Origin of the sequence: Microbacterium sp. NPDC086615 (genome assembly GCF_040686055.1) — a bacterium.
Lineage (GTDB): Bacteria > Actinomycetota > Actinomycetes > Actinomycetales > Microbacteriaceae > Microbacterium.
The window spans coordinates 1-55,701 of the sequence record NZ_JBFBJJ010000005.1 but is presented as its reverse complement, the minus strand read 5'-3'; the positions used below and the strand labels follow the sequence as shown (position 1 = coordinate 55,701).

The 55,701-nt window shown below is 70.0% G+C and carries 52 protein-coding genes and 1 pseudogene (1 of these 53 only partly in view); 30 read left to right on the top strand and 23 right to left on the bottom strand.

Annotated features, from left to right (window positions below; genetic code table 11):
* Together AB0O24_RS06955 and fdhD are read right to left on the bottom strand one after the other, a co-directional pair.
* Nucleotides 1-2,185, bottom strand: partial view of an FdhF/YdeP family oxidoreductase gene (locus AB0O24_RS06955; RefSeq protein ID WP_275798001.1) — the 5' portion only. 140 nt of this gene lie to the left of the window's left edge; 2,185 of the gene's 2,325 nt are visible here — the first part of the coding sequence; the start codon lies at nt 2,183-2,185; its stop codon lies off the left edge, out of view.
* A 60-nt stretch (nt 2,186-2,245) separates the two neighbouring features.
* Nucleotides 2,246-3,136, bottom strand: coding sequence for a formate dehydrogenase accessory sulfurtransferase FdhD (fdhD, locus tag AB0O24_RS06950; protein WP_275797999.1), 891 nt, complete (start codon nt 3,134-3,136; stop codon nt 2,246-2,248).
* A 471-nt stretch (nt 3,137-3,607) separates the two neighbouring features.
* Here fdhD and AB0O24_RS06945 point away from each other — a divergent pair, with 471 nt between their 5' ends.
* From AB0O24_RS06945 to AB0O24_RS06920, 6 genes are read left to right on the top strand one after another with little or no spacing between them, the layout of a single operon-like run.
* The gene (locus tag AB0O24_RS06945; RefSeq protein ID WP_275797997.1) at nt 3,608-4,090 is read left to right on the top strand and encodes an Asp23/Gls24 family envelope stress response protein; all 483 of its coding nucleotides are present in this window, start codon (nt 3,608-3,610) and stop codon (nt 4,088-4,090) included.
* Entirely contained in the window at nt 4,087-4,275 is a 189-nt protein-coding gene (locus AB0O24_RS06940) for a DUF2273 domain-containing protein (protein WP_055832192.1), read from the top strand. The genes AB0O24_RS06945 and AB0O24_RS06940 overlap by 4 nt, the downstream gene beginning before the upstream one ends.
* Entirely contained in the window at nt 4,272-4,664 is a 393-nt protein-coding gene (locus tag AB0O24_RS06935; RefSeq protein ID WP_275797993.1) for a hypothetical protein, read from the top strand. The genes AB0O24_RS06940 and AB0O24_RS06935 overlap by 4 nt, the downstream gene beginning before the upstream one ends.
* A complete protein-coding gene (locus tag AB0O24_RS06930; protein ID WP_363373587.1) occupies nt 4,664-5,242 on the top strand; it encodes a DNA/RNA endonuclease G in 579 nt (192 codons plus the stop codon). The genes AB0O24_RS06935 and AB0O24_RS06930 overlap by 1 nt, the downstream gene beginning before the upstream one ends.
* Nucleotides 5,242-5,829: a hypothetical protein gene (locus AB0O24_RS06925; RefSeq protein ID WP_275797989.1), complete on the top strand. Its 588-nt coding sequence runs from the start codon at nt 5,242-5,244 to the stop codon at nt 5,827-5,829. Before AB0O24_RS06930 ends, AB0O24_RS06925 begins: the two co-directional genes overlap by 1 nt.
* A gap of 17 nt (nt 5,830-5,846) precedes the next feature.
* Nucleotides 5,847-6,758 carry an Asp23/Gls24 family envelope stress response protein gene (locus AB0O24_RS06920; protein WP_363373583.1) on the top strand — a complete coding sequence of 304 codons (912 nt, stop codon included), beginning with the start codon at nt 5,847-5,849 and terminating at the stop codon, nt 6,756-6,758.
* A gap of 166 nt (nt 6,759-6,924) precedes the next feature.
* Here the strand turns inward: AB0O24_RS06920 and AB0O24_RS06915 are convergent, their stop codons facing one another.
* The 4 genes from AB0O24_RS06915 to AB0O24_RS06900 form a co-directional block, all read right to left on the bottom strand.
* Nucleotides 6,925-8,286: an extracellular solute-binding protein gene (locus tag AB0O24_RS06915; RefSeq protein WP_363373580.1), complete on the bottom strand. Its 1,362-nt coding sequence runs from the start codon at nt 8,284-8,286 to the stop codon at nt 6,925-6,927.
* A 30-nt stretch (nt 8,287-8,316) separates the two neighbouring features.
* Entirely contained in the window at nt 8,317-9,252 is a 936-nt protein-coding gene (locus AB0O24_RS06910; protein ID WP_275797983.1) for a carbohydrate ABC transporter permease, read from the bottom strand.
* Nucleotides 9,252-10,205: a sugar ABC transporter permease gene (locus AB0O24_RS06905; RefSeq protein WP_275797981.1), complete on the bottom strand. Its 954-nt coding sequence runs from the start codon at nt 10,203-10,205 to the stop codon at nt 9,252-9,254. Before AB0O24_RS06905 ends, AB0O24_RS06910 begins: the two co-directional genes overlap by 1 nt.
* Nucleotides 10,206-10,466: 261 nt before the next feature.
* Nucleotides 10,467-10,961: a DUF1990 domain-containing protein gene (locus AB0O24_RS06900; protein ID WP_275797979.1), complete on the bottom strand. Its 495-nt coding sequence runs from the start codon at nt 10,959-10,961 to the stop codon at nt 10,467-10,469.
* A gap of 466 nt (nt 10,962-11,427) precedes the next feature.
* On the opposite strand from AB0O24_RS06900, the gene AB0O24_RS06895 reads away from it, so the two are divergent.
* The 3 genes from AB0O24_RS06895 (at nt 11,428) to AB0O24_RS06885 (ending at nt 14,127) form a co-directional block, all read left to right on the top strand.
* Entirely contained in the window at nt 11,428-11,886 is a 459-nt protein-coding gene (locus AB0O24_RS06895; protein WP_275797977.1) for a GNAT family N-acetyltransferase, read from the top strand.
* 49 nt (nt 11,887-11,935) lie between these two features.
* Nucleotides 11,936-13,123 carry a gephyrin-like molybdotransferase Glp gene (gene glp, locus AB0O24_RS06890; RefSeq protein ID WP_275797975.1) on the top strand — a complete coding sequence of 396 codons (1,188 nt, stop codon included), beginning with the start codon at nt 11,936-11,938 and terminating at the stop codon, nt 13,121-13,123.
* A 176-nt stretch (nt 13,124-13,299) separates the two neighbouring features.
* Nucleotides 13,300-14,127, top strand: a complete 828-nt coding sequence (locus AB0O24_RS06885; RefSeq protein ID WP_363373575.1) for a DUF6457 domain-containing protein — start codon at nt 13,300-13,302, stop codon at nt 14,125-14,127.
* A gap of 4 nt (nt 14,128-14,131) precedes the next feature.
* Here the strand turns inward: AB0O24_RS06885 and AB0O24_RS06880 are convergent, their stop codons facing one another.
* From AB0O24_RS06880 to AB0O24_RS06870, 3 genes are all read right to left on the bottom strand, one after another.
* Nucleotides 14,132-14,527: a type II toxin-antitoxin system VapC family toxin gene (locus AB0O24_RS06880; RefSeq protein WP_363373573.1), complete on the bottom strand. Its 396-nt coding sequence runs from the start codon at nt 14,525-14,527 to the stop codon at nt 14,132-14,134.
* Entirely contained in the window at nt 14,524-14,775 is a 252-nt protein-coding gene (locus AB0O24_RS06875) for a type II toxin-antitoxin system prevent-host-death family antitoxin (RefSeq protein ID WP_307383649.1), read from the bottom strand. Before AB0O24_RS06875 ends, AB0O24_RS06880 begins: the two co-directional genes overlap by 4 nt.
* 93 nt (nt 14,776-14,868) lie before the next feature.
* Nucleotides 14,869-16,047 carry a citrate synthase gene (locus tag AB0O24_RS06870; RefSeq protein WP_363373570.1) on the bottom strand — a complete coding sequence of 393 codons (1,179 nt, stop codon included), beginning with the start codon at nt 16,045-16,047 and terminating at the stop codon, nt 14,869-14,871.
* Nucleotides 16,048-16,099: 52 nt separating this feature from the next.
* On the opposite strand from AB0O24_RS06870, the gene AB0O24_RS06865 reads away from it, so the two are divergent.
* Nucleotides 16,100-17,203, top strand: coding sequence for a citrate/2-methylcitrate synthase (locus AB0O24_RS06865; protein ID WP_363373568.1), 1,104 nt, complete (start codon nt 16,100-16,102; stop codon nt 17,201-17,203).
* A gap of 228 nt (nt 17,204-17,431) precedes the next feature.
* On the opposite strand, the gene AB0O24_RS06860 is transcribed toward AB0O24_RS06865, so the two are convergent.
* From AB0O24_RS06860 to AB0O24_RS06835, 6 genes are read right to left on the bottom strand one after another with little or no spacing between them, the layout of a single operon-like run.
* A complete protein-coding gene (locus AB0O24_RS06860) occupies nt 17,432-20,383 on the bottom strand; it encodes a glycoside hydrolase family 2 TIM barrel-domain containing protein (protein ID WP_363373565.1) in 2,952 nt (983 codons plus the stop codon).
* Complete coding sequence (locus AB0O24_RS06855) at nt 20,380-21,300, bottom strand: glucosamine-6-phosphate deaminase (RefSeq protein WP_363373562.1); 921 nt, start codon at nt 21,298-21,300, stop codon at nt 20,380-20,382. The genes AB0O24_RS06860 and AB0O24_RS06855 overlap by 4 nt, the downstream gene beginning before the upstream one ends.
* The gene (locus tag AB0O24_RS06850; protein ID WP_275801110.1) at nt 21,297-22,193 is read right to left on the bottom strand and encodes a carbohydrate ABC transporter permease; all 897 of its coding nucleotides are present in this window, start codon (nt 22,191-22,193) and stop codon (nt 21,297-21,299) included. Before AB0O24_RS06850 ends, AB0O24_RS06855 begins: the two co-directional genes overlap by 4 nt.
* On the bottom strand, nt 22,190-23,158 hold the full coding sequence (locus AB0O24_RS06845) for a sugar ABC transporter permease (RefSeq protein WP_307383641.1): 969 nt from the start codon (nt 23,156-23,158) through the stop codon (nt 22,190-22,192). Before AB0O24_RS06845 ends, AB0O24_RS06850 begins: the two co-directional genes overlap by 4 nt.
* Nucleotides 23,155-24,429 (bottom strand): extracellular solute-binding protein, encoded by a 1,275-nt coding sequence (locus AB0O24_RS06840; RefSeq protein WP_307383638.1) that lies wholly within the window; start codon nt 24,427-24,429, stop codon nt 23,155-23,157. Before AB0O24_RS06840 ends, AB0O24_RS06845 begins: the two co-directional genes overlap by 4 nt.
* A gap of 42 nt (nt 24,430-24,471) precedes the next feature.
* Nucleotides 24,472-25,479, bottom strand: coding sequence for a PfkB family carbohydrate kinase (locus AB0O24_RS06835; protein WP_363373557.1), 1,008 nt, complete (start codon nt 25,477-25,479; stop codon nt 24,472-24,474).
* 130 nt (nt 25,480-25,609) lie between these two features.
* Here AB0O24_RS06835 and AB0O24_RS06830 point away from each other — a divergent pair, with 130 nt between their 5' ends.
* The 3 genes from AB0O24_RS06830 (at nt 25,610) to AB0O24_RS06820 (ending at nt 30,874) form a co-directional block, all read left to right on the top strand.
* The gene (locus AB0O24_RS06830) at nt 25,610-26,356 is read left to right on the top strand and encodes a DeoR/GlpR family DNA-binding transcription regulator (RefSeq protein ID WP_363373555.1); all 747 of its coding nucleotides are present in this window, start codon (nt 25,610-25,612) and stop codon (nt 26,354-26,356) included.
* Nucleotides 26,353-27,693, top strand: a complete 1,341-nt coding sequence (locus AB0O24_RS06825) for a 6-phospho-beta-glucosidase (RefSeq protein WP_307383632.1) — start codon at nt 26,353-26,355, stop codon at nt 27,691-27,693. The genes AB0O24_RS06830 and AB0O24_RS06825 overlap by 4 nt, the downstream gene beginning before the upstream one ends.
* Before the next feature lie 106 nt (nt 27,694-27,799).
* Nucleotides 27,800-30,874, top strand: coding sequence for a glycoside hydrolase family 38 C-terminal domain-containing protein (locus AB0O24_RS06820; protein WP_363373551.1), 3,075 nt, complete (start codon nt 27,800-27,802; stop codon nt 30,872-30,874).
* A 52-nt stretch (nt 30,875-30,926) separates the two neighbouring features.
* Here the strand turns inward: AB0O24_RS06820 and AB0O24_RS06815 are convergent, their stop codons facing one another.
* Nucleotides 30,927-31,685, bottom strand: coding sequence for a GntR family transcriptional regulator (locus tag AB0O24_RS06815; protein WP_363373549.1), 759 nt, complete (start codon nt 31,683-31,685; stop codon nt 30,927-30,929).
* A 131-nt stretch (nt 31,686-31,816) separates the two neighbouring features.
* Here AB0O24_RS06815 and iolC point away from each other — a divergent pair, with 131 nt between their 5' ends.
* The 8 genes from iolC (at nt 31,817) to AB0O24_RS06775 (ending at nt 40,952) form a co-directional block, all read left to right on the top strand.
* Nucleotides 31,817-32,776: a 5-dehydro-2-deoxygluconokinase gene (gene iolC, locus AB0O24_RS06810; protein ID WP_275800941.1), complete on the top strand. Its 960-nt coding sequence runs from the start codon at nt 31,817-31,819 to the stop codon at nt 32,774-32,776.
* The gene (locus AB0O24_RS06805; protein WP_307383624.1) at nt 32,773-33,669 is read left to right on the top strand and encodes a deoxyribose-phosphate aldolase; all 897 of its coding nucleotides are present in this window, start codon (nt 32,773-32,775) and stop codon (nt 33,667-33,669) included. Before iolC ends, AB0O24_RS06805 begins: the two co-directional genes overlap by 4 nt.
* Before the next feature lie 18 nt (nt 33,670-33,687).
* Nucleotides 33,688-35,247, top strand: a complete 1,560-nt coding sequence (locus AB0O24_RS06800) for a CoA-acylating methylmalonate-semialdehyde dehydrogenase (RefSeq protein ID WP_275800937.1) — start codon at nt 33,688-33,690, stop codon at nt 35,245-35,247.
* Between the two features lie 75 nt (nt 35,248-35,322).
* Nucleotides 35,323-36,225 carry a 5-deoxy-glucuronate isomerase gene (iolB, locus tag AB0O24_RS06795; protein WP_307383622.1) on the top strand — a complete coding sequence of 301 codons (903 nt, stop codon included), beginning with the start codon at nt 35,323-35,325 and terminating at the stop codon, nt 36,223-36,225.
* Nucleotides 36,226-36,242: 17 nt separating this feature from the next.
* On the top strand, nt 36,243-38,159 hold the full coding sequence (gene iolD / locus AB0O24_RS06790; protein WP_307383620.1) for a 3D-(3,5/4)-trihydroxycyclohexane-1,2-dione acylhydrolase (decyclizing): 1,917 nt from the start codon (nt 36,243-36,245) through the stop codon (nt 38,157-38,159).
* On the top strand, nt 38,156-39,073 hold the full coding sequence (locus AB0O24_RS06785) for a sugar phosphate isomerase/epimerase (RefSeq protein WP_307383618.1): 918 nt from the start codon (nt 38,156-38,158) through the stop codon (nt 39,071-39,073). The genes iolD and AB0O24_RS06785 overlap by 4 nt, the downstream gene beginning before the upstream one ends.
* Nucleotides 39,074-39,117: 44 nt before the next feature.
* Nucleotides 39,118-40,128, top strand: a complete 1,011-nt coding sequence (iolG, locus tag AB0O24_RS06780) for an inositol 2-dehydrogenase (RefSeq protein ID WP_275800930.1) — start codon at nt 39,118-39,120, stop codon at nt 40,126-40,128.
* Nucleotides 40,128-40,952 carry a TIM barrel protein gene (locus AB0O24_RS06775; protein WP_363373543.1) on the top strand — a complete coding sequence of 275 codons (825 nt, stop codon included), beginning with the start codon at nt 40,128-40,130 and terminating at the stop codon, nt 40,950-40,952. Before iolG ends, AB0O24_RS06775 begins: the two co-directional genes overlap by 1 nt.
* An 88-nt stretch (nt 40,953-41,040) precedes the next feature.
* On the opposite strand, the gene AB0O24_RS06770 is transcribed toward AB0O24_RS06775, so the two are convergent.
* Entirely contained in the window at nt 41,041-42,225 is a 1,185-nt protein-coding gene (locus tag AB0O24_RS06770) for a Gfo/Idh/MocA family oxidoreductase (protein WP_363373541.1), read from the bottom strand.
* 147 nt (nt 42,226-42,372) lie between these two features.
* Here AB0O24_RS06770 and AB0O24_RS06765 point away from each other — a divergent pair, with 147 nt between their 5' ends.
* From AB0O24_RS06765 to AB0O24_RS06750, 4 genes are all read left to right on the top strand, one after another.
* Nucleotides 42,373-43,362, top strand: coding sequence for a sugar ABC transporter substrate-binding protein (locus AB0O24_RS06765; protein ID WP_307383611.1), 990 nt, complete (start codon nt 42,373-42,375; stop codon nt 43,360-43,362).
* A 59-nt stretch (nt 43,363-43,421) separates the two neighbouring features.
* The gene (locus AB0O24_RS06760; RefSeq protein WP_275801031.1) at nt 43,422-44,465 is read left to right on the top strand and encodes an ABC transporter permease; all 1,044 of its coding nucleotides are present in this window, start codon (nt 43,422-43,424) and stop codon (nt 44,463-44,465) included.
* Nucleotides 44,462-45,313, top strand: coding sequence for an ATP-binding cassette domain-containing protein (locus AB0O24_RS06755; RefSeq protein WP_307383608.1), 852 nt, complete (start codon nt 44,462-44,464; stop codon nt 45,311-45,313). The genes AB0O24_RS06760 and AB0O24_RS06755 overlap by 4 nt, the downstream gene beginning before the upstream one ends.
* A gap of 84 nt (nt 45,314-45,397) precedes the next feature.
* Nucleotides 45,398-45,898, top strand: coding sequence for a hypothetical protein (locus AB0O24_RS06750; protein ID WP_363373536.1), 501 nt, complete (start codon nt 45,398-45,400; stop codon nt 45,896-45,898).
* A gap of 21 nt (nt 45,899-45,919) precedes the next feature.
* Here the strand turns inward: AB0O24_RS06750 and AB0O24_RS06745 are convergent, their stop codons facing one another.
* On the bottom strand, nt 45,920-46,291 hold the full coding sequence (locus AB0O24_RS06745) for a hypothetical protein (protein ID WP_153003261.1): 372 nt from the start codon (nt 46,289-46,291) through the stop codon (nt 45,920-45,922).
* A gap of 129 nt (nt 46,292-46,420) precedes the next feature.
* Between AB0O24_RS06745 and AB0O24_RS06740 the strand changes: the two genes are divergently transcribed.
* Nucleotides 46,421-47,605, top strand: coding sequence for an MFS transporter (locus tag AB0O24_RS06740; RefSeq protein WP_363373534.1), 1,185 nt, complete (start codon nt 46,421-46,423; stop codon nt 47,603-47,605).
* A 56-nt stretch (nt 47,606-47,661) separates the two neighbouring features.
* On the opposite strand, the gene AB0O24_RS06735 is transcribed toward AB0O24_RS06740, so the two are convergent.
* Nucleotides 47,662-48,543 carry an AraC family transcriptional regulator gene (locus AB0O24_RS06735; protein WP_275799165.1) on the bottom strand — a complete coding sequence of 294 codons (882 nt, stop codon included), beginning with the start codon at nt 48,541-48,543 and terminating at the stop codon, nt 47,662-47,664.
* An 82-nt stretch (nt 48,544-48,625) separates the two neighbouring features.
* On the opposite strand from AB0O24_RS06735, the gene AB0O24_RS06730 reads away from it, so the two are divergent.
* The 3 genes from AB0O24_RS06730 to AB0O24_RS06720 all read left to right on the top strand — a co-directional run bounded on the left by AB0O24_RS06730 (nt 48,626) and on the right by AB0O24_RS06720 (nt 50,202).
* Complete coding sequence (locus tag AB0O24_RS06730) at nt 48,626-49,369, top strand: DUF429 domain-containing protein (protein ID WP_275799162.1); 744 nt, start codon at nt 48,626-48,628, stop codon at nt 49,367-49,369.
* 231 nt (nt 49,370-49,600) lie between these two features.
* Nucleotides 49,601-49,807 (top strand): type II toxin-antitoxin system HicA family toxin, encoded by a 207-nt coding sequence (locus tag AB0O24_RS06725; protein WP_058595305.1) that lies wholly within the window; start codon nt 49,601-49,603, stop codon nt 49,805-49,807.
* Complete coding sequence (locus tag AB0O24_RS06720) at nt 49,804-50,202, top strand: antitoxin HicB (RefSeq protein ID WP_307383596.1); 399 nt, start codon at nt 49,804-49,806, stop codon at nt 50,200-50,202. The genes AB0O24_RS06725 and AB0O24_RS06720 overlap by 4 nt, the downstream gene beginning before the upstream one ends.
* 659 nt (nt 50,203-50,861) lie before the next feature.
* Here AB0O24_RS06720 and AB0O24_RS06715 read toward each other — a convergent pair.
* Nucleotides 50,862-52,099, bottom strand: a protein-coding gene (locus AB0O24_RS06715) for an IS3 family transposase (protein WP_363373528.1) whose coding sequence is annotated in 2 segments (ribosomal slippage) — nt 50,862-51,814 and nt 51,814-52,099 — 1,239 coding nt in all. Because the reading frame shifts where the segments join, the coding sequence is not laid out codon by codon here.
* Between the two features lie 48 nt (nt 52,100-52,147).
* Here AB0O24_RS06715 and AB0O24_RS06710 point away from each other — a divergent pair.
* Nucleotides 52,148-52,594 (top strand): annotated as a pseudogene (locus AB0O24_RS06710) (AAA family ATPase); the annotation flags it as partial.
* 109 nt (nt 52,595-52,703) lie between these two features.
* Here the strand turns inward: AB0O24_RS06710 and AB0O24_RS06705 are convergent.
* From AB0O24_RS06705 to AB0O24_RS06695, 3 genes are all read right to left on the bottom strand, one after another.
* A complete protein-coding gene (locus AB0O24_RS06705) occupies nt 52,704-54,077 on the bottom strand; it encodes an FtsX-like permease family protein (RefSeq protein ID WP_275801303.1) in 1,374 nt (457 codons plus the stop codon).
* Nucleotides 54,077-54,841 carry an ABC transporter ATP-binding protein gene (locus AB0O24_RS06700; protein ID WP_363373526.1) on the bottom strand — a complete coding sequence of 255 codons (765 nt, stop codon included), beginning with the start codon at nt 54,839-54,841 and terminating at the stop codon, nt 54,077-54,079. The genes AB0O24_RS06705 and AB0O24_RS06700 overlap by 1 nt, the downstream gene beginning before the upstream one ends.
* Before the next feature lie 330 nt (nt 54,842-55,171).
* Complete coding sequence (locus AB0O24_RS06695; protein WP_307383585.1) at nt 55,172-55,453, bottom strand: LuxR C-terminal-related transcriptional regulator; 282 nt, start codon at nt 55,451-55,453, stop codon at nt 55,172-55,174.
* Nucleotides 55,454-55,701: the final 248 nt, after the last annotated feature.

The following is a 55,701-nucleotide window of genomic DNA, read 5'->3' as shown; positions in this document are numbered from 1 at the left end:
CGAGCGCGCGGAAGCCCGTGACGCTGCGCACCGAGCCGTCGCGCGAGGTCGCGACGATGTCGACGAGGTCGCCCTCGGCGATGCCGCGGTCCTTCATGTCTCGGCGGTGCATGAACACCAGCTCGCGGATGTTGCGGACGCCCCGGTACCGGTCGTCGGCCGAGTAGATCGTGGTGTTCCACTGGTCGTGGGAGCGCATGGTCTGCAGCACCAGCACGTCGGCCTCTTCGGGGATGACGTTCGGCAGCTCGGCATCCGAGAACTCCGCCTTGCCCGACGGCGTCCGGAAGTCGCGCTCGCGGGCCGGCTGCGGGATGCGGAAGCCGTACTGCTGGCGCACGAGCTCGTTGAAGCCCTCGAACCCGGGCAGCACCTTCGCCATGGTGTCGCGGATACGGTCGTAGTCGCCCACGTACCACTCCCACGGCGTCGCCGAGTGGGGCATGGTGGCGCGAGCGATGCGCGCGATGATCTCGGGCTCGCTCAGCAGGTGCGGAGACGCGGGCTTGCGGGAGCCGAGCGAGAGCATGACGGAGCTCATGGCATCCTCGGTCGAGATCGACTGGGGGCCTGCCTCTTGCACGTCACGCTCGGTGCGGCCGAGGCACGGGAGGATGAGGGCCTGCTTGCCGTGGGTGAGGTGGCTGCGGTTGAGCTTGGTGCTCACGTGGACGGTCAGCTCGCAGCGGCCCATGCCCTCGGCGGTGAGCTTCGTGTCGGGAGCAGCCCGGACGAAGTTGCCGCCCATGCCGACGAACACCTTCAGATCGCCCCGGTGCAGCGCAGCCACCGTGTGCACGGTGTCGAGGCCGGGCTCTCGCGGCGAGGTGATGCCGCACACCTCGTCGAGCTTCGCGAGCCACTGCTCGGTGGGCTTGTGGTTGATGCCGCACGTGCGGTTGCCCTGCACGTTGCTGTGGCCGCGCACCGGCGAGGGTCCGGTGCCCTTTCGTCCCACGTTGCCGCGCAGCAGAAGCAGGTTGACGATCTCGCGCACGGTGTCGACGCCGTGCTGGTGCTGGCTCACACCCAGGCACCAGCTGATGACCGTCCGGTCGGCGCTGAGATAGACGTCGGCCGCCCCGCGGATCTCGGCTTCGGTGAGCCCCGCCTGTTCGACGAGCTGGTCCCACGGGGTCGCTTCGACCAGAGCGCGGTACTCATCGAGCCCGGTCGTGTACTGATCGAGGAAGGCCTGGTCGAGGGCGCTCGGGTCGGTCTCGGACGCCTCGAACACGACCTTCGCCATGCCGCGCACGAGAGCGAGGTCGCCGCCCGGGCGAACCTGCAGGTTCATCGTGCTGGTCGGCGTGCTGTGGAACGTCGCCATGTCGACGATCTCGTGCGGCACGATCGTGCGCGTGCCGGCGACCTCGCGCAGCGTGTTGACGTGCACCACCTGTGCGCCGCGGTCGATCGCCTCGGCAAGGCTCGTGAGCATGCGCGGAGCGTTGGAAGCCGCGTTCACACCGAGCACGAAGAGGGCGTCGCAGGTCTCCCAGTCTTCGAGGTCGGCGGTGCCCTTGGGGGTGGCGAGGGATGCCGTGAGCCCGCGCCCCGAGCCCTCGTGGCACATGTTCGAGCAGTCGGGGAGGTTGTTCGTGCCGAGCTCGCGCGCGAACAGCTGGTAGAGGAACGACGCTTCGTTGCTGAGTCGCCCCGAGGTGTAGAACGCCGCCTGGTCGGGGGAGTCGAGAGCGGTGATCTGCTCGGCGATGAGGCGGAAGGCGTCGTTCCACGAGATCGGCACGTAGTGGTCGCTGGCGGCGTCGTAGACCATCGGACCGACGAGGCGACCGGCGTCTTCGAGAGCGAAATCGGTCCACTGCGACAGCTCTGTCACCGAGTGCTCGGCGAAGAACTCTTTGCCGACGCGCTTGTGCGTCATCTCCCAGGTGACGTGCTTGATGCCGTTCTCGCAGATGTCGAGCGCGACACCCTTGTCGTCGGGCCACGCGCACCCGGGGCAGTCGAAACCGCTCTTCGGGTGGTTCATCGTGAACATCGCCCTGGTGCCCGCGATCGGCTGGCGTTGTTCGAGCAGCACCTTGCCGACGGTGAGCGCGGCGCCCCACCCGGCGGCGGGGTGCTCGTACTCGCCGGTGCTCGACCAGTCGCCCGTCACGGCCGGTCCGAGGCCGCCCTGGCGGGGCTTCTCGGTCATCAGGCCGAACGATTCACCCATGCTCACCCTCCGTGGATTTCGGTGCCGGGCCGGTGGCATCCACCCGTCCCGCGCTCTTCGTCAGCGTACGCTCGACGGCTCTGCGGCAGAGGGGGTTGTGGGCGCGTCGGTGGAGGGAACCGCGATCCGGTCGGCGCGGGAGTACAGGTTCATGCTGCCCCCGCGCACGAAGGCGGCGAGGGTGAGCCCCGCGCGCTCGGCCAGCTCGATCGCGAGCGACGACGGCGCCGACACCGCCGACAGCATCGGGATGCCGGCCATCACGGCCTTCTGTACGAGCTCGAAGCTCACGCGCCCCGACACCTGCAGCACGGTGCCCCGCAGGGGGAGTCGGTCGTTGAGCAGCGCCCACCCGACGACCTTGTCGACCGCGTTGTGCCGACCGACGTCTTCGCGGACGACGAGCATCTCGCCCGTCTCGATGTCGAAAAGAGCAGCGCCGTGCAGCCCGCCGGTCTTGTCGAACACCTTCTGCCCCGCGCGGAGGCGGTCGGGGAAGGCCGCGACATCCCGTGCCTCCACGCGCACCTCGTCGGTCGAGACGTCGTACGTCGACACCTTCTCCACCGCCTCGATCGACGCCGTTCCGCACACACCGCACGAGCTCGTCGTATAGAACGAGCGGGCGATATCGGGCGAGGGGAGCGCGACCCCGGGGGCGAGGGTGAGGTCGAGCACGTTGTAGGTGTTGCCGTCCGCGCCGCCCGTGCCGGGTCCGCCGCAGTGGATCGCGCGGGCGAACTGGTCGCCGCGGCTGATCACCCCCTCCGACACCAGGAAGCCGGCCGCCAGTTCGATGTCGTGTCCGGGGGTGCGCATGGTCACGGCGAGCGGTGAGCCCGCGACGCGGATCTCGAGTGGTTCCTCGACGGCGATGGCATCCGGTCTCTGTCGATTCACCCCGTCGAGGGTGATGCGCGTCACGCGACGCGAGGCGGTCAGGCGACCCACGTCAGGGCTGCCGCGCGGGAGAGGGGGACATGCGTCGAGCGTACGCCCGGGGTCTCGTGGCACGGGTCGCCGGAGCGGCGATGCGGTCCATCTGCATGATCGGTGGGGCGCGTGTGAACGTCTCGGGCAGGTGAGAGAGGGCGTCGCATACGGGTCATGCAACCGGGCCGAAGCGCGGCGCGGGAGTGGCGATGCGGTCCATCTGCATGATCGGTGGGGCGCGTGTGAACGGCTCGGGCAGGCGAGAGAGGGCGTCGCACACGGGTCATCCAACCGCGCCGAAGCGCGGCGCGTGGGAGCGCGCACACCGGCGAGATGACGAGGATTTCAGGCTTTCGCATTCATGCGAATACAGAATCCCGAACTTTTTTCAATCCCCGCGTGACGTTTCCCGCACCCGGTACGTCTTATCCACGTAGGCCAAATCGCTTACCCCGGCCCCGCCGGGCACCACACGTGAAAGGCACCGACATGGCTACCGAGGCCCCCACCACCCCCGCCGCGCAGAACGTCCCCCAGGCGGCGTCGCGCGTCAACCGCCCCCTCAACGCCCGCGGCTCGGATACCCTCACCGAGGGCAAGACGACGATCGCCGACGGCGTCGTCGCCAAGGTCGCCGGCATCGCCGCGCGTGAGGTCGCCGGCGTGTACGCCCTGGGTGGCGGCGGAGCACGTGCCCTCGGCGCCATCCGCGACGCGATCAACGCCACCGACCTGACGCAGGGCGTCAAGGTCGAGGTCGGCGAGACGCAGGCCGCCGCCGACATCACGATCGTCGTCGAGTACGGCGCCCCGATCCAGGAGGTCGCCGACCAGGTCCGTGGTCGCGTGGCCGGTGCCATCAACCGTCTCGTCGGTCTCGAGGTCGTCGAGGTCAACGTCGACGTGAACGACGTCCACATCCCCGGCGACGACAACAACGACGACGACAGCAACGAAAAGCGCGTCCAGTGAGCGCCACCACGAAGGGCGCGCTCGTCGGGCTCGTCCTCGCTCTCAGCGCCCTGATCTTCGGCTTCTGGGGATTCATCCTCGTCGCCCTGTTCATGGCCATCGGAATCGTCGTCGCGCGCATCACCGCCGGCGAGATCGATTTCGGCAACATCGTCAACGCCTTCAAGGGTCGGAGCACATCGTGACCACCGTCACCGCTTCCCCCGGGGTCGGCAGCCGCACCACGGTTGCCGGCCCCGGCCTCCCCGCGGGCCGCGTGAGCGTCGCCGACCGTGTCCTGCAGAAGACGGCGGAGCGCGCCGCAGCCGAGATCATCGGGGTGGATGCCACGAACGTCCGCGTCGAGATCGTCTCGGCCCGCGACACCGCCGTGGTGCGCGTCACCACGCCGTTCCCCGTGCCGCGCCTCGACGACACCGCCGCGGTCGGCGCGGCCACGCCCGTCCTCGAGGCGGCGCGCACCGCGCAGACCGCCCTGCGGTCTCGTCTGACACACCTCTTCGGACGCGACGTCTCGCGGGTCGACCTGACCATCTCGGGCGCCAGCGTCCCCCAGCGAAAGCGAGTGCTGTGATGACCGATACCGTGCTCCGCACCGTCGTGCGTCGCGAGACGCACTCCCCGCGCACTGTGGCAATGCTCGTCGTGGTCGTCCTCGCGCTGCTCGCGCTGGCGTACGCCGCGGTCGAGATCGTCCTCGCCCTCCTCGGGCAGCCGCCGCTGCTCGTCAGCCCCGGCGCTGCTCTGAACGCGGTCGTCGCGGCACCGACCGCCCTCCTGCCGGTCGCCTTCATCGTCGGCGGCATCGTTCTCGCCCTCGTCGGGCTCTTCGTGCTCGTGCTCGCCCTCAAGCCCGGACGCCTGTCGCGTCACGAGATGGCATGGGGAGAGCGGGCCGTCGTCGTCGACAACGGCGTCGTGGCCTCCGCTCTCGCGCAGCACCTCAGCAACGAATCCGGTATCGCTCGTGACGACATCGTCGTGGGCGTCGCCCACCGCACCGTCGACGTCACCGTGCGCCCGCCCGTCGGCATCCCTGTCGACGAGGCGCAGATGCGCCGCATCGTCGACGACGAGATCGCCACCTACAAGCTCTCGCCCGCCGTGCGCACCCACGTGCGCGTGCAGCGCCCCGACACCAAGGAGTCCTGATGAACGCCACGCGCCGCGGTCTCAACCGCTTCGTCCTCTTCCTCGTCGGCGTCGTCCTGTTGGCGGCAGGCGCCCTCGCGCTCGCCGTGGCGCTGCTCCCCGGCGGAGCCGACACCTGGACCACCGTCATGGGCGGCTTCCAGGGCTGGCTCGAGTCGCTCGGTCGTGAGTCCGCCGGGTGGGGAGCCGTCGCCGCCTTCGTGGTGCTGGCGCTCGTGCTCATCGTGATCGCCTCCGCCGCCGTCCGGGGTCGTCGCCAGGCCCCCCTGCAGTCGACCGGCAGCGACAGCGCCGAGGGACGCATCACCGTCACTGACGGATTCGCCGCCGAGGCGCTCAAGAACGCGCTCGCCGAGCGCGACGAGATCCTCTCCTCGCGCATCAGCGCCGGCGAGATCCAGCGCGAGTCGGTGCTGCACGTCGCGGTCACTCCGCGACAGAACACGTCGCCGCGTCAGGTGGCCGAGCACATCGACACGCTCGTGACCAACCTGGCCGCCCTCACCGGGCAGAACCTGCGCGCCTACATCTCCATCCACTCGGGTCTGCGCGCCAAGCTCGCGCGCGACAGCACCCGCGTGCACTGATCCCACGAGGAGACGTCATGACCACCATCGACACCCCCACCCTCGACGCGGCGGCCGAACGCGCGGCCACCGCCGCCGCGACGGTCGACGGCGTGCACGCCCTCGGCAGCCTGCTCGGACGGGCCTCGGATGCCGTGCGTGAACGCGTCGGCCTCGCGAGCACGGTTCCCGGAGTCAAGATCGACACCGACCGCGCTGACTCGGTCACGGCGACCATCTCGCTCGTCGTGGACTACCCCCACAAGCTGCGCGAGGTCTCGGGCGCGGTGCGCTCGGCCGTGCGGACGGCTCTCGAGCCGCTCGGGCGCGGTCGGGTCGACGTCGATGTCATCGTGACCGGTGTCTTCGGCCCGTTCGACCGTGACGTCGTCGTCGAGGCGGAGGAGAAGGCGGATGCCGTCGCCGCCCGCGCGCGGGAGACGGCCGCCACCGTGCGGGAGCGGACGGATGCCGCCGTGACCCGGGCCTCCGAGGTGGTCGACGACGCGAGAGCCCGCGCCTCGGCGGCGACCGACAGCGCGGTGGCCGCGTCCAAGGACATCGCTGCCAGCGCCGCCGAGACCGTCGACGCCGCGGTGGCCAAGACCAAGGATGTCGCGGCCGGTGCCGCCGCTGCCGTGGACGAAACGGTGAAGGCCGCCCGGGAGCGGGTGGCGGTCGACGACGCGCGGGCAGAGGGTGTCGAGCCTGATCACGCCGTCGTGGACGCGCGCGCCGCCGCTGCCCCGTCCGCCGCCTCTGCGAAGCCCGCGGGAGCCCCCGTCGAGCCCGCGACCGACCGCGCCGATGTGAGCGACCTCGTCGCCGAGGCCCTGGAAGACGCCGCGATCGACATCGCGATCGCCGCCGACGAGGTTCGGGGCGACGACAGGACGTCGGCGACGGACGAGGTCCAGTCGCTCGTGGAGGACGAGAAGCCGCGACCCTGAGGTTCTGAGGCGGGTCGCGGCCATCCACCGCCTCGATGCAGGCTCGCGGGCACCCGTGCGAAACTCCTGAGAATCGCGAGCCCCGATCCCTCTCGGGAGCAGACTTCCGGTTCGTCCCGCCGCTCGCCGAGCGGAAGTCAGGAGTTTCGCACGGGTGCTCTCGGCGTCAGCCCGCCGTCGCGTTGTCGTACGCGCGCTGCGCGGAGGCTTGCGCGTCGGCCAGGGCCTGCTCGGTCGTCTTGTCGCCGAGGAGGGCGGCGGTGATGGCGTTGTTCAGCTCGTTCTGAATGTCCTGCCCGGCGGGCGAGGATCCGAACGAGCGGCCAGAGGCGACCACGTCGTAGTACGTCGAGATGACCTCGTCGAAGCCGGCATCGCCGGTCGGCGTGACGTACTGCGAGCGGATCATCTCGTCGGCCCCGGGGGAGCCGGTGAACAGGCCCGTGTTGAGTCCGCCCTTGCTTTCGATGGTCTCCGCGCGGGCCGCCCCGGCCGCCATCCAGGCGTCGGTCGAGGTGAGGTCGGTCATCCACTGGCAGGCAGCGGCGGGGTTCTTCGCCCCGGCGGGAATGACGAACGCGGTGCCGGACGCGACCGAGAACGGTTGGCCGTCGGCATCCCGGAACGGAACGGCCTGCAACGAGATCTGGTCGCGGTAGGCGCTGAGGACGTTCGGATACCACTGGTTCGCGACCTGCGCGCCGACCTTGTTCGTCACGAACTGGTTCGCGTCGCCGAAGGTGTCGAACGCATCGGTGAAGCTCTTCACCGCGGCGTAGCCGCCCTGAGCGTCGGTGATGCGCTTCAGTGCGTCGATGCCGGCCGCGTTCGCCGGATCGTCCAGCGTCGGCTTGCCCTCGGCATCCGTGAGCTGTCCGCCCATGCCCAGCACCCAGAGGCCGCCCTGGCCGGTCGCGACCGGGTCGAAGCCGAGTCGCGTCGGTGTGCTCCCCGAGCCCTGGTACATCTTCTCGACGGCGGCGAGCAGGCCGTCCATGTTCGAGGTGTCGAATTCCTCGGGCCTCACGGCCGCTTCGTTCAGCACGTTCATGTTCAGCAGGATCGCGGGCGGCTGGTAGAACTGCGACACCGCGTAGACGGCATCCTGATACGTGACGTCGTCGACGACGTTCTGGTACCAGCGGTCGGTGGGGACGACGCCCTTCGCCTCGAAACATGCGTCGAGCGGCATGAGGAGTCCTTGAGCGGCATACGTCGTGACGTACCGGCGGTCCATCTGTACGACGTCGGGGACGTTGCCGCCGGCGATGCGCGTCGTGAACTTCTGGGCGTCGAAGGCCGTGGCATCCAGGGTCACCTCGACATCACCGAGCTTCTCGGCCGCGTAATCGAGACGCGACTGACCGACGTCGTCGGCATTCTCGAAGCCCCACGCGGCGAGGGTGCCGGTGGGCTGCGTCGAGAAGTCCCCGTCCGCGGCGGGATCATCCGAGCCGCCGCTGCAGGAGGTGAGAAGGAGAGCGGATGCCGTGACCGCGGCGACACCGGCGAGGGAACGCTTGCGCATGAGGGGGTCCTTTCCGGACAGGGGGGATGGTCAGCCTTTGCGGCCCTGGGTGGCGACGCCCTCGATGAAGTACCGCTGGCCGAAGGCGAAGAGGATGAGCATCGGGAGGGTCACGAGGAGCGAGGCGACCATCACGTACTGGTAGTCGCCCTGACCGCCGGCGCTCGGGCTGTACTTCGTCATCGCGTAGGCGATGCCGAGCGGGGCGGTGAAGTCCTCGACGCTGCCGGCGTTGAGGTAGATGAGTGCCGCCTGCAGGTTGTTCCAGCTGGCCTGGAACTCGAAGAGGAACACGATCACGAACGAGGGGATCGACAGGGGCATCGCGATCCGCCAGAACAGTCCCCAGGCACTGCAGCCGTCGAGGCGCGCGGCCTCGAACAGCTCGCGGGGAACGCCGAGGAAGAATTGCCGCTGCAGGAAGATGTAGAAGGCGCTACCGAACAGGTTCATGCCCCACAGCGGTACCCACGTGCCGAGCAGTCCGGTCTCTTTCCAGATGAGGTAGATCGGGATCATCGTGACCGCGCCCGGCAGCATCATCGTCGCGAGCACGAGGCCGAACAGGAACCCGCGGCCGGGGAAGCGGAAGTACGCGAACCCGAAGGCGACGATCGAGCTCATGATCGCGACAGTGGTCGCGGCGAGGAGCGCGATCGCGACGCTGTTGAACATCCAGTTGAGCAGCGGCAGCTGGTTCCAGACCTCGGCGTAATTGCCCGGCAGGAAAGTCTTCGGGATGAGGGCGTTGTCGAACACCTCCCCGCGCGGCTTGAGGCTGGCCGCGAGCAGCCACGCGAAGGGGTAGAGGAACAGCAGCGCGAACAGCACCAGCACCGCCGCGAGGACCACCCGGCCGCCAAGGGTCTTCGGTTGGCTGAGCGCGCGGCGCCAGCGCCTGCGCGGAGGGACGACCAGCTCGGGACGCGCCTGCGCCACCCCGGGCGTCTGCAGGGTGGTGGCCATCAGCGGTCCCCCTCGTAGTAGACGAAGCGGTTGCCGAGCCGCACCTGCACGAGCGTGATCAGCAGGATGATGACGAACAGCAGCCACGCCATCGCCGCCGCGAAGCCGAAGTTGAACTGCCGGAACGCCTGCTGGAAGAGGTAGATCGCGTAGAAGAGGGATGCCTCGGGGGAGGCGTTGCTCTGGTCGCGCCAGAACAGCAGGTAGGCCTGGTCGAACACCTGGAACGCCGCGATCGTCAGCACGATGACGTTGAAGAACATCGCCCCCGAGATCATCGGCAGCGTGATCGAGAAGAAGCGGCGGATGGGACCCGCGCCGTCGATCTGCGCGACCTCGTACAGATCGACGGGCACGTTCTTGATCGCCGCGAGGAAGATCACCATCGTGCCGCTGACCGTCCAGAGCGCCATGATCACGATGCTCGGCTTCACCCACGCCGGGTCGACCAGCCACTGCGGACCCTGGATGCCGACGGCCCCGAGCGCCTGGTTGATCGCACCGGAGTTGCCGTTGAGGAGGAGGAAGAACACCGCGGCGGTGGCCACGGCCGGAGTCATCTTGGGCAGGTAGTAGAGCGTGCGGAAGATCCCGGCGCCCCGCCCGACTCGGCTCAGCAGCAGAGCGAGGAACAGCGCGAAGGCGATCTCGAGCGGGACGGCCATGACGGCATAGAAGAGCGTGTTGCCGAGGGAGACGGCGACCCGCGGGTCCTCGAACAACTGCGCGTAGTTGGTCGCCCCGACCGGTCGGGCGGCGCCGGTGGCGAGGTTGTAGCTCGAGAACGAGATGACGAGGCTGTAGATCATCGCCCCGGCCGTGAAGATCAGGAACCCGAGGATCCACGGCGAGATGAAGAGGTACCCCGCGATCGCTTCGCGGCGGTTGTACTTGACCTTGTGGCGGCGGGGCTTCTTCGAGTCGTCGGTGGTCGGGGCGGTAGAGAGGGTCACCGGTGCGCCCGGTCGGGGGCCGTGGCGTCGTCGTTCATGGGTGTCTCCTCTCGCCTGCGCCCACGACATCGAGAAGCGCTTCGCCAGGGTCGAGAAGTGCCGAGAAGAGGTCCAGGGCGTTGCCAAAGCGGTCCGGGAGTGGGATAAGCGCTTCTGCGCGCGGGCGAAACTCCTGAGATTTTTCGGGCGAGGTCGGATGCCGCGCCCTCCGGTGCGGGAACCGCGGCCGGGCGGGCCCCAATCTCAGGAGTTTCGCCCGCGTCAGCGCTCGTCGAGCGCGCCGAGGTACCGCTGCGTCATCCACGCCTGCACGGCTCGACCGAGCGGGGCGGCGACCCGGGTGAACCAGCGACCCGGCTTCGAGAACGCGGCGATCTCGAACACCACGTCGCCCGAGGGCAGCAGTGCGAGCGTGAAGCGTTCCTCTCCGCGTTCGGGGTGCCCGGGCAGCGTGCCGTACGCGAAGCCCGCGGTCGTCGCGGTGCGCTCGGCCCACACGATGAGGCACGGGATCCGGAAGCTCAGGATGCCGAGCCCCAGGCGCATCGTCACACGGTCGCCCTCGCGCAGCGGCGTGTGCGGCATCTCGACCCGCGCCCCGGCCCGGCGCTGGGCTTCGCCCGCGAGGAGGGCGTCGGCGGCTCGAGCCAACACCTCGGGGCCGCGACCGATGACGCGGCGGGCGCGGACGTGGTGGTATCCGGGCGGCATCTCTCCGGCGGTCGCGCCGACCTCGGCATAGGTCAGGTCGTCCATGGGGCCACGGTAGCCGTGCGGCGGTGAGGTGCGCCGGGGTTGCGGGGCGGGGATTGCGGCGTTGTGGGTGCAAGTGCGGCGCGGGGCCGGGGTCGGCGCGGGGTCGGGGTCGGCGCGGGGCGGGGGCGCGTCGCGGGTTCGGCGGTGGCGGGGGGAGGAGATCTGGCGGAGGGAGGACGTGGGATCGGTCCCGGGTCCTCCGCTCGCCCCATTTCCTCCGCTGAGCACCCGGGCTGGGTCGGCGGTGGGTGGGCGCCGTGCCGCCGGCGGTGGTGAGGGGAGGAGATCTGGGGGAGGGAGGACGTGGGATCGGTCCCGGGTCCTCCGCTCGCCAGATTCCCTCCGCTCGGCATCGTGGTGGGGATAGGCGGTGGGAGCCACGGTTCGCGGCGCGGCCCAGATTCCGCACGCACCAGAGGCCCCCGCGGGCGCCGCCGATGTCGGAGCGGGCTGCGAGGATGGCGGCATGATCGAGTTTCGCGAAGCGCGACCCGCCGACATCGACGCGATGGTCGAGGTGCAGAATGCGATCCATCGCGCGGGCCTCCGGCCGTCGCCGGTCGACGCCGCCCTCGTCGAGGAGCGCTACTTCGACGCCGAGCACACGATCTCGTGCACCGTCGCCGACCGCGACGGCGTCGTGGTGGGCTTTCAATCGCTCAAGCGGGCGTGGCCGGGCAACCCCTACGGGGTCGAGACGGGCTGGGGCATCATCGGAACGCACATCCATCCCGAGGTCGGCCGCAGCGGCATCGGACGCAGCCTGTTCGCGCGATCGCTGGCCGCCGCCGAAGCCGCGGGCCTACGCCACATCGACGCCACGATCGGGGCTGACAATGCTCCCGGGCTCGCCTATTACATGGCGATGGGGTTCGCGCCCTATCGCGACGGCGACGGCGTGATCCCGCATCGCTTCGACCTCTGACCCGCGCCTACGCTGAGTCCATGCCCCTCGCTCGCCTCGGATCGATCGCGTGATCGACGTCACCGAACACCTCGCGGCGATCCTCTCGGCCGTGCGACCCCTCGAGCCCGAGCCGCGTGGTGTGGCGGATGCGCGCGGCCGGGTGCTGCGGCATCCTGTTCTCGCCGGGGTCGACGTCCCCGGATTCGACAGCTCCGCGATGGACGGCTTCGCGGTGCGCGAGATCACCGGCCCGGCCACGCTGCGGGTGATCGCCGACCTCCCGGCGGGCACGCAGGACGATCCGAGGATGGATGCCGGCGAAGCCGCGCGCATCATGACGGGCGCGCCCGTGCCGACCGACGCCACCGCGGTCGTCCCGTTCGAAGACACCGAACGCGGGCTCGCCGGCGGACTCGGGGACGTCACGGTCCTCGCCGCTCCGCGCGGCCCCGGAGCGCATATCCGCCGCCGCGGCTCGGATGTCCGAGAGGGCGACCTTGTCGTCGCGGAGGGTGTGCGACTGACCGCCGCTCGGCTCGGCGCGATCGCCGCAGCGGGTGTCGGGACGGTCTCGGTGTCGCGCGCGCCGCGCGTGGCCGTGGTCTCGACCGGCTCCGAGCTGCGGCCCGCCGGTGAACCGCTGCGCCGCGGGCAGATCCCGGAGTCGAACAGCGTGCTCCTCGCCGGTCTCGCGGAAGAGGCCGGGGCCGAAATCGTGCTGCGCACGAGCGTCGACGACGAGGGCGACGGGCCGCGTGAGGCCATCGCCGCCGCCGAAGCTGCGGGCGCCGACGTCGTCGTCTTCTCCGGCGGGGTCAGCGCGGGCGCTTACGAGGTCGTGAAGAACACGCTCGGCGACCTGATGCGCTTCGACCGCGTGCGGATGCAGCCGGGGAAACCCCAGGGCTTCGGGAGCACGCCCTCGGGCACCCTGTTGTTCGGTCTGCCCGGGAACCCCGTGAGCGCCGCGGTGTCGTTCGAGCTGTTCGTGCGACCGGCGCTGCGCGCCCTCGAGGGTGATGCCGACCTCGGCCGCGAGACGCTGCGCGTCGCGCTCGCCGCGGATCGTCGCGCCCGACCGGAGCGCGTGCAGTACGTGCCGGTGCGCCTCGACCGCTCCGACCCCGCCCGGTGGACGGCTCTGCCGACGGCGCACGGAACCCGCGGCCTCGGCGAGGCCGAGGGTCTCGCGATCATCCCGCCGAGCGACCGCGACCTCGTGGCCGGCGACGTGGTGACGGTGACCCGGTGGTGACGGGCCCTGGGGTGACGGGCCCTGAGGTGACGGCCCCTGGGGCGACGGGCCCTGCGGTGACGGGCCCTGCGGTGACGGGCCCTGCGGTGACGGCCCCTGCGGTGACGGCCCCTGCGGTGACGGGCCCTGCGGTGACGGGCCCTGCGGAGACGGACCCTGCGCGGGCGGACCCGGTGGTGAGCGTCGACGCGATCCTGCTGGCCGGGGGCCGCGCATCGCGCGTGGACGGCGCCGCCAAGCCGCTCTTCGAGGTCGACGGCCGGACGCTGCTGCGCGCGGGATACGACGCGGTCCACGCGGGCGGCGCGAGCACCGTCGTGGTCGTCGGCCCAAGACTCGACGATGATCTCGCCGTCACGTGGACGCGCGAAGACCCGCCCTTCGGCGGACCGGTCGCCGCGATCGTGGCTGCTCTCCCGCTCGTCGACGCCGCTGACGTGTTCGTGCTCGCCTGCGACCTGCCGACCGCGATCCCGGCCGTCGCCGCGCTGCCCGACCCGCTCCCGGCGGGCATCGACGGGGCGTGTCTCGACGACGGTCGGCGCCAGTGGCTCATCGGCCGCTACCGGACCGCGGCGCTGCGGGCGGCGGCATCCGTTCTCCCCGATCGAGGACGGGATGCTTCGATGCGCGCGCTGCTCGGCGGGCTCCGCATCGAGCCGGTCGCCGTCGACCCCGCCCTGACGCGCGACATCGACACGTGGGACGATCTTCGAGCAGCCCGAGGAGGAGCCATGACCGAATCCCGTACCCTGCCGCCCGAGGCGCTGAACGACTGGAGCGCCGCTCTCGCGGAGCGCTTCGGCCTGAGCGAGGGCGACATCCCCATCTCGCTGGTCCTCGACCTCGCGCGCGAGGTCGCGAACGGCGTGGCTCGCCCGGCTGCTCCGCTGAGTGCGTTCGTCGCGGGGCTCGTCGCCGGTCGCGCCGGTGGGTCGCCCGCCGATACCGAGGCTGCTGTGGCCGCTGTGGTCGAGATGGCGCGCGGCTGGGAGAACCGGTGAGCCGCTAGCCTCGGCCGATCACGTCGACCGCCAGGCCACCGGATGCCGCCTGCAGCCGCGCGTCGTTCGTCCAGAACGCCGTGCAGCCCGACTGCCGAGCGATCCCGAGATGGAGGGCATCCGCCGTCGAGAGACCGGGGTAACGGGCGCGAAGCAAAGCCGCATCGAGGTAGGCGTCCGGCTCCGCGAGTAACAACTCGAAGGCATCGAAAGCGCTCCACATGCGCAGTTGCGCTTCGGCGTCGCCGTCCCTCATCGGCTTGACGAGAGACTCGAGCACCGCAAGAGGACTCGTCGCGACCGTCGCCTTCGCGGTGGCGAGCGCGCTGCGCGCCCGATCACCGATGTGGTCGTCGCGCTCCACGGCGTAGATGACCAGACAGCTGTCGACGTAGATCACGCCCCCGCGGCCCGGTTCTCGGCGATGATCGCCTCGATCTCGTCGGCGGGACGAGCCCGCTCGGGCGTGAGCGGGTGCTCCTGGAGCCACGTCGCGAAGGCGTTTCGCGGACGCTGCGGCGCGGCATCGACCGGAACGAGTCGCGCGACCGGAACCCCGCGGCGAGCGATCGTCACCTCGATCCCTGATTCGACGTCGGCGATCAGCTTCGACAGACTGTTCCGCGCTTCGAGGACGTTGTACATCATGCTGGCAACCTAGCCAGGCAGATGGCGAGGTCGAGGCGGGGAGGGGCGACTTTCACCTCTCCGCTCGAGTGAATTCGTCCGAACCGGCGCGACTCAACGCCCCACGTACTCGCCCCGCGGGCGCAACCGCATCGCCTGCTCGGCGTACTCGGCCCGGATGTGCGCGATCCAGCCCGCGAGGCGCCCCACGACGAAGATCGTGCTCGCCGCGTCGTCGGGAAGGCGGGTTCCGGATGCCAACGCCGCCAGCGCCAGATCCACGTTCGGCCGCAGGCGTGTGCGGTCGGTGACGACGTCGCTGAGGCGGTGCACGGCATCCATCGTCGCCTCTCCGTCGGGAAGGCGCTCGACGAACGAGAACAGGGCGTCGGCCCGATCGTCGATCTCGGGATAGAGGGGGTGGCCGAAGCCCGGGATGCCGTTGCCGTCCTGCAGCGCCTCGGTCAGCGCCCGCTCGGGTTCGAGGCCCCGCCGCACGCGCGCGAAGAGGCGCGCGGTCCGTGCTGACGCTGAGATGTGCAGCGGCGAGTCCGCGGCGCCGAGCGCCGCGCTCACCGCGGCGTACCCGTCGGCACGCGCCGACGCGGCGACGCGCGCGGCGAAGGTGGACACGGCGAGGTCGTGGTCGATCAGGAGGATCAGCGCCGCATCCACGGCGGCGACGGTCGCCTCGTCGGCCCCCGGACGCCACGCGCTCACGAGCGACCGCGCGATATCGCCGTGCGGGTCGCCGCCGAGGGCGACCGGCAGACCTGTCAGAAGCGTCCAGCCGATACGGTGCAGCGTGGCCGCCGAGGCATCGTGGCGCAGGGGATCGTCGGCGGCGAAGCCGGTGAGGGCCGCGCGAAGACGGTCCATGGCGCCCGCGTGAGGGGGAAGGGCCGCGACCATCTCGCGCGCGCTGCCGATCGCGGGATCGGGGGCGTCCACCCGCTCGGCGTCCCACAGCCACTCCACGATCTCGGCGAACGGACGGTCGGTGAGATCGCGGGCCCGGCGTCCGCGGTACAGCAGCTCGCCGTCCTCGATGTCGGCGATGTCGGTGTGCACGACGGCGAGCGGCATCCCGGTGGTCGGGTGGTCGACCGCGGGCGCGGTGCGACGGCGCGCCCCGGCGAACGCTTCGACCTCGAGCGCGTCGAATGTCGACCCGTGCGCGTCGCGCTCGCGGCGGAGCAGACCCCGTGACACGTACGCGTAGACGGTCTGCGGCTTGACGCCGAGGCGGGCGGCCACCTGGGCGGCCGTGAGCCGGGGAAGGAGGGATGCCATATTGATCCGATCAACGTTGACGCTGTCCGCGTCATGTTCGCACACTGAGCGCATGAGCGACCTGATCGATGTCCCCCGCGGACTCAATGGCGTCGTCGCCGCCGAGACCGCCATCAGCGACGTCAACGGCGAAGCCGGGTACTACCAATACCGCGGCCACTCGGCCGTCGACCTGGCCCGCGCGCGATCGTTCGAAGACGTCTGGCATCTCCTCGTCGTGGGCGATCTCCCCGATGCCGCCGCATCCGTCGCCTTCGCCGAACGAATCGCGGCCTCCCGCACGGATCCCCGGATGCCGGAACTCCTCGCCGCGGTGGCGAACCACACCGACCAGCCTCTCGCGCGCCTGCGCGCGGTCTGGACGCTCGCGGCATCCGTCCGTCGTTCGGCTGCGCTCTACGACCTCGGCGAGGAGGACCGGCTCGGCGAGGCGATCGCCTACGCGGCGATGGCACCGGTCGCTCTCGCGGGCGGGGGCTCGGCGAGCGGGGGCTCGGTGAGCGGGGGAGGCGTGGTCGCCGACTACCTCGAACGGGTCACCGGCGTCGCGCCCGACGCCGCGCACGAGCGCGCGCTGTCGGCGTACCTCATCGCGGCGATGGACCACGGCTTCAACGCCTCGACGTTCACCGCCCGGGTCATCGCGTCGACCGGGGCAGACATGGCATCCTGCCTCACCGGTGCCGTCGGCGCGCTGTCGGGGCCGCTGCACGGGGGCGCGCCCGCGCGGGCGCTCGACAGCCTCGACCGCGCCGGCGACGATCCGGCGAGCTGGATCGCGGGGGAACTGGCCGCGGGGCGTCGGCTCATGGGGTTCGGGCACGCGGTGTACCGCACGGCTGATCCGCGCTCGGAGTTGCTGCGCGAGGTCGCGCAGGGCTTGGGCGGAGAGCGCGTCGCGCAGGCGCTGGCCTTCCAGGACGAGGCCGAGCGGCAGTTGGCGCAGCACCGCCCCGATCGTCCGCTGCACGCGAACGTCGAGTTCTCCGCGGCGGTCGTGATGGAGCAGTGCGGGATCCCGCGCGACCTGTTCACGCCCACTTTCGCGCTCGCGCGCACGATCGGCTGGACGGCGCACGTGCTGGAGCAGGCGCGCGACAGGAAGATCATCCGGCCGTCGGCGCGGTACGTGGGGCCCGCGGTGCGGGCGGTGTGATCCGGGCGGCGGTGCCGGCGGGGTGTGCCGTCAGGCGGAGTCGGTGGGCGACACGCCGGTGGGCACGGGCCCGGGGCGGCGTGTCGGCGACGGAGTCCGCGGGACGGTACGGGGTCTCGCGGCTGGTCCCGGTCCCTTCGACGAGCTCAGGGACCTCGGGCGGGACGGGGACCTCGGGCGGGACAGGGACCTCGGGCGGGACAGGGACCTCGGGCGGGACAGGGACCTCTACTCGAACACCACCGTCCACGACACCGCCCGTGGCCAGAGCGCGTAGCGGGGGAGCACGTCGGGACCGCACGCGCGCGAGCCGAGGCCGTGCTGCGCCGCATCGAGATACAGCCAGAGACCGCTCGAGGGCGGCAGCTCGTGCGGGTGGGCGACGCCGGTGCGCTCCTGCGCCGTGTGGCGATCGAGCTGGAAGCCGGGCAGGCCGGTCGAGCCCGACGCGACCGCGCGCAGGTGCAGCGGGCCGAGGTCGAGGGCGCGCAGGCCTGGACGATGGCCGGTCTCCTGCGGCCGGCCGTACGAGACGCCGAGGTCGTCTACGGCGGAGGAGAAGCGGCCGACGTACGCGGCCTCGGCGCTGTCGGCGTACGACTCCGCGGGCCCGGTGCCGAACCATTCCACCCGCTCGTCGGCGAGGGCGCCCGGCAATCCGAAGCGCGCCCCGACGCGCGGCCATGTGCAGTCCCACGGACCGAAGGGGCGGATGTCGGTGTGCAGCCGCAGACCCTCGCCGTCGAGTCGCCACGAGAACGTGGTCTCGATGCCCTGCGCGCTGTGCGCGGCCATCGACCGCACGCGCTGCACGAGCCCGGCCTCCGTGCGCTCCACCGACAACACCCGGTGCTGCAGACGGTCGAGGCCGCGCTCGAGCCAGCGGACCGATGATGCCGGCGTGTCTTCGTCGCCGCGTCCGTGGGTCAGGGCCGGGTCGGCCGTCTCGTACGAGCCCTGACCGTCGAGTTGATCGTTCTCGGTCGGCGCGCGCCACAGCTCGGGCAGCGGACCCGAGACCTCGAGGTCGCGCCAGCGGACGAGCCCCCCGCGTCGGTCGAACACCGCGTCGCCCAGAGCATCGCCGGTCCAGCCGCCTCTGGCGGGGCGGGCCCGTCGAGGGGTGGCGATATGCAGCTGCGCCTGGGCTCGCGAGACGACGTGACCCGCCGGTGCCCACGGCGACTCCTCGCGCAGCGCGACCTCGAGGGTCACCCAACGCTCGGTCGTGGCATCCGGGATCTCGGGCAGCTCCACGACGCCCTCCGCACCCGGGGCGAGGGCCGGCAGGTCGAGCGCGCCCGAGGCGACGCGGATGCCGTCGTCTTCGACGCGCCAGCGCAGCTCCAGGTGGTCGGTGCCGAGCGTGTGCTGGCGGTTGCGCACCCGCCAGGTGTCGCCGTCGAGGTGCTCCAGCACGACGGGCGCCCAGACCGCGGCCAGCTCGCCGAGGCCCGGCGAGGGGGTGCCGTCCGAGAGCACGAGGCCGTCCATCAGGTAGACCCCGTCGTGCACGGGCTCGCCGAAGTCGCCGCCGTAGGCGAAGAACTCGGTGCCGTCGTCCGTGCGGGCGCGGATGCCGTGATCCCGCCACTCCCACACGAAGCCGCCGTGGAGCCGTGGGTACTTCTCCACGAGCGCTTCGTAGTCGGCGAGGGAGCCCGGGCCGTTGCCCATCGCGTGTCCGAACTCGCACAGCACGAAAGGCTTCGCGCGCTGGCGGGCACCCTCGGCAGCGCCGACCTCGTGCACGGGCATGGTCTGCTCGCCGCAGATCGAGGCGATCTCCTCCATCGTCGGATACATGCGCGAGTACACGTCGGTGTACGCCCCGCCGGTGTCGCCCTCGTAGTGGATCGGGCGGGAGTCGTCGCGCTCGCGGATCCACCCGGCCATCTCGGCGAGGTTGCGACCGGTGCCCGACTCATTGCCGAGCGACCACATCACCACGCTCGCGTGGTTCTTGTCGCGCTCGATCGTGCGGCGGGCGCGGTCGAGGCAGGCCGCGCGCCAGGCGGGATCCTCTGCGGGGTTGCCCCTCCACTCGACGTCCCAGAAGCCGTGCGTCTCGAGGTCGCACTCCAGGACGACCCAGAAGCCCATCTCGTCGGCCAGCTCGAGCACGCGCGGGTGCGGGGGCTGGTGGGCGGTGCGGATGGCGGTGATGTTGTGCCGGCGCATGAGCGCGAGCTCGCCCCGTACGTAGTCCTCATCGAAGACACGGCCGCGGTCGGGGTCGGTCTCGTGCCGGTTCACCCCGCGGAAGACGAGGGGACGACCGTCAGCGAGCAAGCGGTCGCCGACGACCTCGACGCGGCGGAAGCCGACGCGCAGCCGAACGGTCTCGGCATCCGTCGACACCTCCACGTCGTAGAGGCGGGGTGTCTCGGCCGTCCAGGCGTCGACCGCGTCGATTGCGAGGGGGACCACTTCGCCCGCCGAGGCCCACGTCTCGTCGATGCCGAGCTCGGGCACGCGCACGGTCACGGGGAAGCCGCCGCGGGGCTGCACGTCGAGAACGCCGGCTCCCGTCGCGGGGTCGCGGTCGCCCCGCACGAACACGTCGTCGAGTCCGTTCGCGGGACGCCCCTGCAGCGACACGCTGCGGAAGATGCCCGGGAGCCACCACTGATCCTGATCTTCGAGATAGCTCGCAGCCGACCACTGGTGCACGCGCACGGCGAGCACGTTCTCGCCGTCGACGAGATGGTCGGTGATGTCGAACTCGGTCATCAGGCGGCTGCCGGTGAACCACCCGATCTCGGTGCCGTTCAGCCACACGGTCGCGAGCGACTCGACGCCCTCGAACCGCAGCAGCGTGCGCCCGCCCGGGCAGAACGACGGATGCCACTCGAACACGCGCCGGTGATCTCCGGTGGGGTTGGCGTCGGGCACGTGCGGCGGGTCGAGCGGGAACGGGTACCGGATGTTCGTGTAGGTGGGGTGGCCATGGCCGTGCAGACCCCAGTGCGAGGGAACGGGAATGCTCGCCCACGACGACACGTCGGCGTCGACCGCGGCGAACGGCGGTGGACCGTCGATGTCGTCAGCGGGGTCTTCGGGGTGCAGGCGGAACGCCCAGTCACCGTCGAGGCTCTGTGCGGGGGCGTCGGTGCGCAGCCATGCGCGAGGGGCCAGGCGGGAAGCGGAACCGGGGGAGGGGTCGCCGAGGTGGGTCATCGATCCTCTGAGAGAGCGTCGGGGTCGGCCACGACGGTGACGTCGGGATGCCGTTGCAGGAAGGAGGCGGGGTTGTCGGCGCTGACGGGGCCGGTGAGGGCCGCGCGGAGGGCGCGGGCCTTCGCGCGGCCGGAGGCCACCAGCACGATACGGCGGGCCGACAGGATCGTCGCCACACCCTGGGTCATCGCGTGCGTCGGCACGAGGGAGAGATCGCCGCCGAAGTGCTCGGCATTGGCGCGTCGCGTGCTCTCGTCGAGCGCGACCACGCGCGTGCGGGTCTCGGCATCCGAACCGGGCTCGTTGAAGCCGATGTGACCGTTGCGGCCGATGCCGACGATCTGCAGGTCGACGCCGCCCGCCTCGGCGATGGCGCGTTCGTACGCGTCGGCGTCGGCGGCGGTGGCGCCGCTGGGCACCCGGACGTTCTGGGATGGGATGCCGAGGGGTTCGGCGATGACCGAGCGCACGTAGGCCGCGTACGAGCGGGGGTCGGCGGCGTCGAGGCCGACGTACTCGTCGAGGGCGAAGAGGCGGAGGTGTTCGGTGGCGAAGCCCTCGGTGGCGGCCGGTCCCTTCGACAGGCTCAGGGACCTCTCGTGCAGACCGAGGTCTGGGGCGTTCGACAGGCTCAGGGACCTCTCGTGCGGACCGAGGTCTGGGGCGTTCGACAGGCTCAGGGACCTCTCGTGCGGACCGAGGTCTGGGGCGTTCGACAGGCTCAGGGACCTCTCTCGGCGACGGATGAGCGCGGCGTACAGCGCGAGCGGGGAGGAGCCGGTGGCCACCCCCAGCACGCCGTCGGGCGCGACGGTCGCGACGAGGTCGGCGGCGACCTCGCCGATCTCGTCGGTCGCGCAGGAGATGACGCGCGTGGTCGGCGAGACCGGCGCGAGGGCCAGTGTCTGTGCGCTCACTTGATGGCGCCCTTCGCGATGTCGCCGATGAACTGACGCGCACCGATGAGGAAGACGATCAGCAGCGGCAGCACCGCGAGCAGGGCGCCGGCCATGACCATGCCGTAGTCCTGGCCGAAGGCGGTGTTCAGCTGGGCCATCGCGACCTGCAGCGTGACCTGGTTGGGGTTCGTGAGCACGACGAGCGGCCACAGGTAGTCGTTCCACGCGGCGATGAAGGTGAAGATCCCCAGGAAGCCGAGACCGGGACGGATGAGGGGCAGGCACACCGTGAACCACTGGCGGAAGAAGCCCGCGCCGTCGAGCACGCTGGCATCCATCAGCTCATCCGGGATCGACGACACCATGTATTGGCGCAGCCAGAAGATACCGAACGCGTTGGCCGCGGCGGGGACGACCAACGCCTGCAGCTGGCCGACCCAGCCGAGGTTGGTCATGGTGATGAACTGCGGGATGACCGCGAGCTGCATCGGGAGCATGAACGTCACGAGCGTGATCGTGAAGAGCGTGCGGCGCAGCGGGAACTCGAACTTCGCGAACGCGAAGGCGGCGAGCGAGTCGAACACCAGCACGAGGAAGGTCACGCTGCACGCGACGATCACCGTGTTGAGCAGTGACCCCGCGAAGTCGATGCGCGAGAACACCGCGCCGATGTTGTCGAACAGCCGGGGCCCCGGGACGAAGGTCGGCGGGGTCGTGTAGATGTCGCTCGTGGAGTTGCTGGCCATGACGACCAGCCAGTACAGCGGGAAGAGCGAGATGAAGGCGCCCGCGCTGAGCACGCCGTACAGCAGCACCCGGCCGGGGGTCACCTTGCGGCGACGACGCAGCGGCACACCGGAGGTGGTGATGTGTTCGGTGATCGTGGCGGGCGGAGGCGTGGTGACGGTCATGCGCGGGCCTGGTCTTCCTTCTTACCGGCGGTGAAGCGCCAGCTGATGATGGTGAAGATCACGACGATGAGGAACACGCCCCACGCGATCGCGGCGCCGTAGCCGAAGCGGTTGTAGCTGAAGGCCTGCTGGTAGAAGTACAGGACCATGGTCAGACCGCCCTGGCCCGCTCCGCCGCTGTTCGGGTTCGTCGTGCTGGAGCTCGCGGTGAGCACCTGCGCCTCGGTGAAGCTCTGCATGCCCGTGACGGTCGAGACGACGAGCACGAAGATGATCGTGGGTCGCAACAGCGGCAGCGTGATCGAGAAGAAGCTGCGGATGGGGCCGGCGCCGTCGAGCTTGGCGGCCTCGTACACCTCGCCGCCGATCGACTGCATGCCGGCGAGGAAGATGATCGCGTTGTACCCGGTCCACTGGTACGTGATCAGGATCGAGATCGTGAGTTGGATGCCGAAGGGCGTCGACAACCATTGCACCCCGGGGAGCCCCAAGGCGTGCAGGAAGGAGTTGGCGAGGCCGAAGTTCTCGCCGAAGATCGAGCCGAACAACACGGCCATCGCCACGACCGAGGTGATGTTCGGCACGAAGTAGGCGATGCGGAAGGCCGTGCTGAAACGCACGGCGTTGTTCAGCATGGCGGCGACGGCGATCGCGATGGCGAGCATCGGGAAGGTCGACAGAACGAAGATGACGAACGTGTTGCGCACCGAGAGCCAGAATGTGGGGTCGGTGAACAGGCGCGTGTAGTTGTCGATGCCCGTCCACTTGGCCGCCCCCAGGCCGTTCCAGTCCTGGAACGACAGCACGAGCGAGTACGCGGTCGGGAAGAGGCCGAAGCCGAGGAACAGCAGGAAGAAGGGCGCGATGGCCACGTACATCGGCCAGTGCCGGATGAGGCCCCGGCCCCGGGGGCGCGCGCTGGGGCGCACCCCCGAGGCCGTCATGACGCGCGTGGCGGATGTCACTTAGAGCGCTCCCACACCTGCTTGGCAGCGGCGAGGGCGTCGGTCCAGGCCTGCTTCGGGTCCTTGCCCTGCGACTGCACGTTGGTCAGCTCCGTGATGAAGGGAGCCGCCACCTCGTTGTCGATGGGGCTGGTGTAGCTGATCGGCATGTTCTCCGAGGCCGACCTGAAGACGTCGGTGGTGACCTGACCGCCGAAGAACGCATCCGGCTCCTGCAGGGCGGGCTGTGAGAGGGCGGCCGTGGAGGACGGGAAGTTGCCCACCTCGGTGTAGGTGGTGGCCTGGTTCTCAGGGCTCAGGAGGAAGTCGACGATCTTCAGCGCCTCCTCCTTGTTGCCGGTGGAGGCAGGGATGGTCAGGAACGAGCCGCCGATGTTGGCGGGACCGCCGGGCATCGCGGTGACGTTCCACTTCCCCGAGGTGTCGGGGGCGTTGCTCTTCAGATCGCCCTGGTACCAGGCCGCACCGAGCAGGGTCGGCAGCGAGCCGTTGTTGACCGCGGCAGCCCAGTCGGGGCTGCCGTCCTGGATGCCGGCGACGAGGCCCCGCTGGTTCGCTTCGACCGCGGTGTCCCACGCCTTCTTGACCTGGGCGCTCTCGCCGAGGAACTCGCCGTCCTGCGAGACGAAGTGCGTCTCACCCTGACCCATGACCTTGGTGAAGACATCCTCCATCGACACCTCGAGGTAGGCGCCGGTCGCGGCCTTGAGCTTCTCGCCGAAGGCGAAGTAGTCGTCCCACGTCTTCGTCGCGGCGGCGACCTCGGCCGGGTCGGTCGGCAGGCCCGCCGCGGCGAGCACGTCGGTGCGGTAATAGAGCGCGGTCGGACCGATGTCGGTGGGGAGGCCGATCAGCTTGCCGTCGGCGGTGGTCGCCTCGGCGAGCTTCCAAGCGGGGAAGTCGGCGAGCTTGTCGTCGATGCCGAGGGTCTTCAGGTCAGTGAAGAGGTCGGCCTGCTGCAGGAAGTAGGGCATGTCCTCGCCCTTGATCCCCGTGATCGAGGGGATGCCGCTCCGGCCGGTGAAGACGGTGACGAGCTTCTGCTTGACGTCGTCGCCGATCGTGGTGACCTCGAGCTTCGCGTCGGGGAACTGCGTCTTGGCGGCGTCGACGACGCTCTCGCCGAGACCGCCGGGCCAGGTCCAGAGTGTCATCGGGCCGTCGGACGATCCGCTGGTGCCGCCGGAGCAGGCGGAGAGGGAGACGGCGGCGGTGACGGCGACGGCGACGGTGCCGAGCGCGCGTCGGTGGCGCGGGGTGAGGGTCATCATGGGTGGTTCACTCCTTGATTCGGGTGCGGTGGAGGTGCAGGTTCAGGGGCGGGACGCCGAGACGGCGTCGAAGGGGGAGGCGCCGTTGTGCAGCGCTTCGCGGAGGTAGGCGAAGCGCGCAGGGTCGGCGGCTCCGGGGTTCCTGTCGAGCCAGGGGACCAGTTCGTCGAGTCGCGGGGCGGCCGCAGCGCCGCCGGGGCGCGACACGGTCACCGCGGCGACCAGGGTCGCGAAGTCGACGCGTTCGCGCAGCGACCAGCCGGTCAGCTCGGCCGCGGCGATGGCACCACCGAAGACGTCACCGGCGCCGGTCGCATCGACGAAATCGATGACGACGGCGCCGACCTCGACTTCTTCGCCGGCGGCGGAGTCCACGGCGATCGCGCCGTGACCGCCGCGAGTGACCACGCAGAGCGGGACGCGCTCGGCGAGAGCGCGAGCCGCTGCGCGGGCGTCGTCGTGACGCGTGTAAGCACGGGCCTCTCCCTCGTTGGGGAGGAAGGCGTGGCATCCGTCGAGCACCGAGAGCACCGAGGCGTCCCAGTTCTCGTCGGCGTCCCAGCCGATGTCGGCGAAGACCTTCGTACCCTCGTTCGCGCGACCCCGTACCCATTCGGCGACCGACGCATCGATGTGCACGGCGGCGACGGGCGTGACGGGGGCGGTACGCAAGAGGGATGCCAGGGGTGCCGCCGGGTGTCCGCCGGTGACGAGGGCGCGGTCACCGCGGTACCCGAGGGCCGCCGTGACGGGGAGGTTCCAGTCGTCGCGCTCGCGCAGGGCGGCGACGATGCCCTCGTCGGCGAGGCGGTCGCGCACGAGGCGGGAGAAGGCGTCGGTGCCGACGTCGGCCGAGATCGCGGTGGACACGCCCAGGCGCGCGGCGGCGATCGCGTAGTTCGCGATGCCGCCGGGACCCCAGCCGAAAGCGGGTGTCCAGTGCTCTTCGCCCAGGCGCGGAGCGCCGTCGAGCTCGGCGAAGACGACGTCGAGGAACAGCTGACCGGCGGCCAACAGGCGGGGCGCAGGGGAACCGAGATGTGAGCTCATCGGCCCCTCCTCTCTTCGGCGACGACCGGGGCGTTTCACCGTTTATAGCATTCGTCGCTCAGGAACGCGCAAACTTTTGCGTGTAAATATTTTGTTACTGAGCGATTTTGAGCGATAAGGTGATCGCATCATGAAAGACGTCAGAGACCGCGAGATCCTCCAGCACCTCCGTTCCGCCCGCGCGGCGACGGTGGCGGAGCTCGCCGAGGCCACCGGTTCGAGCATCGCCACGATCCGCCGCGATCTGCAGCGCCTCGACGACGCGGGGCTCCTACGCCGCACGCACGGCGGCGCCGTGATGGGGGAGGGCGATGCGCCTTTCGCCACGGTGGAGCCGGTCAACCGCGACGGCAAGGAGCGCATCGCGCGTGCCGCAGCCGACACGGTGCGCGACGGGCAGGCGGTGATCCTCGACGTCGGTACGACCACACTCCAGCTCGCGCGCCTCCTCCGAGGCCACGCGGTCACGGTGATCACGAACAACCTCGCGATCTACGATGTGCTGCGCGACGAGCGAGAGACGCACCTCGTGCTGCTGCCCGGCGACTACGACCCGGTGTACCGCAGCGTCGCCGGCCACCTGACGACGGAGTCGCTGCGCCTCATCCGCGCTGACCACGCCTTCCTCGGCGTCAGTGGCATGTCGCCCGAGGGAGACCTGCGCGACACCACCCTCGCTCAGGTGCCGATCAAGCAGGCCATGCTCGCCGCGTGCGACGCGGCGACGGTGCTCGCCGACCACAGCAAGTTCCCCGGCAGCGGCGCCGGGCGTATCGCCCTCCCCCTCGCCCTGCGGCGGCTCATCACCGATGCGCCGCTCGAGGGCCCGATCGTCGAGTCCCTGGGCCGACGGAATGTCGAGATTGTGACTGCATGAAGCTTGCGATGATCGGTGGCGGAGGCTTCCGCACCCCCCTCGTGTACCGCGCCCTCCTGCTCGACCGCGACCCGGGTCGTGTCGACGAGGTCGCTCTCATCGACACCGACGGAGTGCGCCTGCGCACGATGGCCCGCATCCTCGAGGACCAGGCGCGGGAGTTTCCCGACGCGCCGCGCGTGAGCGTGCACACGGATGCCGAGGAGGGTCTGCGCGGGGCGGACTTCGTGTTCTCCGCAATCCGCGTCGGCGGCATGGCCGGTCGAGCGACCGACGAGCGTATCGGTCTGTCGCACGGGGTCATCGGGCAGGAGACCGTCGGCTTCGGCGGGATCTCCTATGCGCTTCGCACACTCCCGGTCGCGATGCAGCTCGCCGAGCTCATCCAGCGGGTCGCACCCGACGCCTGGGTCATCAACTTCACCAACCCCGCGGGTGTCGTCACCGAAGCGATGGGCCGTGTGCTGGGGAAGCGCGTCATCGGTATCTGCGACTCGCCGATCGGCCTCGCCCGCCGCGCGCTCGGGGCCCTCGGCATCCGAGACTCCGCCGATGTCGAGATCGAGTACGCCGGTCTCAACCACCTCGGCTGGCTCACCGCGCTCCGTCGCGATGGCGTCGACCTGCTGCCGGAGCTCCTCGCCTCCCCCGAGCGCATCGAGTCGTTCGAAGAGGGGGCGTTGTTCGGCGCCGACTGGATCCGCACGCTCGGGGCCCTGCCCAACGAGTACCTGCACTACTACTCCTACCGCCGTGACGTGCTGCAGGCCGATCAGTACGCCGCGACCACGCGCGGGCGCTACCTGCTCGACCAGCAGGCAGGGTTCTGGGACGAGGCGGCGACCGCCCCGCGTCCGCACGCCGCGTGGGAGGCCTGCCGCCACGAGCGCGAGGTCACCTACATGGCGACCAACCGCGACTCCGCGGGCATGGGCGACCGAGACGAGGAAGACCTCGTCTCGGGCGGCTACGAGAACGTCGCGATCGCGCTCATGCGCGCGATCGCGTACGACCAGTCGGCCCGGCTCATCCTCAATGTCCCCGGCGGCGGAGTGCTCGCGGGCCTCGACGGCGAGGCCGTCGTCGAGGTGCCCTGCATCGTCGGCGCGGAGGGGCCGCGCCCGGTCGAGAGCGCGACGGTCCCCGCCTTTGGGCAGGGCCTGATCACGACGGTGAAGTACGTCGAGCGCCAGACGATCGAGGCGGCCCTGAGCGGCTCGCGCGCCGCGGCGCTGCGCGCCCTGGCGCACCACCCCCTGATCGACTCGGTGCGCGTCGCGCGGGCGTTGCTGGAAGATGCCAGCTCCAGCTTCGCCGACCTCTCGTACCTCCGCTGAACCCGGGGGTGCGGCACCGCCCGAATCGTGCCGCACCCCCGCACCACCCCTCGCGCGGTTCCCACCCCGCGACCCTCACCCCGCGTAGCCCGAAACCGGAGACACCGTGCACCAGAACCTCACGCTCGTCGAAGAGCGCATCCACCGCGTTCTCACCGAGCGCATCGTTCCCGCCGTCTACTCGGCCCGCGTGCCCGTGACCCTCGCCGCCTGGATGGTCCCGGACGAGCCCGTCCCGGCATCCGAGGCCCTCGCCGCCGACTACACGCCGTTCGCCGTCGGCGACAGCTGGGGTCGCGCCTGGTCGACGTGGTGGTTCGAGGTCACCGGTCAGATCCCCACCGACTGGGCCGGCCGCACGGTCGAGCTGCTGCTCGACCCCGGCTTCCAGGGCGACTGGCCCGGCAACCAGGCCGAGGCGCTCGTGCACACCCCCGACGGTGTGCAGGTCAAGGGCATCCACCCGCGCAACCACTACGTGCGCCTGGCCGACCAGGCCGCCGGTGGGGAGCCCGTCCACTTCTTCGTCGAGGCGGCCGCGAACCCCGACATCCTGAAGAACGACTTCGTGCCGACCGTCTACGGCTCCAAGAAGACCGCTCCCGAGACGCCGATCTACACCTTCCGCACCGCCGAGCTCGCCGTGTTCGAGCCCGAGGTGTGGGCGTTGCAGTTCGACGTCGAGGTGCTGTACCAGCTGCTCAAGGAGCTGCCCGAGACCGAGCCGCGCCGGCACGAGGTACTCCGCGCGCTCGAGCGGGCGCTGAACGTGTTGCGCCTCGACGACATCGTCGGCACCGCAGCGGCCGCCCGCGCCGAGCTCGTCGACGTCCTCTCGCGCCCCGCGTCGGCATCCGCCCACCGCCTGTCGGGCATCGGTCACGCCCACATCGACACCGCGTGGCTCTGGCCCATCCGCGAGACCAAGCGCAAGACTGCGCGCACCTTCTCGAACGTGCTGGCGCTCGCCGAGCAGTACCCCGACTTCCGCTTCGCCGCCTCGTCGGCCCAGCAGTACGCGTGGGTCAAGGAGCGCTACCCGCACGTGTGGGAGGGCATCAAGGCCGCGATCGCCAAGGGTCAGTGGATCGTCGTCGGCTCGCAGTGGGTCGAGCCCGACGGCAACCTGCCCGGCGGTGAGGCGATGGTCCGCCAGATCACGCAGGGCATGCGCTTCTTCCGCGACGAGCTCGACGTCGAGACGCACGGCATCTGGCTGCCCGACTCGTTCGGCTACACCGCCGCGTTCCCGCAGATCGCGAAGCTCGCGGGGCTCGACTGGTTCCTCACGCAGAAGATCTCGTGGAGCCAGACCAACAAGTTCCCCCACCACACCTTCTGGTGGGAGGGCATCGACGGCTCGCGCATCTTCACGCACTTCCCCCCGATCGACACGTACAACTCCACCCTCGAGGGCGAGGAGCTGCACCACGCCGTGCGCCAGTTCCGCGACAAGGGCCGTGCGACCACCTCGCTCGTGCCCTTCGGCTACGGCGACGGCGGCGGCGGACCCATCCGCGAGATGATGGAGCGCCAGCGCCGCGTCGAGTCGCTCGAGGGCTCGCCCCGCGTGGAGATCGAGCACCCCGACGACTTCTTCGCGCAGGCGCAGGCCGAGTACCCCGACGCCCCCGTGTGGGTGGGCGAGCTGTACCTCGAGCTGCACCGCGGCACCTTCACCTCGCACGCTCGCGAGAAGCGCGGTAACCGCGAAGCCGAGCACCGTCTTCGCGAGGCCGAGCTGTGGTGGACCGCCGCGGCCCTGAAGGGGGCCGAGTACCCCTACGACGCGCTCGACCGGCTCTGGCAGGGGGTGCTGCTGCAGCAGTTCCACGACATCCTGCCCGGCTCGTCGATCCAGTGGGTGCACGAGCAGAACGAAGAGGACTACGCCGCAGCTCTCGCCGAGCTCGACCACTCGATCGCCGAGGCTCTGAAGGCCGCGGGCCTGTCGGCCGCGGTCGTGAACTCCGCCGACCACGCGCGTCGGTCCTTGGCGATGGATGCCGACGGCACCCCGCTCGCGCTGGTCGAGACGCCGGCGCTGGGCGTGGCATCCCTCGTTCCCGTCGCTCCGACTCACCCGGTGACCGCGCGGCGCGAGGGCGACGACATCGTGCTCGAGAACGGGCTGGTGCGCGTCACGGTCGACACCCGTGGCCTCGTCACGTCGATCGTCGACCTCGCCGAGAACCGCGAGCTCGTGCCGGAAGGCCGTGTGGCCAACATGCTCCGGCTGCATCAGGATCTGCCGAACGCGTGGGACGCTTGGGACATCGACGCCCACTACCGTCACACCTACGACGACCTGGATGCCGCGGACGCGGTCGAGCTGATCGTCGACGGTGACCTGCGGGCCCGGGTCGTCGTGACGCGCTCGTTCGGCACGTCGCACCTGACGCAGACCATCGCGGTGCACGCCGACGACGTGCGCGTGCACTTCGGCGTCGACCTCGACTGGAACGAGCGCGAGAAGCTGCTGAAGGCCTCGCTGCCTTTCGTCGTGCACGCCCACCACCACAGCGCCGAGATCCAGTACGGCCACGTGCGCCGCGCCACCCACCAGAACACGTCATGGGAAGACGCGAAGTTCGAGGTCATGGCCCACCGTTGGGTGCACGTCGAGGAGCCCGGTTACGGCATCGGTGTCACCAACGACGCGACCTACGGCCACGACATCACTCGCACGGTGGGCGCCTCGGGCGAGGTCGAGACCGAGGTGCGCCTGAGCCTGGTGCGGGCGGCGAACTCTCCCGATCCGATCCAGGATGCCGGGCACCACACGTTCGCGTACGCCGTGCACCCCGGTGCCGACATCGCCACGGTCGTGGCATCGGGCTACGAGCAGAACCTTCCGCTGCGCCGTCCCGCCATCGACGGAACCGTGGAGCCGTGGAGCGTGCTCCGCTCGACGGACGAGGGCGTGCGCATCGAGGCGGTCAAGCTCGCCGACGACCGCTCGGGAGACGTGATCGTGCGCGTGTACGAAGCCCTCGGGCGGCGCGCGACGACGATCCTCGTCCCGGGGTTCGCCGTGGCATCCGTCGACGAGGTCGACCTGCTCGAGCGTCCGCTCGGCGATGACATGGCCCGTGCGCGCCACCTCGCCCACGAGGGCGACGGCATCGCGCTCGAGCTGCGGCCGTTCCAGGTCGTGACGCTGCGGCTCACCCGCGCATGAGCGCCCGGCGGCGCGGCCTCGACGAGGAGGCCGCGCCCGCCGGACGGGCGGGCTACTTCGCGACGAGCGTCGTCTCGAAGCTGTACATGTCGGGGCGGTAGCAGTGGTGTCCGAACTCGACGGGGCGGCCCGAGGCGTCGTACGCCACGCGCTCCATCGTCAATACGGGGCCGCCGCGATCGATGTCGAGCAGGCCGCTCTCATCGCCGTGTGCTCTGCGCGCGCCGATCTTCTGGTTGGCGACGCGGATCGTGACGCCGCGACCGCGCAGGATCTCGTACAGACCCCGCTCCTGCAGCTGCTCCGTCGTGATGTCGGAGAGCTCGAGCGGAAGGTAGTTGGTCAGGATCGCGACGGGCACACCGTCGGTCGAGCGCTGGCGGCGGAGGAAGACCACCTCGGATCCTTCGACGACGCTCAGCGCCTCGGCCACACTCGCGTCGGCGGGCCGCAGGCCGTGCTCGAGCACTCGTGTCCCCGGCTCGTGGTGCGAGCTCTTCAGGTCTTCGTAGAGGCTCGTCAGCTCGACCTGTCGGGTCACCTGTCCTTGCACGACCTGGGTGCCGATGCCGCGGCGGCGCACGAGCAGCCCCTTGTCCACCAGCGACTCCATGGCGCGGCGGATGGTGGGACGCGAGAGTCCCAGGCTCTCGGCGATCGCGATCTCGTTCTGCAGACGCGCTCCGGGGGCGATGCGCCCCGAGCGGATCGCTGCCTCGAGCTCGCGCGAGACCTGGAAGTAGAGGGGGATCGGGCCGGTGCGGTCGAGACCGCTCAGCAGGTCGCCGACGAGCACCACGTCCTCGGCCATGTGGCCACCCCCTCGGATTTGTCGCGACAACCTGACGATCATCGTAGCCACCGGGTGACTCTTCCGTCTGGAAGTTCGGTTGTGCTATTGTCAGGACAAATGGTATCCGCTTCGAGAAGTGAACGGCAACGATGACGAGCAACGCTTCCGCCCCCGAGGTGCTGGCCATGGGCCGACTCGGCGTGGACATCTATCCGCTGCAGACCGGGGTCGGCCTGGCATCCGTCGAGACCTTCGGCAAATTCCTCGGAGGCAGTGCCGCCAACGTCGCCGTCGCCGCAGCCCGCCTCGGCCACGACGTGCGCCTCGTCTCTCGCGTCGGCGACGACCCGTTCGGCCGCTACCTGCTCGACGAGCTCGCCCGTCTCGGCGTCGACAACCGTGACGTCCGTGTCGATGAGTCGCTGAAGACACCCGTGACGTTCTGCGAGGTCTTCCCGCCCGACGACTTCCCGCTGTACTTCTACCGCGACCCCAAGGCACCCGACCTCAACATCGCCGAGGCCGAGCTCGACCTCGACGCCGTCCGGCAGGCCGAGATCCTCTGGTTCACGGCGACCGGACTCTCGGTCGAGCCCAGCCGCTCCACCCACCACGCCGCGCTCGCCGCGCGCACCTCGGGTCGCACCGTCTTCGATCTCGACTACCGCCCCATGTTCTGGAGCGACCGCGACGAGGCTCACGCGCAGATGGAACGCGCCCTCGCCCACGCCACCGTCGCCGTCGGCAACCGCGAGGAGTGCGACGTCGCCGTCGGCGAGACCGACCCGCAGCGCGCGGCCGACGCGCTGTTGGAGCGCGGCGTCGAGCTCGCCATCGTGAAGCAGGGACCCGAGGGCGTGCTGGCCAAGACGCGCGAGGAGTCGGTGGTCGTGCCGCCGTACCCCGTCGACGTCGTCAACGGTCTCGGCGCCGGCGACGCGTTCGGCGGCTCCCTCTGCCACGGACTCCTGCAAGGGTGGGACCTCGAGCGCATCCTGCGCTTCGCCAACATCGCGGGAGCCATCGTCGCCTCGCGTCTGGAGTGCTCGACCGCCATGCCCACCTCCGCCGAGGTCGAGCAGATCCTCGCGGCGGGAGCCCGGCGATGAACCAGGCGATCGCCGACGAGCAGTTCGCCCGCCTGCGCGACATCCGCGCCACCGCGCCCGCTTCCATCGGCGCGATCCTGCGCGACCGCTCGCGCCGCGACATCCTCGGTCCCGACGGTCGCCTGTTCATCGTCGCGGCCGACCACCCCGCGCGCGGCGCGCTCTCGGTGGGCGAGAACGCCACCGCCATGGCCGACCGCTACGAGCTGCTCGACCGGCTCGCCCTCGCCCTCAGCCGCCCCGGCGTCGACGGCGTGCTGGCGACCCCCGACATCATCGACGACCTCGCCGTCCTCGGCCTGCTCGACGACAAGATCATCGTCGGGTCGATGAACCGCGGGGGCCTGCGGGGTGCATCGTTCGAGATGGACGACCGCATGACCGCCTACGACGTGCCGACCATGGCCGCGCACGGCGTCGACTTCGCCAAGACGCTCGTGCGGATCGATCTCGACGACCCCGCGACGGTGTCGACGCTGGTCGCGATGGCGCACGCCGTGACGCAGGCGGCCCAGGCGGGCCTCCCCCTCATGCTCGAGCCCTTCATGAGCCGCCAGGTCGACGGCCGTGTCGTCAACGACCTGTCGACGGATGCCGTGATCCTCTCGGTCGCGATCGCCTCGGGACTCGGTGCGAGTAGCGCCTACACCTGGATGAAGCTGCCGGTCGTCGACGACATGGAGCGGGTGATGGCGGCGACCACCATGCCGACCCTGCTGCTCGGCGGCGACTCCGGCGCCGATCCCGACGAGACGTTCACCGCCTGGGAGAGCGCCCTGGCTCTGCCGGGCGTGCGCGGCCTGACCGTCGGACGCACTCTGCTCTATCCGCCCGACGGTGACGTGGAGTCTGCCGTCGACACCGCGGCCGCCCTCGTTCACCGCGACCTCTGACACCCACGAAGGATTCCCATGAGCACGACACAGATCAGCGACGCATCCGCGCGGGACGACGCTTCGACGCCGACGATCGCGCACTGGTTCGACGGTGCCGAGGCGCCCTCGGCGAGCGGGCGCACCGCCCCCGTGTACAACCCCGCCACCGGTGCCGTGCGCGCGCACGTCGCCCTCGCCGATGACGCCGACGTGGAGGCCGCGATCGCCTCCGCCGAGCGCGGGTTCCAGGTGTGGAGCGGGTTCTCGATCGCGAAGCGCCAGACGGTGCTGTTCGCCTTCCGTGAGCTGTTGAACTCCCGCAAGCGCGAGCTGGCCGAGATCATCACCGCCGAGCACGGCAAGGTCGTCTCCGACGCGATGGGCGAGATCCTCCGCGGCCAGGAGGTCGTGGAACTCGCCACCGGATTCCCGCACCTGATCAAGGGCGCGTACTCCGAGAACGCCTCCACCGGGGTGGACGTGTACTCCCTGAAGCAGCCCCTCGGAGTGGTGGGGATCATCTCCCCGTTCAACTTCCCCGCGATGGTGCCGATGTGGTTCTTCCCCATCGCCCTGGCCGCCGGTAACGCCGTCATCGTCAAGCCCAGCGAGAAGGACCCCTCCGCCTCCCTGTGGATGGCGCGCCTCTGGAAGGAAGCGGGCCTTCCCGACGGCGCGTTCACGGTGCTGCAGGGCGACAAGCTCGCCGTCGACGGACTGCTCAACGCTCCCGCGGTGCAGTCGATCAGCTTCGTCGGCTCGACCCCCATCGCCCAGTACATCTACGAGACCGCGTCGAAGAACGGCAAGCGCGTGCAGGCCCTGGGCGGGGCGAAGAACCACATGCTCGTCCTCCCCGACGCCGACCTCGACCTCGTCGCCGACTCCGCCGTCAACGCCGGCTACGGCGCCGCCGGCGAACGGTGCATGGCCATCAGCGTCGTCCTCGCCGTCGAACCCGTCGCCGACGCTCTGATCGGCAAGATCACCGACCGCATCGCGAAGCTGCGCATCGGCAACGGTGCGGCCGCGATCACCGGCGGCACCGAGCCCGACATGGGCCCGCTCATCTCCGCGCAGCACCGCGACAAGGTGTCGTCCTACGTCGACATCGCCGAGGCCGATGGCGCGACCATCGTCGTCGACGGCCGCGGCTACACCGTCGACGGACACGAGGACGGCTTCTTCTTCGGCCCCACCCTCCTCGACGAGGTGCCCACGACCTCCCGCGCCTACACCGAGGAGATCTTCGGCCCCGTCCTCTCCGTCGTCCGCGTGAAGACCTACGACGAGGGCCTCGCCCTCATCAACAGCGGCGAGTTCGGCAACGGCACCGCCATCTTCACCAACGACGGGGGAGCCGCGCGCCGGTTCCAGAACGAGGTCCAGGTGGGCATGATCGGCATCAACGTGCCGATCCCGGTGCCCGTGGCGTACCACTCCTTCGGCGGTTGGAAGAAGAGCCTCTTCGGCGACGCCAAGGCCTACGGTGTCCACGGCTTCGACTTCTTCACCCGCGAGAAGGCCGTCACCAGCCGCTGGCTCGACCCCGCCACCCACGGCGGCATCAACCTCGGCTTCCCGCAGAACGACTGACACCCCGGCAGGGATGCCACGCGCCGGATGACGTGGCATCCCTCCCGCCCCCTTCCTGATAAGGACACGAGCACGATGAACCAACGGTGGTTCCACCGCCGCGGCGACCTCGCCCGGCCCGGGTGGCAGAGCGTCGTCGACGCGCAGACGCCCGGGTGGGCGCACACCGGCATCCGGATCGCGGAGCTGACCGCGACGGACGCCCTCGATCTGCCCGCGGGGGTCGAGAGCATCGTCGTCCCGCTCGCGGGGTCGTTCACGGTCGCGCACACGCGCGACGGACACACGACCGAGACGCGCCTCGCCGGACGCGCGTCGGTGTTCGCCGGTCCGACCGACGTGCTCTACGTCTCGGTCGCCGAGACCGCGCGCCTCTCGGGCGTCGGTCGCGTGGCGATCGCATCGTCGCCGACCGACGTCGACAAGCCCACCGTGCACATCCCCGCAGCGAGCATCCCCGTGGAGCTGCGCGGAGCCGGACGCTCCAGCCGTCAGGTGCACAACTTCGGCACCCCCGACGCCCTCGACGCCGCCCGGCTCATCGTGTGCGAGGTCATCACGCCCGCCGAGAACTGGTCGTCGTACCCTCCGCACAAGCACGACGAGCAGCACCCCGGCCACGAGTCGCGTCTCGAGGAGATCTACTACTTCGAGACCGCCCCCGTGCGCGGAGCGGATGCCGCCGCCGACGGCGCGTTCGGCATGTTCAGCACCTACTCCTCGCCCGCGGGCGAGATCGACATCAACGCGATGGTGCGCACCGGCGACATCGCCCTCGTGCCCTACGGCTACCACGGTCCGGCCGTCGCCGCCCCCGGCTACGACCTCTACTACCTGAACGTCATGGCGGGTCCCGACCCCGAACGGGCGTGGCTCATCAGCGACGATCCCGCGCACGCCTGGGTGCGCGACACCTGGACGGGGCAGTCGTTCGACGACCGGCTCCCGTACACCGACGACGAGAAGGGCTCCTCCTGATGGGTGCAACGAGACGGATGACGGTCAGCCAGGCGCTCGTGGAGTTCCTCGCCCACCAGTGGACCGTGGACGGCGACATCCGCGAACGCACGATCCCCGGTGTCTTCGGCATCTTCGGGCACGGCAACGTCGCGGGCGTGGGCCAGGCGCTCAAGCAGCTCAACGTCGACGAGCCCGACCTCATGCCCTACTACCAGGCGCGCAACGAGCAGGCCATGGTGCACCAGGCGGTCGGGTACGCGCGCGTGCACCGCCGTCGCGGCACCTACGCCTCCGCGGCATCCGTGGGTCCGGGGGCGGCGAACATGCTCACGGGCGCGGCCCTGGCGACGGCCAACCGCCTGCCCGCCCTGCTGCTGCCCAGCGACACCTTCGCCACGCGCGTGGCCGACCCCGTGCTGCAGCAGTTGGAGCAGCCGTGGGACATCGGGCTCACGGTCAACGACGCGTTCCGTCCGCTGTCGCGCTTCTTCGACCGCGTGCAGCGGCCCGAGCAGCTGTACTCGATCGCCCTCGCGGCGATGCGGGTGCTCACCGACCCCGCCGAGACCGGGGCCGTCACGATCGCCCTCCCCGAGGACGTGCAGGCCGAGGCGCTCGACGTGCCCGTGGAGTTCCTGCAGGACCGCGAGTGGCACGTGCGTCGGCCCCTGCCCGAGCGCGGTCCGCTCGAGCGCGCCGTCGCCGCGATCCGCCGCGCGAAGAAGCCACTCATCGTCGCCGGCGGCGGCGTGATCTACTCCACCGCCGAAGACGCCCTGCGCGCGTTCGTCGAGGCCACCGGCATCCCCGTCGGCACCACGCAGGCCGGCGGCGGCTCGCTGCCCTGGGACCACCCCCAGTACCTCGGCGGCGTCGGGGCCACCGGGAGCCTCGCCGCCAACCGCCGTGCGGCCGAGGCCGACCTCGTCATCGGCATCGGTACGCGCTACAGCGACTTCACCACCGCCTCGCGCACCGCTTTCCAGAACCCCGACGTGTCGTTCGTCAACGTCAACGTCGCAGCGTTCGACGCGTACAAGCACGGCTCCCAGCTGCCCGTGATCGCCGACGCCCGCGAGGCCCTGGTCGCCCTGGCCGACGCCCTCGCCGGACACCGGGTCGACGAGGCGTACGCCCGGACCATCGCGCGCGAGAAGGGCGAATGGGATGCCGTCGTCGACGAGGCCTTCGCCCCGTCGGGGCTGACTCTCCCCGGCCAGCCCGAGATCATCGGCGCGGTGCAGGCCGCCAGCGCGCCGCGCGACGTGATCGTGCAGGCCGCGGGTTCGCTCCCGGGCGACCTGCACAAGCTGTGGCGCGTGCGCGACGCGCTCGGGTACCACGTCGAGTACGCGTTCTCGTGCATGGGGTACGAGATCGCCGGGGGCCTGGGCGTCAAGCGCGGGCTGCTCGCCGACGGCGACGACCGCGACGTGATCGTCATGGTCGGCGACGGTTCCTATCTCATGCTCCACACCGAGCTGCTCACCGCGGTCGCCGAGGGGCTGAAGATCATCGTCATCCTCATCCAGAACCACGGCTACGCCTCGATCGGGCACCTCTCCGAGACGGTCGGCTCCGAGCGCTTCGGCACGAAGTACCGCGTGTACGACGACGCCGAGCGCAACTTCCAGGGCGAGACGGTGCTGCCCGTCGACCTCGCCCTGAACGCCCGCAGCTACGGCATGGACGTCATCGAGATCGACCCGGGCGCCGACGCGATCACCGCGCTCTCGGAGGCGATCGCCACGGCGAAGGCGTCGGAGCGGTCGACCTTCATCCACATCAACAGCGACCCGCACATCTACGCCCCCGACAACGACGGGTGGTGGGACGTGCCGGTCGCGGCCGTGTCGAGCATCGACAGCACGCGCGCCGCGCGCGACACCTACGACAGACAGGTCACGGCGCAGCGACCGCTGCTGGGCGACCGGATCGGAGACGACGAATGAAGGCGACCGTCGCGGGGGCTCCCGTGAGCTTCGGAGTGTTCGAGCTGACGCCCGAGGGCGCGGCCACGGTGAGCGCCGACGAGATGGGCGAGGCGCTGCAGGCCGCGGGATACCGCGGCATCGATCTCGGTCCGGTGGGGTTCCTCGGCCGGGGCGCCGAGCTGCGCGCGCGCCTGGCCCGCTTCGACCTGCAGCTCGCCGGGGGATGGGTGCAGCTGCCCTTCTCCGACGACGAGGCGTTCACGGCATCCCTTCCCGATCTGCACGAGGCTCTCCGACTCTTCGCGGATGCCGCCGAGCTCGGCCCCGACCGCCTGCCGCTGCCCACGCTCGCCGACGCGGGATCTCCCGAGCGAGCGGGCAACCCGGGCCGCGGGGCGGAGGTCGACCCCGTCGATGCCGATCGCGCGCACCGACTGCACGAGAACGTGGGACGCGCGGCGACCATCGTGCGCGCCGCCGGGTTCGAGCCGACGTTCCACCATCACGCGGGCACCTTCGTGGAGTCGCCCGTCGAGATCGACGCGTTCCTCGCCGGCACCGACGTCGATCTCACCCTCGACACCGGCCACCTCTTCATCGCCGGGGGAGACCCCGTCGCCGCCGTCGATCGCTGGGGCGGGCGCATCAACCACCTCCACCTCAAGGACGTCGACCTCGCCGAGCTCCGTCGCGTGCTCGCCGCGGGCGGGGGCATGGCCGAGGTGTGGTCGTCGGGCTCGTTCGTCGCGTTCGGCCGGGGCGACATCGACCTGGCGGCGGTGATGGATGCCGTCGACCGCCGCGGCTTCGACGGGTGGATCGTCGTGGAGCAGGACGTGCTCAACGCCCCCGACGTCTCGATCGACGCCTTCCGCGCCGATCGCACCCGCGACCAGACCCTCAACCGCGAGGCCCTGCGCCCCTGGGCGTGACCGGGCCGTCCCCCGCTTTCCTCATCACAGACAGGACCTCCTCCGTGACCTCTTCGCCCCTCCGTTTCGGACTCATCGGTACCGGCCGCATCGGCCAGGTCCACGCCGCCAGCATCGCCGCCGACCCCGACGCGACCCTCGCGTGGGTGGCGGACCCCTTCGTCGAGGGCGCGCGCAGCATCGCCGCGCAGTTCGGCGGTGAGGCCACCGACACCGCCGACGACCTGTTCGTGCCCGGCCGGGTCGACGCGATCCTCGTCGCCTCGCCCACGCCCACGCACGTCGACCTCATCGCGCGCTCCGTCGAGGCGGGGCTGCCCGTGCTGTGCGAGAAGCCGATCGACCTCGACATCGCGCGCGTCGAGGCGCTGCGCTCGACCGTCGCGGCGTCGGGCGTCCCCGTGGCCCTGGGCTTCAACCGGCGCTTCGACCCGGCGTTCGCCGAGGCGCGGGCGCGGCTCGCCGCGGGCGAGATCGGCGAGCTCGAGCAGCTGACCATCATCAGCCGCGACCCGGCTGCGCCCCCCGCGTCGTACATCGCGGTGTCGGGCGGGATCTTCCGCGACATGACGATCCACGACTTCGACATGGCCCGCTTCTTCCTCGGCGACATCGTCGAGGTGCAGGCCACCGGCTCCACCACTTTCGACCCCGGTGCCCGCGAGCACGGCGACTTCGACACGGCCGTGACGGTCCTGCGGGCGGCGGGCGGCGCGGTCGCCACGATCATCAATTCCCGGCACAGCACGGTCGGCTACGACCAGCGCATCGAGGTCTTCGGCAGCACGGGCACGCTCGACGTCGGCAACCAGGGCACGAGCCTCGTGCGGGTCTCGAACACCTCGGGCGTCGACACGCACCGCCCCTTCGAGTCGGCGATGGTCACGCGCTACACGCCCTCGTACCGCGCCGAGCTGCGCGAGTTCATCGCGCTCGCCCGCGGCGGGGCGTCGACCAGCCCCACCTTCGATGACGGCCGTGCGGCACTGCTGCTCGCCGACGCCGCGCAGCGCTCCGCCGAAGAGCGCGTCGTCGTCGCGGTCGACCTGAGCTGATGGGCGGGCCGCGCCCGACGGCCACCGTCGGGGTTCCGGCATCGCCGGCGGGGTACCGCCTCGCGGCATCCGCGGAGATGCTCTTCGTCGACCTGCCGTTCATGGACCGTGTCGCGCGGATCCACGAACGCGGGTTCGAGGTCGAGATCTGGGACTGGAGCACGAAGGACCTCCCCACTCTCGCGGCGACGGGCGCCGTGTTCTCGTCGATGACCGGGTACCTGCGCGGCGACCTCGTCACCGACGACGGCATCGCCGAGCTGCTGCGCACGGCCGAGCTGTCGCTGCGCGCCGCCGACGTGATCGATGCGCCCCGGCTGAACCTGCACGGAACGGGATTGGATGCCACGGGTCAGCCCGTGCGTCCGGGCGCCGACATGTTGCCGATGCAGTGGGAGGTGGCCACGCAGACGCTCGGCCGTCTTGCCGAGATGGGCGAACGCGCGGGCCGCGTGTTCACGCTCGAGAACCTCAACCTCGAGGTCGATCACCCCGGCACGCCGTTCGCGCGCGCCGCGGACACCTTCGCGCTCGTGCGCGCCGTCGACTCGCCGGCGATGCGGATGAACCTCGACCTATACCACGCGCAGATCGGCGAGGGGAACCTGATCGAGCTCGTGCGGCGCTGCCTGCCGTGGGTGGGGGAGATCCAGGTCGCCGACGTGCCCGGTCGCTGCGAGCCCGGGACGGGCGAGATCCGCTACGAAGCGATCGCGGCCGAACTGCGCCGCCTCGGGTACGACGGCGTGATCGGTCTGGAGGGGTGGGCCAGCGCCGATCCGGACCGGGCGCTGGACGCCTTCCGCGCGGCGTTCGCCGCCTGACCGCACCGACGGTGCCTGATCGCGCACAGCTGCACCGCCACGCATCGACGACGACGGCCCCGAGACACCCTCGGGGCCGTCGTCCGTGTCACGCGTCGTAGGTCGTGGTCGCGGTGACTTCGGGCACGTCATGCCATCGGCTGTCTGCCACGCTCTCCTCGGCTGCGTCGACGATGGCCGCCGCCGCCCAGCCGTCGGCGGCCGAGGGCGCGAGCTGCCGACCGGTGCGGACCGACTCGAGGAAGAGTGCCGCCTCGATGGTCTTGAAGTCGTCGAAGCCCATCGACGTCCCCGCTCCCGGTTGGAAGCGGTCGAACGCCCCGAAACCGGGCTCGGCCATGATGCGCCGGTAGCCGTGCACCGAGTCGGCGTGCTCGAGCTCGTTCAGCCGCTCGAAGTTCCAGCGGATCGAGCCGCGCGTGCCGTACACCTCGAGGCGGTACTCGGCGCGGGCGCCGACGGCGACGCGGCTCGCGTCGAACACGCCCACCGCTCCCGAGTCGAAGCGCCCGATGACGGCGGCGTAGTCCTCGTTTTCGACCTCGCCCGTCTCGGCATCCGCGCTCCCCGATGCGAAATGGCTCACCGCGCCCGCGGAGGGGAGGGGGCGGCGGCGGATGAAGGTCTCCTTCGCCGCCGAGACCGCGGCGATGCGGCCCACGACGAACTGGGCGAGGTCGACGCCGTGCGAGAGCAGGTCGCCCATGACGCCCGAGCCCGCCTTCTCGCGCAGGAAGCGCCAGGTCAGGACGCCCAGGGGGTCGGCGGAGTAGTCGGCGAGGAACGACACGCGCACGTTCGTGATCGTGCCGAGGGCCCCGGAGCGGACGAGCTCGCGCGCGCGGGCCACGGCCGGCGCGTGTCGGTAGTTGAAGCCGACGGAGGTCACGAGTCCGGCGGCCTCGGCCGCCTCGGCGATCTCGCGCGACTCGGCGAGGGAGCGCCCCATGGGCTTCTCGATCCAGAACGGCTTGCCGGCGGCGACCGCGGCCAGGGCCATCTCGTGGTGGAGGAAGTTGGGCGAGCAGATCGACACGACGTCGACAGCGGGGTCGGCGAGAACCTCGCGGTAGTCGCTGACCGCGGCGGCATAGCCGAGCACGTCACGGGCGTGCGCGCGGCCGCGTTCGTCGGGGTCGGCGGCCACGACCAGGCGCGGGTGCGCTCCGATCTCGGGGAAGTGCGTGGGCACCGCGCGATACGCGCGGGAATGCAGGCGCCCCATCCACCCCGCCGAGATCAGTCCCACTCCGATGTGTCCGGACTCGCTCATCGTCTTCCTCTCGCTCGCGTCGTTGCGTGATCACATGTTGACAGAATGTATTGACAATTGCGAGTGCCGGTGCCAGGCTCACACCCGACAGCGACGTCAACCGATGAGCATCACCCGATGTCGAAGTCCTCATCGAAAGGGAACTCCATGAAGAAGCGCTTGATCGGCACCCTCGCCCTGGCGGCCTCTGTTGCGCTGGCACTGACCGCCTGCTCCGGGACAGGGCAGGAACCTGTGAACAACGGCAGCGACGGAGCTGCCACCACCACCGCCAAGAAAGACCTGACCTACGCCGTCATCACCCACTCGGGCCCCGGCGACAGCTTCTGGGACCGCGTGAAGTCCGGCGCCGAAGCCGCCGGCGGCGACTACGGCGTCACCGTCACCTACAACGCCGACCCCGACCCCGCCAAGCAGTCCCAGCTCATCGACAACGCCGTCGCGCAGGGGGTGAACGGCATCGTCGTCTCGATGGCCAACCCCGACGGTCTGAAGACGAGCGTCGAAGCGGCGGTGGCCGCCGGCATCCCCGTCGTCACCATCAACTCCGGCATCGACCGCTACGCCGAGTTCGGGGCCTTCACGCACATCGGCCAGACCGAGAGCGTCGCGGGCAAGGCCGTGGGTGAGCGTCTCAGCAAGGAGGGCCTGAAGAAGGGCCTCTGCGTCATCCAGGAGGCCGGAAACGTCGGACTCGAGGAGCGCTGCGCCGCCGCCACCCAGGCGTTCTCGGGCCAGATGGAGAACCTCCAGGTCGACGGCACCAACGACGCCGAGGTGAAGGCCACCATCAAGGCCAAGCTCCAGGCCGACCCCTCGATCGACACCGTCCTCACCCTCGGCGGCCAGTACGCCATCGACGCCGTCGGCGCGGTCGAAGAGTCGGGCAGCTCCGCCAAGATCGGCACCTTCGACCTCTCCGAGGACGTCGTCAGCGACATCGAGGCGGGCAAGATCCTCTTCGCCGTCGACCAGCAGCCCTACGTGCAGGGCTTCCTCGGCGTCACCGCGCTCTACCTCAAGAGCACGAACGGCAACGAGATCGGCGGCGGACAGCCCGTCTACTCGGGTCCCGCGTTCGTCACGAAGGACAACGCCGCCGAGGTCGCCAAGTTCGCGGCCAACGGCACCCGCTGACCCTCTCATCCCCGGCCGGGCGCCCGCGCCCGGCCGGGGACCACCGAAAGGACTCGACGATGACGACGACCGACATCGTGACAATCGCCACACGCCCCCGCCTCGAGCGGCAGCCCGTGCGGCGCCTGCTCGCCCGCCCCGAGATCGGAGCACTGGTCGCGGCCCTGGCCGTCATGTTCTTCTTCTCGGTCTACACCCCCAACTTCATGACCCTCGCCGGTGCCGGCGTGTGGCTGGAGTCGGGCTCGACGTTCGGCATCATGGCCGTCGCCGTCGCCCTGCTGATGATCGGCGGGGAGTTCGACCTCTCCGCCGGTGTCATGACCGGTTTCACCGCGCTGATCGTCGGCATCCTCACCACGCACTACGGCCTGAACATCTGGCTCGCCGTGCTGATCTCGCTCGCCGCCGCCCTGGCCATCGGCGCTCTCAACGGACTCGTCGTGATGAAGACCGGCCTTCCGAGCTTCATCGTGACCCTCGGCACGTTCTTCGTCCTCGCCGGCGCCGACCTCGCCGTGACCAAGCTCATCACCGGTCAGGTCGCGATCCAGGGCATGACCAAGGTGCCGTTCTACGACAGCATCCAGCCCCTGTTCGGCGCCTCGATCCGCATCGGCGACGGCACGTTCTACGTCTCGGTGCTGTGGTGGGTCCTCGTGACCGCGGTCGCCACCTGGGTGCTGCTGCGCACCCGCGCCGGCAACTGGATCTTCGCCGTCGGCGGCCAGCTCAACTCGTCGCGCCAGGTCGGCGTCCCCATCCTCAAGACGAAGATCGGGCTGTTCATGACCACCGCCGGTGCGGCGTGGCTGGTCGGCATGATCTCGCTGTTCCGCACCTCGACGGTGCAGGCCAACACCGGTGTCGGACAGGAGTTCATCTACATCATCTGCGCCGTCGTCGGCGGCTGCCTGCTCACCGGTGGGTTCGGTTCGGCGATCGGTGCCGCCCTCGGCGCGCTCATCTACGGCATGGTCTTCCAGGGCATCACCTTCGCGCAGTGGGACACCAACTGGCTGCGCACCTTCCTCGGGGCGATGCTGCTGCTGGCCGTGCTGCTCAACCACTTCGTGCGTCTGCGCGCGGGAGGGACGAAATGACCACCTCGACACAGACCCCGATCGTCGAAGTCCGAAACGTCGGCAAGAGCTACGGCCCGGTCAACGCCCTCTCCGGCGTCTCGACCACGGTCACCGCGGGCCAGGTCACGTGCGTGCTCGGCGACAACGGCGCCGGCAAGTCGACCTTCATCAAGATGCTCGCCGGGGCCCACAGCCCCTCCGAGGGCGAACTGCTGCTGGACGGCGCGCCCGTCACGTTCTCCTCCCCGAGGGATGCCCTGGATGCCGGGATCGCCACCGTCTTCCAGGATCTCGCCGTCGTGCCCCTCATGCCCGTGTGGCGCAACTTCTTCCTCGGATCGGAGCTGACCCGCGGGTGGGGTCCCTTCCGCCGCCTCGACGTGGCGCGGATGAAGGAGGTCACCTACACCGAGCTCGCCAACATGGGCATCGACCTGCGCGACGTCGACCAGCCCATCGGCACGCTCTCCGGCGGTGAGCGCCAGTGCGTCGCGATCGCCCGTGCCGTGTACTTCGGCGCGCGCGTGCTGATCCTCGACGAGCCCACCGCGGCTCTCGGCGTGAAGCAGTCGGGCGTCGTGCTGAAGTACATCGCGAAGGCGCGCGACCGGGGTCTGGGCGTCGTGTTCATCACGCACAACCCGCACCACGCGTACCCCGTGGGCGACCGGTTCCTGCTGCTGAACCGCGGCACGAGCATCGGCGACCACCTCAAGGCCGACATCACGCTCGCCGAGCTCACGAGCCTCATGGCCGGCGGGGCCGAACTCGACTCCCTCGCCCATGAGCTCGAGCGCTCGCTCGGCCCCGATGCGGAGCTCACGCGCGAGGTCGCCCAGGAAGCCGCGAAGACGCCTCAGCCCTGAGCGAGGCCGTGCGGTGTCCCCTCCGTCGGACGGGGGACACCGCACGGAGGTGACGCCGACGCCCGCCTCGGCGACAATGGAGGGATGCGATCCCCCCACGCGCTGGTCATCACCCTGCTCGCCGCCGGTCTCGCCCTGACCGGGTGCACCGGGTCTTCGGCATCCGACGAGCCGTCCGAGACGACGGCCGCGACGTCGGATGCCAGCCCCGTCGCCACCGCATCGCCGGTGCCGGCCGACGGCCCGGTCGCGGCGTTCCAGACCTGGTGGACGGCGGTGCGTTCCGCCGACACCGTCGCCGCGTGCGGTGCGCTGACCGAGCCCCTCCAGCAGCGGATGATCGCCGAGTACAAAGCCGCGACCGGCGTGGAGATCGACGATTGCGCCACCCTCATCCGGCAGAGCTCGGCCCTCTATGCGGCGGCGGGGCTCCCCGCCGATGTGACCGTCGACGTCGAGTCCGAGACCGCCGACGACGCGATGTTGCAGGTGACGTACGCCAACGGCGACTGCGGAACGGTGCACCTCGAGCGCACCGCGAGCTCGTGGGCACTCACCGAGCTCAGCGAGGAATGCGCCGGCTGACGCGTCCGGGCCGGAAAGGCGTCAGGGAAGGAAGTCCGCTCCGCTGAAGAAGCCGATGCCCAGCGACAGCAGGGCCGCGGCGACTCCCGCGATGAACCCGGCCGCGGCCAGTTCGCGCGCCATGCGGGCGTTCAGACTCAGGATGCCGGTGACCAACGACACGAGGGCGAGCGCCCAGATGCCGAGCTGTACCCATACGAACTGATCGAAGTCGGCGATCGCGCTGACCGAGACCAGGAAGATATGCCAGGCGATGACGATGCTCCCGGTGACGATCGCGATGATCGAGGCCACCCGGAGGTCGCCCTTCGGAACGGGCGGCGCGGGCGGCTGGGGTCGCGGAGGCACGCGAAGGCCCGGCTCGAAGGAGTCGGGGAGGTCGTCGTCTGCCATGGGGTGATCTTCTCAGGTCCGGCGGGTGAGGGCGACCGGTTGCGCGCCGACGATCGTGCTCGGACGAACGGTGGGGTGCCCCGGACGATCGGTCGGGCGCGCGGAATGCTCCGTTGCGAGCATCGAGCCATGACCATGACCGCCCCCGTTCCCGTCGCTCCCGTCGCCCGCATGAGATACGGCGGGCTCGTCGTCCTGATGCTGATGAGCTTCCTGCTCGTCACCGCCGAGTTCCTCCCCAACGGTGTGCTCACCGAGATGGCCGCGGGTCTCGGCATCACCCCCGGCCAGGCCGGGCAGACCGTGACGGTCACCGCGCTCGCCGGGCTGCTGATGGCTCCCACCGTCGGGCTGATCTTCCCGCGTCTGGACCGCCGCACGCTGCTCGTGATCGCGGCCGCCGCGGCCGCGGTCTCGAGCATCGCCGTGGCGGTCGCCCCCCACTTCGTCACGATCCTCGTCGCGCGCTTCCTCCTCGGCGCGGCGATCTCGACCTTCTGGTCGATGTCGATCACGGTCGCGGCCTCGCTGTCGGAGCCCGACCGCATCGGTCGCGCCGTCATGTTCACCTCGGCCGGTCTGTCGCTGGCCACCGTCGCGGGCGTCCCCCTCGGCGTCCTGCTGAGCGAAGCGCTCGACTGGCGTCTGGCGTTCCTCGTCGTCGGGTTCGCCTCCGCCGTCGTGGGGGTGGCCGTGCGTCTCGTCCTGCCCCCGGTGCCGGCGGCCGCGGCATCCAGCATCCGACTCCTCGTCGACACGCGCCGCCGGCCCGGAGCCGCGCTCGGACTCGTCGGCCACGTCTTCATCGTGCTCGGGCACTTCCTCGCCTACACCTACGTGCGGCTCGCGCTGGAGCGCCTCCCCGAGGTGGATGCCGCAACGGTGGTCCTTCTCCTGACGCTGTTCGGAGCCGGCGGGCTCATCGGCAACATCGTCATCGGGATCGTGGTCGACCGGGCGTTCGTCATCCTGTCCGTCGTCGGTCCGCTCGCGATCGCGGCGTCGATCGTCGTGGTGCTCTCGCTCCCCGGATTCGCGGCGGTCGCCGCGGCGGTGTTCGCGTGGGGCTTCCTCTTCGCGTCGTGGCTGATCATCGTCAACACCTGGGTCGGACACCGGATGCCGGACCGACTCGAGGCGGGTGGCAGCCTCGTGGTCACGGGCTTCCAGCTCGCGATCGTCGCGGCCGCCGGTATCGGCGGGCTGCTGGTCGACGGAGTGGGCATCGTCGTCACGGATGCCGTGGGCGCGGCGCTCCTCGTCGTCGGTGCCGTGCTGTTCGGGTTGTCGCTGCGGGTGCCGCACTCGCGCTGAGCGTGCCCACGTGACGCGCGGCACAGCCGTGGCGGTTTGATCCCGGCCGTCGCGGCTCAGCCGTGCGCGATCGGGACCGGCCTCGCGGCGGCGCGCCATCGCGAGGGGGCCACGCCGGTGACGCGGCGGAACGCGCGGCGGAAGCCCTCATCGGAGGCGTAGCCCAGGGTCCGCGACACCTCGGACACGGACTCGCCGGCTTCGAGGAGCTCCTTGGCGCGGCGCACGCGCGCATCGGTGACGTAGCCTCCGGGGGAGCGGCCGAAGGCCTCGCGGAACCGCTCGGCGAACACCGAGCGCGACATCGCGGCGAGACCGGCGAGTTCGTCGGTGGTCCAGGTGTGCCCGGGATCCGCGACGATCGCTGCGGCGGCACGATCCAGGAACGGATCCTCCGAGCGCGGCGGCCACGCGGCGTTCGCATCGGCGAAGGCCCACGCGCGGATCGCCGCGAGGACCACCGTGCGCACCATGATGTGGCAGATGGTCGTGTCGCCCGGGCGGGGGGACTGGCCGAGGTGGGCGGCGAGTGCCGCTGCGGCCGGCTCGGCGCGCGTGAAGTCGTTGACGAAGACGACGCCGGGGAGCGCGCCGGAGAGGAGGGTGCGTGCCACTCTCACGGAGATGACGGTGACCTCGGCCCCGGACTGCGACGCGAGCGCGAGGTGCTGGCAGCCGAGCGAGACGAGAGCGTCGCCCGCGAGGAGCGTGCGGCGGCCGCGCAGGGTCGCTGCCTCACCCGATCCGGCGTCGATCGAGCAGCCGAGATTCTCGCCGATGTCGCCGGTGATCTCTCCCGCGCGCACGAAGAGCAGCGTCGCCTCGCCGGGCGGAACCGTCAGGCGTTCGCCCGCCTCGAGTGTCGAGCGGCGCGCGTGTTCGGCGCGGATCTCGAGCGACGCGAGCGCGCGATCGAGGGCGGCGGCGTGCGAAGTCACACCGCGGGAAACCACGGCGTCGTCGACGGTATTCCGCACGGGCGGCCGAGCCGCCCGTGGCGTGGGGCCGTAGGCTGCGCGGGTGAGAACGATCGGCGTCGACCTGGCCGCGGGCGTGCCCGGCACCGCCCTCGCCGAGCTCGTCTGGACCGACGGCGGCGCCCGGCTCACACGGCTGGAGGCCGGGGTCGATGACGCCACGATCGTGGCATCCGTCTCCGGCGAAGCGGTCTGGCTCGGGGTCGACTGCCCGCTCGGCTGGCCCGACGCGTTCGTCGACTTCGTGCGCGCACACCACTCCGGCTCCGCCCACGAGCTCGTTGACGGCGGAGCCGACTGGCGTCGCCCGCTCGTCTACCGCCACACCGATCACGTGGTGCGCGAGCGCATCGGCCGCTGGCCGCTCAGCGTCTCGACCGATCGCCTCGGTGTCACCGCGCTGCGGTGCGCGGGGCTTCTCGGGCGGCTCGCCGAGGCGGGCTTCCCCGTCGACCGAGCAGCCGAGGGGCGCCTGTTCGAGGTGTACCCCGGCGGCTCGCTGCGTCTGTGGGGCTTCGACACGACCGGATACCGGGTGGATGCCGAGCGCCGGGCCGTTCTCCTCGAGACACTGTCCGCGCGCGCTCCGTGGCTCGAACTCGGCGGCTTCGCCCCGCTCGCGGTCGCGAACGTCGATGCCTTCGACGCGGTGGTGGCCGCTCTGGCGACGCGCGCCGGTGCGCTCGGGGCGTTCGAGCCCCCGGCATCCGAGGTCCTCGACATCGTCCGGCGGGAGGGGTGGGTCGTGCTGCCGGAGGGGGCAGTGGAGGCGCTCGCGTCACCGTGACGCGTCCCGAGATTTCCCGCGCAATTCCTCGCCCAGGGCGGATTCGGGTCATGTTCCCTACAGATGAAGCCGCGGGTGGATTCGGCGCAGCGCATGGTTGCCGTGCTCACGTCTGGGCCAGCGCGAGTTCCGCGTGGCGCGCGGCTGCTGAGAGCGTGTGCGAGGTGAGCCGCGCCAGCGCAGAATTTACTCCCCCTTCAGCTATGTATTAAGGGGCCCTACAGTGCGATCATGGTCAAGCCGATGAAGTACCGCGACCTGGTCAGGTTGCTTCGGGATGCCGGATTCGACTCGGAGCAGGGGAAGGGCGATCACGAGAAGTGGTCGGCACCGGGGCTGTCGCGCCCCGTCATCATCACGCAGACGCGAGAGGTGTCGCCAGGATTGACGCGGAAGGCGCTGGCGGCCATCGAGGAAGTGAAGGGACAGGACCGATGACGATGATCGATGTCACGGCCACCCGCTGGGACGGCGGATGGGAACTCGCAATCGACGGCGATCCTGTGACTCAGGTGCGCACTCTCGACCGTGCAGAGCAGCAGGTCCGCGACTACCTCGACACCCTCGCCCCCGACGTCGACCACAGCGATGTGCGCGTGAACCTCATCCCCGATCTCGGGACCGGCGTTTCGGTTCGCGTCAGGGAGGCGCGGGAGGCCACAGCGGCGGCGCAGGAGCGTCAGGTCGCTGCAGCGCGCCAGGCACGCACGGTCGTGCGCGAACTTCGCGCGCACGGCGTCACGGTCTCCGACGCCGCTGTGCTGCTCGGCGTCAGTCCCGCCCGCATCAGCCAGCTCGCCAGAGACAAGACCGACGCAGCTGTCGCGTCCTGACCTCTGGAGCGGAGGATGGGGGCATGCGCGACGACCGGGTACCGCGGACGCCTATGACGAGGGCTCGGGACCCGGTCAGGAAGGACAGGTCAGACAGGGCTTCTGGTGGGCGGACTTATCCGCAAGGTGCGATCGAATCAGCGGACACCTTGCCCCGACCCACGGGTAGGACGGGAGATGACGGCGCGAGCGCAGACCACCTCCGGGGAGGAAGGTGCCGGTTCCGCCGGCTTGGAGCCTCTCCGCTGATGATGTAGGAGGCCGGTTCCCGCCAGCCAGGGGATCTCATCGCAACCCCGCTACGCGAGGTAGCCCGGCTGCTGCGCAGTCGGGATATCAGGCCTCCGCTGCTGTGCAGCCTCGGAGGGGTATTACTTCTGCTCACATGTTGGATCGACTGGCGGGCAACTCCACCACAAACGATCGGTTTTGAACGACGGCATCGTTAGCTCTGCCGCGGACAAACAGTCACCGGTACCGTTCGACCATGGGGGAAACCGAGGACGTCGTAGCGGATCGCATGGAGTGGCTTTCGGAGAAAGCTAAGCCCCGGGTCGAACTCGCGCGTAGGCGTTCCAACGAGCTGATGGAGGACATCAGCCGATGGAGGAAGCCCGACCCGCTTAGAACGGGTCTCTGAATCGGCCTGACTTTCGTTCCTATCGGGAGCCTTGTCCGGCAGGGGCCGGATTGGCTGATTCGAGGTCAGCGTAGTACGCGTTCTCGACCTCGGCGGGGGTGCGCATATCAAGCTCGCCGTGGAGCCGCTGGTTGTTCCACCACCAGACCCACTCCAGAGTCGCGAGCTCAACCTGCTCGACGGTTCGCCAGGGGCCGCGCTGACGGATGAGTTCAGTCTTGTAGAGGTTGTTCACTGCCTCGGCCATCGCGTTGTCGAACGAGTCGCCGACGGTGCCCGTCGAGGAGACGGCGCCGAGTTCGACGATCCGGTCGGTGTAGACCATGGCGGTGGAGTTCGACCCGTGGTCCGCGTGATGGATCAGCCCGTCGAGCCTGCCGCCCGCGCCCCACGCGGCCATGTCGAGCGCCGGCATAGGCAGGACCTCTGACCGCAACGTCGATGCGACGTTCCAGCCGACTATGCGTCTCGAGTACACGTCCGTGACGAACGCGACATACGCGAACCCGGACCACGTCGCGACGTAGGTGACGTCGCAGACCCAGAGCCGCCTGGGCGCGGGAGCGGTGAACCTGCGGTTCACGAGATCGGCAGGGAGCGCCGTCGTCCTGTCCGAGCGGGTGGTGAACACGCGTTTCGACTTCCTCACGCCGCGGACGCCAGCCAAGCGCATAAGACGTTCGGTCTGGTCGCGGCCGATGTCCCACCCCTGCCGGCGCATCAACGCATGCATCTTCCGTCGCCCGTAGACGCCGTAGTTCTCCGCATGCAACCGCGCGACCTCCGGCACGAGCAGCTCGTCACGCAACCGCCGCGCTGACGGCGTTCGGGCGAGGGCGGCGCGGTAGCCGCGGGAGGTGAGGAACCCCTGGACTGCGGGTTTCAGGACCCGGCAGATGAGCTCGACCCCGTAACGATCCCGGTGTTCGTTGATGAACCGGATCATCTCGGTCAGGGGCGGTCGAGCTCCTTCGCGAAAAACACACTCGCAGCCTTGAGAATCTCATTCGCCTTACGAAGCTCGGCGTTCTCCTTCTGCAGCCGCTTGATCTCCGCCGCCGCTTCCGTTGTCAGCCCGGGTTTGGCGCCCGCGTCGACTTCCGCTTGGCGCTGCCACAGTCGCAGCGTCTCCGGGCTCATCCCCAGCAGGCCTGCGACATGCCGCGCGGCGCTCATCATCGTCGGGTGCGAGGGCCGCGTCTCCGCGAGCATCCTGAGCGCCCGCTCACGCATCTCCGGCGAATACTTCCTGTTCATCGTCTTCCATCCTTGCTTGAAGAACGGAACGAAAGTCAGGCCGATTCAACCACCAACGTCATGCGATGGACCGAGCTGATCATCATCGATGAGGCCGAACGCCTGACACCCACTGGCCTTGAGTTGATCCGTGACCACCACGACCGCACCCACATCGCAGTCGTCCTCATTGGTATGCCCGGTATCGACCAGCGCTTCCGCCACTACCCCCAGCTCTACAGCCGCCTCGGCTTCTCCCACCGCTACCGCGCCCTCGGCCGCGACGAACTCCTCTTTGTCCTCGACCGCCACTGGAAACGCCTCGGCAAAACTCTCGACGCTGATGACTTCACCGACGCACAAGCAATCGCCGCGATCGAACGCATCACACGCGGCAACTTCCGACTCCTCGAACGCCTCTTCCCCCAAATACAACGCGTCCTACGAATCAACCAGCTCGAAACCATCACCGACGATGTCATCGAAGCCGCCGCCAGTGTCCTCGTTACCGGATAAGACCCGCCACTGACGCGCGCAGAACACCGCCAGATTGGATGCAAATCCACACGTATCGAAACCCGCCAACGGCACAAGTGGTTTCGGTACAGAGTTTCGGGACGGTCGTTCAGTGAGCGGTAGCGGCGCGCGCGGGTCGGACGCGAGCAATTCCAGCGGCGGTGCTGGGGGCGGTGGCGAGGGCGGTCACGATGTAGCCGGCAACGGCAGCGCCTAGGAGCGCTTCGACGTGGAGGGTCGGAGCCGCAACCAGGCCAACGTGATTCAGCGCCGCCGTGAAGCTGACGGTGATGCCGAACACGACCGGGACTGAGACGAGAAGAGCTGTTCCGACATACATGAGCGGTTCGATGAGGCTCGCCAAGACGAGGTTCGCTGGGCTCGCTCCAACGGAGCGCAACTGGCGCTGCTCGCGCTGCGAGTAGCCGACCACGGAAAAGAGGACGGTCGCTGCACCAACGAGGGCGATGACCGCCCCGGGAGCGAAGAGTACAAGGCCCTGCTGGGCGTTGACGGCCGCTTGTTCTGCTTGACCGGTGGCTATCTCCCACGTGCGGGACAGGCTGAAGTACACACCCATGATCACAAGCACCATCGCCAGAGGCGCGACAGTCGACGAGGTAGCGGACAGGCGCTGCGTCGCTCTGATTCGCGCGAGCCACCACGCAGGCCACGCGCTCGGCGGAACGACCCGTGTCCACAGGCCGAGAAGCGGTCCGAGAACGAGCGGAGAGAGGATGCTGATTGCCGCGGCCGCTGCGAAAGCTGCGATCAGTCCCGTCGTGGAAGCGGGACCGGGATCGGGCTGGCCTGCTGTAGATGTCGCGATCCCTACCGTCGCCAGGGCGGCGACTACTCCCAATATCCAACGGCCGATCCTGCGTCCTGGCCGTCCCTGAGCGGCGCGAAGCACTTCCAGCGGAGGGATACGTGAAGCCCGACCCGCAGGAGCGAGTCCGCCGAGGATAGCGAGAGTCGAAACCACGGCGACGGCCAGGGCGATGGGCGCGATAGACACATCAGCGGCGATTGGAACGCTGATCGTCGTGACGTGGAGGAGAAAATCGAGAGATGGCTGCGCGAGGAGCGGAGACACGGCGGCTCCGACGGCAGATGAGACGACAGCGACGAGGAGAAGCCGGCACAGCACGATAAGGCGAACGTGTACCGGCGCGGCCCCAGCGAGACGCCAGGTTGCGATGAGTTTCCTGTCGAGTTCGACAGATGTACCGGCAACCGAGGACGTGACGAAGATCATCGGGACGCCAATGCCGAGGATCATCATGAACAACGCGACCTGAGCGACGACAGCGCCGGTCCCTTCGGGGGCATCGCGCAAAGCGAGTTGTCCCGCTGGCCCTGCGACAGAGAACACGACCGTGAGGGCGAGCGCGGCGAGGGCACCGGCGGTGAGAAACAACACCGCTGGGCCGACGCTGACGCGCGGGTTCCTCACGGTGGCACTGAGAATCAGGCGAAGCATCAGGCTGCTCGCGGGGCAGACATGGCGCGAAGCACGGCTGCGCCATCGGCTCCGCGCAGCTCGGCGGCGAGCACGCCGTCTCGCATGACCAGCACCCGGTCGGCGCGAGCCGCGAGGGAAGGGTCATGCGTGACGTAGACCAGCGCCGCTCCCGACGAGCTCAACGACTCAAGGTGCTCCACGACGGCATCCGCGTTCTCGCTATCGAGAGCACCGGTTGGCTCATCAGCGAAAACGAGCTGTGGGTGCGCGATCAACGCACGGGCGATGGCGAAGCGCTGCTGCTCGCCCCCCGACATAGTGCCCGGAAGGGCTCGCCCGCGATCGCCAACCCCCAACCGATCCAGGACGCTCCGTACGACGTCAGCGGCGACACGTCGTCGGCTCAGCCGCATCGGCAGAACGGCATTCTCAAACCCAGAAAGCGTCGACACCAGGTTGTACTGCTGAAACACAAAGCCCACTCGTTCCCGATACTCCCGCGCCAGATGAGCCCCGCTCATCGACGCGACATCGCGACCGAACAGCGCCACCGACCCAGAGGACACCGGATCGAGGCCAGCGAGGCAGTACAGCAAAGAGGATTTCCCGGAACCGGACGGACCTACGACCGCCACCCGCTCCCCGGCCCCGACGCGCAGCGTCACACCACGTAGAACGTCGCGCGTCTCTCCCCGACGCACCTGAAACCCCTTACGCACATCGCGAGCTTCAAGAACGGCAGGACCCTGCGCCTCTCCGTCGTTGAGTGGAATCAGAGCCATTGCACCCTCCCGAGTAGGCGCGTCGCGCCGGACCCGGCCAATCTACCGCTCCCGACCCACGGCCGTCCTGGCGGCGTCCTCTTTGTAGGTTTCCGGAATCGCTCGAAACTGATCGTTTCCGGGGCGGCTCAGCCGACGTCGACGCCGACCCTGTGAAACGCGGCGTTTTATGGCGCAGTATTCGCGGCGATAAATGTCGTTGGTGAGTCACTTCACAGCGAGGGCTCGCGCGTGAATCGCACTAGTTCGGGCTACGTTGTGGGCGCCCCTGGTGTCACCCCACTGCGCGGGAACTAGCATCCCGCTGTGCGGGGGATCCATCGGCCAGCCTCATCTCCACCGCGAGGCTCGCTGGACACGGAGAACTATCTCTACTCGGTCGCGGGCCTGGAGCTTGGAAAGGATGCGACTGACGTAGGTCTTGATGGTGGCCTCGGACAGCTGGAAGCGTTCAGCAAGTTCGCGGTTGGTGAGGCCCTCAGAGATTGCGTGGGCTACTTCGCGCTCTCTGGGTGTGAGGGTTTCGAGTGTGTCGACACTCTGCGTGAGGTTCTGGGTCTGCCTCCAGGCGTCACTTTCCAGCATTTTCCTGGTGATGCGGGGTGTGACCACGCACGTCCCCTGTACAGATTTGGGGAGGGCTTCTTCCCTCGCCGTTAGGAGATCGCGCAGGGTGGTCGGGGCGTGCAGAGCGTGTCAAATGGTGTGTGTAAGGGGTGGGTCTCCTTACGAAAGGAAACACACTGTTGGCTATCGACAAGGCGGCGCGTGAAGAGCGGCGTAAGGCCCAGGCTGAGGGTGCTCAGCGTCTGATCGAGTCCGGGATGCTGGATGACTTGTTCGCGAAGATCGACGCCGGC

Excerpts from the sequence above, each read along its gene's own strand:
- AB0O24_RS06745 (WP_153003261.1), bottom strand. The coding sequence starts at position 46,291 with ATGGCAGACGACGACCTCCCCGACTCCTTCGAGCCGGGCCTTCGCGTG.
- AB0O24_RS06835 (WP_363373557.1), bottom strand. The coding sequence starts at position 25,479 with ATGAGCTCACATCTCGGTTCCCCTGCGCCCCGCCTGTTGGCCGCCGGT.
- AB0O24_RS06775 (WP_363373543.1), top strand. The coding sequence starts at position 40,128 with ATGGGCGGGCCGCGCCCGACGGCCACCGTCGGGGTTCCGGCATCGCCG.
- AB0O24_RS06785 (WP_307383618.1), top strand. The coding sequence starts at position 38,156 with ATGAAGGCGACCGTCGCGGGGGCTCCCGTGAGCTTCGGAGTGTTCGAG.
- iolD (WP_307383620.1), top strand. The coding sequence starts at position 36,243 with ATGACGGTCAGCCAGGCGCTCGTGGAGTTCCTCGCCCACCAGTGGACC.
- AB0O24_RS06900 (WP_275797979.1), bottom strand. The coding sequence starts at position 10,961 with ATGGACGACCTGACCTATGCCGAGGTCGGCGCGACCGCCGGAGAGATG.
- AB0O24_RS06875 (WP_307383649.1), bottom strand. The coding sequence starts at position 14,775 with ATGATGTACAACGTCCTCGAAGCGCGGAACAGTCTGTCGAAGCTGATC.
- AB0O24_RS06815 (WP_363373549.1), bottom strand. The coding sequence starts at position 31,685 with ATGGCCGAGGACGTGGTGCTCGTCGGCGACCTGCTGAGCGGTCTCGAC.
- AB0O24_RS06755 (WP_307383608.1), top strand. The coding sequence starts at position 44,462 with ATGACCACCTCGACACAGACCCCGATCGTCGAAGTCCGAAACGTCGGC.
- AB0O24_RS06925 (WP_275797989.1), top strand. The coding sequence starts at position 5,242 with ATGAACGCCACGCGCCGCGGTCTCAACCGCTTCGTCCTCTTCCTCGTC.
- AB0O24_RS06705 (WP_275801303.1), bottom strand. The coding sequence starts at position 54,077 with ATGCTTCGCCTGATTCTCAGTGCCACCGTGAGGAACCCGCGCGTCAGC.
- AB0O24_RS06870 (WP_363373570.1), bottom strand. The coding sequence starts at position 16,047 with ATGGCATCCCTCCTTCCCCGGCTCACGGCCGCCCAGGTGGCCGCCCGC.
- AB0O24_RS06765 (WP_307383611.1), top strand. The coding sequence starts at position 42,373 with ATGAAGAAGCGCTTGATCGGCACCCTCGCCCTGGCGGCCTCTGTTGCG.
- AB0O24_RS06930 (WP_363373587.1), top strand. The coding sequence starts at position 4,664 with ATGACCGATACCGTGCTCCGCACCGTCGTGCGTCGCGAGACGCACTCC.
- AB0O24_RS06830 (WP_363373555.1), top strand. The coding sequence starts at position 25,610 with ATGAAAGACGTCAGAGACCGCGAGATCCTCCAGCACCTCCGTTCCGCC.
- AB0O24_RS06750 (WP_363373536.1), top strand. The coding sequence starts at position 45,398 with ATGCGATCCCCCCACGCGCTGGTCATCACCCTGCTCGCCGCCGGTCTC.
- AB0O24_RS06805 (WP_307383624.1), top strand. The coding sequence starts at position 32,773 with ATGAACCAGGCGATCGCCGACGAGCAGTTCGCCCGCCTGCGCGACATC.
- AB0O24_RS06720 (WP_307383596.1), top strand. The coding sequence starts at position 49,804 with ATGACGATGATCGATGTCACGGCCACCCGCTGGGACGGCGGATGGGAA.
- AB0O24_RS06825 (WP_307383632.1), top strand. The coding sequence starts at position 26,353 with ATGAAGCTTGCGATGATCGGTGGCGGAGGCTTCCGCACCCCCCTCGTG.
- AB0O24_RS06770 (WP_363373541.1), bottom strand. The coding sequence starts at position 42,225 with ATGAGCGAGTCCGGACACATCGGAGTGGGACTGATCTCGGCGGGGTGG.
- AB0O24_RS06700 (WP_363373526.1), bottom strand. The coding sequence starts at position 54,841 with ATGGCTCTGATTCCACTCAACGACGGAGAGGCGCAGGGTCCTGCCGTT.
- AB0O24_RS06910 (WP_275797983.1), bottom strand. The coding sequence starts at position 9,252 with ATGGCCACCACCCTGCAGACGCCCGGGGTGGCGCAGGCGCGTCCCGAG.
- AB0O24_RS06920 (WP_363373583.1), top strand. The coding sequence starts at position 5,847 with ATGACCACCATCGACACCCCCACCCTCGACGCGGCGGCCGAACGCGCG.
- iolC (WP_275800941.1), top strand. The coding sequence starts at position 31,817 with ATGACGAGCAACGCTTCCGCCCCCGAGGTGCTGGCCATGGGCCGACTC.
- AB0O24_RS06725 (WP_058595305.1), top strand. The coding sequence starts at position 49,601 with ATGGTCAAGCCGATGAAGTACCGCGACCTGGTCAGGTTGCTTCGGGAT.
- AB0O24_RS06895 (WP_275797977.1), top strand. The coding sequence starts at position 11,428 with ATGATCGAGTTTCGCGAAGCGCGACCCGCCGACATCGACGCGATGGTC.
- AB0O24_RS06740 (WP_363373534.1), top strand. The coding sequence starts at position 46,421 with ATGACCATGACCGCCCCCGTTCCCGTCGCTCCCGTCGCCCGCATGAGA.
- AB0O24_RS06850 (WP_275801110.1), bottom strand. The coding sequence starts at position 22,193 with ATGACCGTCACCACGCCTCCGCCCGCCACGATCACCGAACACATCACC.
- AB0O24_RS06760 (WP_275801031.1), top strand. The coding sequence starts at position 43,422 with ATGACGACGACCGACATCGTGACAATCGCCACACGCCCCCGCCTCGAG.
- iolB (WP_307383622.1), top strand. The coding sequence starts at position 35,323 with ATGAACCAACGGTGGTTCCACCGCCGCGGCGACCTCGCCCGGCCCGGG.
- AB0O24_RS06800 (WP_275800937.1), top strand. The coding sequence starts at position 33,688 with ATGAGCACGACACAGATCAGCGACGCATCCGCGCGGGACGACGCTTCG.
- AB0O24_RS06860 (WP_363373565.1), bottom strand. The coding sequence starts at position 20,383 with ATGACCCACCTCGGCGACCCCTCCCCCGGTTCCGCTTCCCGCCTGGCC.
- AB0O24_RS06865 (WP_363373568.1), top strand. The coding sequence starts at position 16,100 with ATGAGCGACCTGATCGATGTCCCCCGCGGACTCAATGGCGTCGTCGCC.
- AB0O24_RS06915 (WP_363373580.1), bottom strand. The coding sequence starts at position 8,286 with ATGCGCAAGCGTTCCCTCGCCGGTGTCGCCGCGGTCACGGCATCCGCT.
- AB0O24_RS06945 (WP_275797997.1), top strand. The coding sequence starts at position 3,608 with ATGGCTACCGAGGCCCCCACCACCCCCGCCGCGCAGAACGTCCCCCAG.
- AB0O24_RS06840 (WP_307383638.1), bottom strand. The coding sequence starts at position 24,429 with ATGATGACCCTCACCCCGCGCCACCGACGCGCGCTCGGCACCGTCGCC.